The 57,671-nt window shown below is 63.8% G+C and carries 49 protein-coding genes (2 of these 49 only partly in view); 25 read left to right on the top strand and 24 right to left on the bottom strand.

The features are described from left to right. Together QM685_RS30580 and QM685_RS30575 are read right to left on the bottom strand one after the other, a co-directional pair. On the bottom strand, positions 1 to 603 hold the start of the coding sequence (locus tag QM685_RS30580; RefSeq protein ID WP_415122495.1) for an SGNH/GDSL hydrolase family protein. Its footprint begins 678 nt before the window's first position; only the first 603 of its 1,281 coding nucleotides appear in the window; it begins with the start codon at positions 601 to 603; the stop codon falls past the left edge of the window. Between the two features lie 111 nt (positions 604 to 714). After that, positions 715 to 2,337 (bottom strand): NAD(P)/FAD-dependent oxidoreductase, encoded by a 1,623-nt coding sequence (locus QM685_RS30575; protein WP_415122493.1) that lies wholly within the window; start codon positions 2,335 to 2,337, stop codon positions 715 to 717. A 219-nt stretch (positions 2,338 to 2,556) separates the two neighbouring features. Between QM685_RS30575 and paaA the strand changes: the two genes are divergently transcribed. From paaA to QM685_RS30535, 8 genes are all read left to right on the top strand, one after another. Further along, on the top strand, positions 2,557 to 3,555 hold the full coding sequence (paaA, locus tag QM685_RS30570; RefSeq protein ID WP_415122491.1) for a 1,2-phenylacetyl-CoA epoxidase subunit PaaA: 999 nt from the start codon (positions 2,557 to 2,559) through the stop codon (positions 3,553 to 3,555). A 36-nt stretch (positions 3,556 to 3,591) separates the two neighbouring features. Then, positions 3,592 to 3,876 carry a 1,2-phenylacetyl-CoA epoxidase subunit PaaB gene (paaB, locus tag QM685_RS30565; RefSeq protein ID WP_415122489.1) on the top strand — a complete coding sequence of 95 codons (285 nt, stop codon included), beginning with the start codon at positions 3,592 to 3,594 and terminating at the stop codon, positions 3,874 to 3,876. 8 nt (positions 3,877 to 3,884) lie between these two features. Next, complete coding sequence (gene paaC / locus QM685_RS30560) at positions 3,885 to 4,697, top strand: 1,2-phenylacetyl-CoA epoxidase subunit PaaC (protein WP_415122487.1); 813 nt, start codon at positions 3,885 to 3,887, stop codon at positions 4,695 to 4,697. Between the two features lie 8 nt (positions 4,698 to 4,705). Continuing rightward, on the top strand, positions 4,706 to 5,287 hold the full coding sequence (gene paaD, locus QM685_RS30555) for a 1,2-phenylacetyl-CoA epoxidase subunit PaaD (RefSeq protein WP_415122486.1): 582 nt from the start codon (positions 4,706 to 4,708) through the stop codon (positions 5,285 to 5,287). Between the two features lies 1 nt (position 5,288). Next, the gene (paaE, locus tag QM685_RS30550; protein WP_415122484.1) at positions 5,289 to 6,377 is read left to right on the top strand and encodes a 1,2-phenylacetyl-CoA epoxidase subunit PaaE; all 1,089 of its coding nucleotides are present in this window, start codon (positions 5,289 to 5,291) and stop codon (positions 6,375 to 6,377) included. Positions 6,378 to 6,577: 200 nt separating this feature from the next. Further along, entirely contained in the window at positions 6,578 to 7,393 is an 816-nt protein-coding gene (locus tag QM685_RS30545; protein ID WP_415122482.1) for a DUF1835 domain-containing protein, read from the top strand. 12 nt (positions 7,394 to 7,405) lie between these two features. After that, entirely contained in the window at positions 7,406 to 8,017 is a 612-nt protein-coding gene (locus QM685_RS30540; protein WP_415122480.1) for a TetR/AcrR family transcriptional regulator, read from the top strand. Positions 8,018 to 8,324: 307 nt separating this feature from the next. After that, a complete protein-coding gene (locus QM685_RS30535; protein ID WP_415122478.1) occupies positions 8,325 to 8,993 on the top strand; it encodes a GNAT family N-acetyltransferase in 669 nt (222 codons plus the stop codon). A 103-nt stretch (positions 8,994 to 9,096) separates the two neighbouring features. On the opposite strand, the gene QM685_RS30530 is transcribed toward QM685_RS30535, so the two are convergent. Next, positions 9,097 to 9,594 carry an Lrp/AsnC family transcriptional regulator gene (locus QM685_RS30530; RefSeq protein ID WP_169498234.1) on the bottom strand — a complete coding sequence of 166 codons (498 nt, stop codon included), beginning with the start codon at positions 9,592 to 9,594 and terminating at the stop codon, positions 9,097 to 9,099. Between the two features lie 227 nt (positions 9,595 to 9,821). On the opposite strand from QM685_RS30530, the gene hppD reads away from it, so the two are divergent. Then, positions 9,822 to 10,919 carry a 4-hydroxyphenylpyruvate dioxygenase gene (gene hppD / locus QM685_RS30525; protein WP_415122476.1) on the top strand — a complete coding sequence of 366 codons (1,098 nt, stop codon included), beginning with the start codon at positions 9,822 to 9,824 and terminating at the stop codon, positions 10,917 to 10,919. A 149-nt stretch (positions 10,920 to 11,068) separates the two neighbouring features. Here hppD and QM685_RS30520 read toward each other — a convergent pair whose 3' ends face one another. Continuing rightward, entirely contained in the window at positions 11,069 to 11,269 is a 201-nt protein-coding gene (locus QM685_RS30520; protein WP_415122474.1) for a hypothetical protein, read from the bottom strand. 390 nt (positions 11,270 to 11,659) lie between these two features. Between QM685_RS30520 and QM685_RS30515 the strand changes: the two genes are divergently transcribed. Next, positions 11,660 to 15,259, top strand: a complete 3,600-nt coding sequence (locus QM685_RS30515; protein WP_415122472.1) for an indolepyruvate ferredoxin oxidoreductase family protein — start codon at positions 11,660 to 11,662, stop codon at positions 15,257 to 15,259. Positions 15,260 to 15,374: 115 nt separating this feature from the next. Here QM685_RS30515 and QM685_RS30510 read toward each other — a convergent pair whose 3' ends face one another. After that, positions 15,375 to 17,657, bottom strand: coding sequence for an NADP-dependent malic enzyme (locus tag QM685_RS30510; protein ID WP_415122470.1), 2,283 nt, complete (start codon positions 17,655 to 17,657; stop codon positions 15,375 to 15,377). Between the two features lie 328 nt (positions 17,658 to 17,985). Next, positions 17,986 to 19,224: an MFS transporter gene (locus tag QM685_RS30505; RefSeq protein WP_415122468.1), complete on the bottom strand. Its 1,239-nt coding sequence runs from the start codon at positions 19,222 to 19,224 to the stop codon at positions 17,986 to 17,988. A gap of 318 nt (positions 19,225 to 19,542) precedes the next feature. Between QM685_RS30505 and QM685_RS30500 the strand changes: the two genes are divergently transcribed. Continuing rightward, positions 19,543 to 20,229: an orotate phosphoribosyltransferase gene (locus QM685_RS30500; RefSeq protein WP_415122466.1), complete on the top strand. Its 687-nt coding sequence runs from the start codon at positions 19,543 to 19,545 to the stop codon at positions 20,227 to 20,229. Positions 20,230 to 20,319: 90 nt separating this feature from the next. On the opposite strand, the gene QM685_RS30495 is transcribed toward QM685_RS30500, so the two are convergent. Next, positions 20,320 to 21,009 carry a response regulator gene (locus QM685_RS30495; protein WP_415122464.1) on the bottom strand — a complete coding sequence of 230 codons (690 nt, stop codon included), beginning with the start codon at positions 21,007 to 21,009 and terminating at the stop codon, positions 20,320 to 20,322. A gap of 259 nt (positions 21,010 to 21,268) precedes the next feature. On the opposite strand from QM685_RS30495, the gene QM685_RS30490 reads away from it, so the two are divergent. From QM685_RS30490 to QM685_RS30465, 6 genes are all read left to right on the top strand, one after another. Next, on the top strand, positions 21,269 to 21,871 hold the full coding sequence (locus QM685_RS30490; protein WP_415122462.1) for a YbhB/YbcL family Raf kinase inhibitor-like protein: 603 nt from the start codon (positions 21,269 to 21,271) through the stop codon (positions 21,869 to 21,871). Positions 21,872 to 22,043: 172 nt separating this feature from the next. Beyond that, positions 22,044 to 22,616, top strand: coding sequence for a flavodoxin family protein (locus tag QM685_RS30485; protein ID WP_415122460.1), 573 nt, complete (start codon positions 22,044 to 22,046; stop codon positions 22,614 to 22,616). Positions 22,617 to 22,855: 239 nt separating this feature from the next. Further along, positions 22,856 to 23,803 carry an N-acetyl-gamma-glutamyl-phosphate reductase gene (gene argC / locus QM685_RS30480; RefSeq protein ID WP_415122458.1) on the top strand — a complete coding sequence of 316 codons (948 nt, stop codon included), beginning with the start codon at positions 22,856 to 22,858 and terminating at the stop codon, positions 23,801 to 23,803. Positions 23,804 to 24,313: 510 nt separating this feature from the next. Continuing rightward, positions 24,314 to 25,693, top strand: a complete 1,380-nt coding sequence (locus QM685_RS30475) for a DUF2957 domain-containing protein (protein ID WP_415122456.1) — start codon at positions 24,314 to 24,316, stop codon at positions 25,691 to 25,693. A gap of 123 nt (positions 25,694 to 25,816) precedes the next feature. Continuing rightward, positions 25,817 to 27,073, top strand: coding sequence for a DUF2957 domain-containing protein (locus QM685_RS30470; RefSeq protein WP_415122454.1), 1,257 nt, complete (start codon positions 25,817 to 25,819; stop codon positions 27,071 to 27,073). Between the two features lie 215 nt (positions 27,074 to 27,288). Further along, complete coding sequence (locus QM685_RS30465; protein WP_415122452.1) at positions 27,289 to 28,113, top strand: OmpW/AlkL family protein; 825 nt, start codon at positions 27,289 to 27,291, stop codon at positions 28,111 to 28,113. Positions 28,114 to 28,423: 310 nt separating this feature from the next. Here QM685_RS30465 and QM685_RS30460 read toward each other — a convergent pair whose 3' ends face one another. Both QM685_RS30460 and QM685_RS30455 read right to left on the bottom strand, forming a co-directional pair. Beyond that, positions 28,424 to 29,059, bottom strand: coding sequence for a LysE family translocator (locus tag QM685_RS30460; RefSeq protein ID WP_415122450.1), 636 nt, complete (start codon positions 29,057 to 29,059; stop codon positions 28,424 to 28,426). A 140-nt stretch (positions 29,060 to 29,199) separates the two neighbouring features. Then, positions 29,200 to 30,069 carry an NAD(P)-dependent oxidoreductase gene (locus tag QM685_RS30455; protein ID WP_415122448.1) on the bottom strand — a complete coding sequence of 290 codons (870 nt, stop codon included), beginning with the start codon at positions 30,067 to 30,069 and terminating at the stop codon, positions 29,200 to 29,202. Positions 30,070 to 30,164: 95 nt separating this feature from the next. Between QM685_RS30455 and QM685_RS30450 the strand changes: the two genes are divergently transcribed. Together QM685_RS30450 and QM685_RS30445 are read left to right on the top strand one after the other, a co-directional pair. After that, complete coding sequence (locus QM685_RS30450; RefSeq protein WP_415122446.1) at positions 30,165 to 30,923, top strand: Mut7-C RNAse domain-containing protein; 759 nt, start codon at positions 30,165 to 30,167, stop codon at positions 30,921 to 30,923. A 69-nt stretch (positions 30,924 to 30,992) separates the two neighbouring features. Continuing rightward, complete coding sequence (locus QM685_RS30445; RefSeq protein WP_415122444.1) at positions 30,993 to 31,271, top strand: hypothetical protein; 279 nt, start codon at positions 30,993 to 30,995, stop codon at positions 31,269 to 31,271. 156 nt (positions 31,272 to 31,427) lie between these two features. Here QM685_RS30445 and QM685_RS30440 read toward each other — a convergent pair whose 3' ends face one another. Next, positions 31,428 to 31,637, bottom strand: a complete 210-nt coding sequence (locus QM685_RS30440) for a hypothetical protein (RefSeq protein ID WP_415122442.1) — start codon at positions 31,635 to 31,637, stop codon at positions 31,428 to 31,430. A 276-nt stretch (positions 31,638 to 31,913) separates the two neighbouring features. Beyond that, positions 31,914 to 32,666, bottom strand: coding sequence for an IclR family transcriptional regulator C-terminal domain-containing protein (locus QM685_RS30435; RefSeq protein WP_415122440.1), 753 nt, complete (start codon positions 32,664 to 32,666; stop codon positions 31,914 to 31,916). A 218-nt stretch (positions 32,667 to 32,884) separates the two neighbouring features. Between QM685_RS30435 and QM685_RS30430 the strand changes: the two genes are divergently transcribed. Beyond that, on the top strand, positions 32,885 to 33,817 hold the full coding sequence (locus tag QM685_RS30430) for a DMT family transporter (RefSeq protein ID WP_415122438.1): 933 nt from the start codon (positions 32,885 to 32,887) through the stop codon (positions 33,815 to 33,817). A 116-nt stretch (positions 33,818 to 33,933) separates the two neighbouring features. Here the strand turns inward: QM685_RS30430 and QM685_RS30425 are convergent, their stop codons facing one another. The 5 genes from QM685_RS30425 to QM685_RS30405 all read right to left on the bottom strand — a co-directional run bounded on the left by QM685_RS30425 (position 33,934) and on the right by QM685_RS30405 (position 39,201). After that, positions 33,934 to 34,185, bottom strand: coding sequence for a hypothetical protein (locus tag QM685_RS30425; RefSeq protein WP_415122436.1), 252 nt, complete (start codon positions 34,183 to 34,185; stop codon positions 33,934 to 33,936). Between the two features lie 745 nt (positions 34,186 to 34,930). Continuing rightward, positions 34,931 to 35,719 (bottom strand): DUF2242 domain-containing protein, encoded by a 789-nt coding sequence (locus QM685_RS30420; protein WP_415122507.1) that lies wholly within the window; start codon positions 35,717 to 35,719, stop codon positions 34,931 to 34,933. 175 nt (positions 35,720 to 35,894) lie between these two features. Beyond that, on the bottom strand, positions 35,895 to 36,557 hold the full coding sequence (locus tag QM685_RS30415; protein WP_415122505.1) for a lytic transglycosylase domain-containing protein: 663 nt from the start codon (positions 36,555 to 36,557) through the stop codon (positions 35,895 to 35,897). A gap of 113 nt (positions 36,558 to 36,670) precedes the next feature. Continuing rightward, positions 36,671 to 37,954: a cytochrome-c peroxidase gene (locus QM685_RS30410; RefSeq protein ID WP_415122434.1), complete on the bottom strand. Its 1,284-nt coding sequence runs from the start codon at positions 37,952 to 37,954 to the stop codon at positions 36,671 to 36,673. 8 nt (positions 37,955 to 37,962) lie between these two features. After that, positions 37,963 to 39,201 carry an alkaline phosphatase family protein gene (locus tag QM685_RS30405; RefSeq protein ID WP_415122432.1) on the bottom strand — a complete coding sequence of 413 codons (1,239 nt, stop codon included), beginning with the start codon at positions 39,199 to 39,201 and terminating at the stop codon, positions 37,963 to 37,965. Between the two features lie 328 nt (positions 39,202 to 39,529). Here QM685_RS30405 and QM685_RS30400 point away from each other — a divergent pair, with 328 nt between their 5' ends. Continuing rightward, positions 39,530 to 39,790 carry a DUF6723 family protein gene (locus QM685_RS30400; RefSeq protein WP_415122503.1) on the top strand — a complete coding sequence of 87 codons (261 nt, stop codon included), beginning with the start codon at positions 39,530 to 39,532 and terminating at the stop codon, positions 39,788 to 39,790. Between the two features lie 57 nt (positions 39,791 to 39,847). Here QM685_RS30400 and QM685_RS30395 read toward each other — a convergent pair whose 3' ends face one another. From QM685_RS30395 to gabT, 6 genes are all read right to left on the bottom strand, one after another. Further along, positions 39,848 to 44,554, bottom strand: coding sequence for an autotransporter outer membrane beta-barrel domain-containing protein (locus QM685_RS30395; RefSeq protein ID WP_415122501.1), 4,707 nt, complete (start codon positions 44,552 to 44,554; stop codon positions 39,848 to 39,850). Between the two features lie 507 nt (positions 44,555 to 45,061). Continuing rightward, a complete protein-coding gene (locus QM685_RS30390) occupies positions 45,062 to 46,042 on the bottom strand; it encodes a CobW family GTP-binding protein (protein WP_415122430.1) in 981 nt (326 codons plus the stop codon). Positions 46,043 to 46,049: 7 nt separating this feature from the next. Continuing rightward, positions 46,050 to 47,654: an amidohydrolase family protein gene (locus QM685_RS30385; protein WP_415122428.1), complete on the bottom strand. Its 1,605-nt coding sequence runs from the start codon at positions 47,652 to 47,654 to the stop codon at positions 46,050 to 46,052. A 45-nt stretch (positions 47,655 to 47,699) separates the two neighbouring features. Next, complete coding sequence (locus QM685_RS30380) at positions 47,700 to 48,038, bottom strand: tRNA-binding protein (protein WP_415122426.1); 339 nt, start codon at positions 48,036 to 48,038, stop codon at positions 47,700 to 47,702. An 11-nt stretch (positions 48,039 to 48,049) separates the two neighbouring features. After that, the gene (locus tag QM685_RS30375; protein WP_415122424.1) at positions 48,050 to 49,240 is read right to left on the bottom strand and encodes an aldehyde dehydrogenase family protein; all 1,191 of its coding nucleotides are present in this window, start codon (positions 49,238 to 49,240) and stop codon (positions 48,050 to 48,052) included. A 3-nt stretch (positions 49,241 to 49,243) separates the two neighbouring features. Beyond that, positions 49,244 to 50,542 (bottom strand): 4-aminobutyrate--2-oxoglutarate transaminase, encoded by a 1,299-nt coding sequence (gene gabT / locus QM685_RS30370; protein ID WP_415122422.1) that lies wholly within the window; start codon positions 50,540 to 50,542, stop codon positions 49,244 to 49,246. Positions 50,543 to 50,797: 255 nt separating this feature from the next. Between gabT and QM685_RS30365 the strand changes: the two genes are divergently transcribed. The 4 genes from QM685_RS30365 to QM685_RS30350 all read left to right on the top strand — a co-directional run bounded on the left by QM685_RS30365 (position 50,798) and on the right by QM685_RS30350 (position 56,746). Continuing rightward, the gene (locus QM685_RS30365) at positions 50,798 to 52,084 is read left to right on the top strand and encodes an MFS transporter (RefSeq protein ID WP_415122420.1); all 1,287 of its coding nucleotides are present in this window, start codon (positions 50,798 to 50,800) and stop codon (positions 52,082 to 52,084) included. A 48-nt stretch (positions 52,085 to 52,132) separates the two neighbouring features. Further along, a complete protein-coding gene (locus tag QM685_RS30360; protein ID WP_415122418.1) occupies positions 52,133 to 53,695 on the top strand; it encodes a PucR family transcriptional regulator in 1,563 nt (520 codons plus the stop codon). A gap of 136 nt (positions 53,696 to 53,831) precedes the next feature. Next, on the top strand, positions 53,832 to 55,217 hold the full coding sequence (locus QM685_RS30355; RefSeq protein ID WP_415122416.1) for an aspartate aminotransferase family protein: 1,386 nt from the start codon (positions 53,832 to 53,834) through the stop codon (positions 55,215 to 55,217). Between the two features lie 56 nt (positions 55,218 to 55,273). After that, positions 55,274 to 56,746, top strand: a complete 1,473-nt coding sequence (locus QM685_RS30350) for an NAD-dependent succinate-semialdehyde dehydrogenase (RefSeq protein ID WP_415122414.1) — start codon at positions 55,274 to 55,276, stop codon at positions 56,744 to 56,746. Positions 56,747 to 56,829: 83 nt separating this feature from the next. Here the strand turns inward: QM685_RS30350 and QM685_RS30345 are convergent, their stop codons facing one another. Both QM685_RS30345 and QM685_RS30340 read right to left on the bottom strand, forming a co-directional pair. Next, a complete protein-coding gene (locus QM685_RS30345) occupies positions 56,830 to 57,321 on the bottom strand; it encodes an Lrp/AsnC family transcriptional regulator (RefSeq protein ID WP_415122412.1) in 492 nt (163 codons plus the stop codon). Between the two features lie 49 nt (positions 57,322 to 57,370). After that, positions 57,371 to 57,671: the 3' portion of a haloacid dehalogenase type II gene (locus QM685_RS30340; RefSeq protein WP_415122499.1), read on the bottom strand. 422 nt of this gene lie beyond the right edge of the window; the window shows 301 of its 723 coding nt (coding positions 423-723); its start codon lies beyond the right edge, outside the window; it ends in the stop codon at positions 57,371 to 57,373.

The raw sequence follows: 57,671 nt of genomic DNA, 5'->3' as shown, positions 1-57,671 counted from the left end.
TAATCCCGTCACCCACACATACTGCGTGAACCGTCCGCGAAACGCCGCGGCGGACGCGTCGGCGGTGTGATTGCCGGGCGTCGACACGTAATTCACCTGATTCGACACACGGTGCCACGCGACAATCCGCTGCTCGGGCCCCATGAACGCGCTGATGGCGTACGGCGCGCCCGCCGCGATGTCGATCGCGATCGGGTCGCTGTCCAGCTCCCCGCCCGGTGCAATGCTGACCGCGCCCCTGCCGCCGAACGTCACGCGCCCCCCGCCGCCCTCAAGCGCCGCAGCACCGCCGCCCGAGCGCGCAATACGCAGTTCCTCGATGACGAGCGGCATCTTGCCGTACACATTACTCAGATGAATCCGCGCGGTTTTTCCCGACAGTGTCGGATAAACGATCTGCCGAACCGTACGCCCGGCAACTTCCGGCGCGCGATACAGCGGCGGCAACTCGGCCCGCTGGGGAATGGGCTGCAGGGCAGTCGCCCACACGGCAACCCAGTGCTCGGGCGTTTCGGCGGCGAAAGCGCCCGAGGAGAGGGCAAAAGGAGCAAATTGGGCGAGCAACGCCGCGCCGCATGCGGCAGCCAGGGTACGAATGGTCATTCGGATGATCGGTTGGAGGCGAAACGCGCATTGTGCCCGATCGCCGCGGTGATGGCGGGCAATCGCGGGCGACCCGCTCGCACCCGACACCGCGCCAATGCTCGCTCCGACTCAGGCCGCCTGCCGGCCTAGGATGTTCAACGCAACCGCCTCGGCAACCTCGATGCCGTCGATGGCCGCCGAGTAGATCCCGCCCGCATATCCCGCACCCTCGCCTGCCGGATACAGCCCCTTGACGTTCACACTCTGATAATCATCCCCGCGACGCACGCGCACCGGCGACGACGTTCTCGTTTCGACGCCCGTCAGCACCGCATCACGCATCGCGAAACCGGCGATTTTCTTCTCCATCTGCGGCAGCGCCTCGCGAATCGCCTCGATCACGTAGTCGGGCAGCGCCGTGCCGAGGTCGGTCGGATGCACGCCCGGCTTGTACGACGGCACTACCGAGCCCAACGACGTGGACGGCCGCCCCGCGATAAAGTCGCCGACCAGTTGCCCCGGCGCCATATAGTTGCCGCCGCCGAGCTCGAACGCCCGCTCTTCCCACTTACGCTGGAAGGCGATGCCGGCGAGCGGACCACCCGGATAATCGTCAGGCGTGATGCCGACCACGATGCCCGCGTTCGCGTTACGCTCCGCGCGCGAGTATTGGCTCATGCCGTTCGTGACGACGCGCCCCGGCTCCGACGTGGCCGCGACCACGGTGCCGCCAGGACACATGCAGAAGCTGTACACCGTGCGCCCGTTGCTGCAGTGGTGCACTACCTTGTAGTCGGCGGCGCCGAGCTGTTTGTGACCGGCAAATTTACCAAACCGGCTGCGATCGATCACGCCCTGCGGGTGCTCGATCCGGAACCCGAGCGAAAAGGGCTTCGCCTCGACGTAAACGCCGCGCTCGTGGAGCATCTGGAACGTATCGCGCGCGCTGTGGCCGACCGCCAGCACCACGTGGTCGCAGCGCAGCGTCTCGCCGGTCGACAGCGCCAGCCCGCGCACCTTGCCGTCGTCGATGTCGATATCTTCGACTCGCGTCTCGAAACGCACCTCGCCGCCGAGTTCGTGAATCTTCGCGCGCATCTTCTCGACCATGCTGACGAGGCGGAACGTGCCGATGTGCGGCCGGCTCAGGTACAGAATGTCTTCCGGCGCGCCCGCCTGCACGAATTCGTCGAGCACCTTGCGGCCGTAATGCTTTGGATCCTTGATCTGGCTGTACAGCTTGCCGTCGGAAAACGTGCCCGCGCCGCCCTCGCCGAACTGCACGTTCGATTCCGGATTCAGCATCGACTTGCGCCACAGCCCGAACGTATCCTTGGTGCGCTCACGCACCGCCTTGCCGCGTTCGAGGATGATAGGCCGGAAGCCCATCTGCGCGAGGAGCAGCCCGGCGAACAGTCCGCACGGCCCCATGCCGATCACGACCGGACGCGGCTTGCCCGGCTGAGCGGGCGCGCGGGCGACGAACTTGTAGCTCATGTCCGGCGTCACGCCGCAGTGCGGCACGTCGGCGAGGTGCCTGAGCGCGGGCGCTTCATCCCTGACCTCGACATCGACGATGTAAGTGAGCTTGATATCGGCGCGTTTACGTGCGTCGTGCGCGCGGCGAAACACCGTGTATCGGATGAGCCCGTCCTTCGCCACGCCGAGTTCCGCAAGGCGCGCGCGGATGGCCGCCTCGAGAGCGCTCTCGGGATGATCGAGCGGGAGTTTGATTTCGCTTAGACGTAACATGAGTGCGTGCCGGGAATGCAAGAAGGCCGCAAATCGCGGCCAATTCGCAATTTTATCGGGTAAGCGCCGGAACGGGGCAGCGGGGTCATGAAACGGCGGCGCCGCACGATCTGCCCCAGCCCTATCGGCCTACCCAATTCCCCTCAAAAAATTTATTAACCGACCGGTCGGTTGGTTTATACTACGCCGACACACACAACTCCCGCAGAGAGCGTCCCCATGTACACGCAATCCCTGGATATTCCCGGCAATGTCGCCCCGCTCGATGCGGACGCGAATTCGCCCGAGCAGGCGCGGTTCGATGCGGTCATGACCGCGGACGGCAAGATCGAGCCTCAGGACTGGATGCCCGACGCGTACCGCAAAACGCTGGTCCGGCAAATCTCGCAGCATGCGCATTCGGAAATCGTCGGCATGCTGCCGGAGGGTAACTGGATCACCCGCGCGCCGAGCCTGAAGCGCAAGGCGATCCTGATCGCCAAGGTGCAGGACGAAGCGGGTCACGGGCTCTATCTATATAGCGCGGCCGAAACGCTCGGCGTTTCGCGCGATCAACTGATCGCCGCGCTGCATTCGGGCAAGGCCAAATATTCGAGCATCTTCAACTATCCGACGCCCACATGGGCCGACGTCGGCGTGATCGGCTGGCTCGTCGACGGCGCCGCGATCATGAATCAGATCCCGCTGTGCCGCTGCACATATGGCCCCTACGCCCGCGCGATGATCCGCATCTGCAAGGAAGAGTCGTTCCATCAGCGCCAGGGCTTCGACGCGTTGCTGTCGATGATGGCCGGCACCGACGCGCAGCGCGAACTCGTCCAGCAGGCGGTGAATCGTTGGTGGTGGCCGGTCCTGATGATGTTCGGCCCGAGCGACAAGGATTCGGTCCATAGCAATCAGTCGGCCAAATGGGGCATCAAGCGCATTTCCAACGACGACCTGCGCCAGAAATTCGTCGACGCGACCGTCGAGCAGGCCAAGGTACTCGGCGTCACGCTGCCCGATTCCGAACTGAAGTGGAACGAGGCGCGCGGCCATTACGACTACGGCGACATCGACTGGGAAGAGTTCTGGCGAGTCGTCAACGGCGACGGTCCGTGCAACCGCGAACGTCTCGCGACCCGTGTCAAAGCCCATGAAGACGGCGCCTGGGTGCGCGAAGCCGCGCTTGCCCACGCCGAAAAGAAGCGCCAGCGCGCTCACCAGCACGCCGCCTGAGCAGCACGGCACATCGAAGGAATCAGGAGATCAGCAATGAACAAGGAATGGCCGATTTGGGAAGTGTTCGTGCGCAGCAAGCAGGGACTCGACCATAAACACTGCGGCAGTCTGCACGCCGCCGACGCGCAGATGGCGCTGCGCATGGCGCGCGACGTCTACACGCGCCGCCAGGAAGGCGTGAGCATCTGGGTGGTGCCGTCGTCGGCGATCACGGCCTCCGCGCCGGACGAAAAGGCCGAGCTGTTCGAACCGGCGAGCGACAAGATCTATCGCCATCCGACGTTCTACACGCTCCCCGACGAAGTCAACCACATGTAAGCGCGGCCATGACCACTACGTCCCCTACGCCCGAACATCTCCAGTACGTGCTGCGCCTCGCGGATACCGCGCTGATCCTCGGTCAGCGCAACACCGAGTGGTGCGGCCACGGCCCGATCCTCGAAGAGGACATCGCGCTGTCGAACATGAGCCTCGATCTGATCGGCCAGGCGCGTCTGCTGTATACGCACGCCGCCGCGCTCGAGCAGCAGCTCACCGGCAGCGCGCGCACCGAGGACGATTACGCGTACTTCCGCGCCGAGCGCGAATTCGCGAACTACACGCTCGCCGAGCTGCCGCATTACGGCCCGCTGGCCGGCACCGCGCAGGCCGACAAGGACTACGCGGTCACGATCGTGCGCAATTTTCTGTACGCGACGCTGATGACGCATCTGTGGAGCGCGCTGAGCGCGTCGACCGACGAACAGCTCGCGGCGATCGCGGCGAAGTCGATCAAGGAAACGGCTTACCACGTGCATCACGCGAGCGAGTGGCTGATCCGTTTCGGCGACGGCACCGACGAATCGCACCGCCGCGCGCAGGCCGCGCTCGACTACCTGATGCCGTACACGCGCGAGTTCTTCAGCGCCGACGCGGTGGAAGACGCGATTGCGGCCGCCGGCATCGGCCCGCGCACCTCGGAGCTCGAAGCCGCCTGGCTCTCCGACGTTCGCGCGACGCTCGACGAAGCCACGCTGAAGCTGCCCGAAGCGGTCAAGCACGTGAGCACCGGCAAGCACGGCGAGCATTCGGAACACATGGGTTTCGTGCTCGCCGAAATGCAGAGCCTCGCGCGCCAGCATCCGGGCGCCACCTGGTAAAACGCGCGATGACGACCTCGACCGCCCCGCATACCGCCGAAGCGGCTCACATGGCCCACCCGGCCGACGCGACGCTCGCGCGCGCGTGGACCGTGCTCGAAGCGGTGCCCGACCCGGAGATCCCGGTGGTATCGATCCGCGAGCTCGGCATTCTGCGCGACGTGCGGCGCGCCGCCGACGGCGCGCTCGAAGTCGTGATCACGCCGACCTATTCGGGCTGTCCGGCGATGTCGCAGATTGCCGAAGATATCGGCCGCGCTTTAGACGCGGCGGAGCTCGCGCCGTACCGGATCGCCACCGTGCTCGCGCCGGCCTGGACCACCGACTGGATCACCGCCGACGCCCGCGAAAAGCTGCGTGCGTACGGCATCGCGCCGCCCACGGGCAACTGCGGTTCGGCTACTGGTTCAACCACCGCGCCACAGGAAAAAGTGCTGCGCTTCGTACCGCGCGCGCTGCCGGCGCCCGCCTGCCCGCGCTGCGGCTCCGCGCATACCGAGCGGCTCGCGCAATTCGGCTCGACCGCCTGCAAGGCCCTGTACCGCTGCCTCGACTGCCGCGAACCCTTCGACTACTTCAAACCATACTGATATGGCCACCCCGCAATTTCATCCGCTGCGTATCCGCGAAGTGCGCCCCGAAACCGCCGACGCAGTCTCGGTCGCTTTCGAAGTCCCGGTCGAACTGCGCGACCTGTATCGCTTCACGCAGGGCCAGTTCGTCACGCTGAAGACGCATATCGACGGAGAGGAAACGCGCCGCTCGTATTCGATCTGCGTCGGTGTTACCGACTATGACCGCGACGGCGAACTGCGCATCGGCATCAAGCGCGTGCGCGGCGGCCGTTTCTCGAACTTCGCGTTCGACACGCTGCAGCCCGGTCACACGATCGACGTGATGACGCCGGACGGCCGCTTCTTCACTCACCTGAACGCCGACCAGGGCAAGCAGTACCTCGCGTTTTCGGGTGGCTCGGGCATCACCCCGGTGCTCGCGATCATCAAGACGACGCTCGAAATCGAGCCGCGCAGCACGTTCACGCTCGTGTACGGTAATCGCAGCGTCGACCAGATCATGTTCGCCGAAGAGCTCGAGGATCTGAAGAACCGCTTCATGAACCGCTTCGTGCTGTATCACGTGCTGTCCGACGATCTGCAGGATGTGGAGCTGTTCAACGGCGTGCTCGATCAGGAAAAGTGCGCGGCGTTTATCGAGCATCTGCTGCCCGCCGACGCAATCGACGAAGCGTTCATCTGCGGCCCCGCGCCGATGATGGACGCCGCCGAGGCCGCGCTGAAAGCGGCTGGCGTCCCACCCGCGAAGGTGCACGTCGAGCGCTTCGGCACGCCGCTGCCGCAGGCGGGCGTGCCGCCGGTCGAAATCACCGAAGACACCCCGGCAGCCGACCTCGAAATCGTGCTCGACGGCAAGCGGCGCAAGCTACGGCTGCCGTATCAGGGCGTGAGCGTGCTCGACGTCGGCCTGCGCGCGGGCCTCGCGTTGCCTTATGCGTGCAAGGGCGGCGTCTGCTGCACCTGTCGCGCGAAGGTGCTCGAAGGCGAAGTGAAGATGGAAAAGAACTACACACTGGAAGAGCACGAGATCCGCGACGGCTTCGTGCTGACCTGCCAGTGTCATCCGGTCAGCGACCGTGTCGTGGTGAGTTACGACGAGCGTTGATGCGAGCGCAGCCGCGGCCTGAGATTGCGGCTCGACGACAAGCGTTGCCTTCACGGCGCCGGGACAGCGCGGCAGCCGCCGCTTTCGGCCATTTCGCGATCCGCTTACACTAGGGGCCGCTCGTCGATCGGAACATCGGTTTCCGGTCGGCGAGCGGCCTCTTTTGTTACAGCCGCTAACGTCACAGCAAGCCTTTGCCAATGAGCACGATTCACCTCACCAACGGCGACGTCGCCGCCGAGTCACTGCGCGCCGCACTGGCCCAGGCCGGCCGCGACGATCGCGTCCAGGCGTTGCGGGACGATCTGGCCGTCGGTCCGCTGCGCGGAGTCGACGATGGTCCGAAACTGCGCGCCGGCTTCTGGGAGCGCGTCAGCGCCGATACGCGCCGCGATTTCCTGCGGGAATTCCGCGAACAGGCCGCGATGCTGAACAGCCTCGTGAACGGCACCGCGAATCTCGTGGTGTGGCACGGCGAAAGCTCGTCCGATCAGTTGATGCTGCGCCGCGTCTGCTACTACCTGCGCAATAGTCCCCAGCGTTTGAACGAAGTGCGTCTGTCGATTGCCGATCTCACCGATCCGCTCGCGTGGGCGCATACGCGCAGGGATCGCGCGACGTCGGTCGGCATGTTCGCACCGGACGTGCTGCAGGCACGCTTGCCGGACGCCGCGCCGATTTCCGTGCTGCGCATCAGCCGGCTCGCGCTCGAATGGCAGGAGGTCAAGCACGCGAACGGCGAGACGCGGCGCTGGCGCGACAATACGTTCACGAGCAGCAGCTTCGCGGAACTCGACGCGCTGATCCTCGAGCGCGCAACCGAAACCTGGCAGCCCGCGGCGCGCGTCGCCGCCGACGTGATGACCGCGGACTTGTGGTTCCTCGTCAGCGACAGCATCGTGCTGTGGCGCATGCGCGAACTCGCCGCGAGGCGACGCATGCGCTTGCGCGGCGACGCGAATGCCTGGCGTTCGCTCGAGCTCTGCGCGACGCTCGCCCCCTGCTCACATACATAAAAACAGACGACTATGGCCCGCACCCGAGCCCCCGACCACGAAACCCAACGCGAGCAGATCCTCGAACTGGCCGCGGAGAAATTCGCGCAGACCAGCTATCCGAGCACGTCGATGGCCGATCTCGCCGCGGCGAGCGGCACCTCGAAAGCGCGCCTTTATCACTATTACGAGAGCAAGGAAGCGATCCTGTTCGACCTGCTCGATCGCTACACGAAGCGGCTGATGCTGATCATCGCCGAGGTGGAAGGCTCGAGCCAGCGGCGTGGACTGAGCGAGCGCGAAACCTTCGCCGAGCTGATCCGTGCGTTCCTGTCCGAGTACGAGACGTCGCACAGCCGGCACGTCGCGTTGCTGAACGACGTCAAATATCTGGTCGACACGCAGCGCGAGATCATTCTGAACCGCCAGCGCGACGTGGTGGCGGCATTCGCGCGCCAGCTCGCGCGTGCCTACCCCGAGCGCGCGACCCGCGAGAACCAGACCGCGCTAACGATGATGGTGTTCGGCATGATCAACTGGACGTTCACGTGGCTAAAGCCGGACGGACGGATGGGCTACCGCGAGTTTGCCGAACAGGTGGTGGGCATGGTCGAGCATGGCCTGGGGTCGGTGCCGGTGAAATGAGCCAGCGGCTCGACGCGGCTTGAGCCCGGTAAATCGGTCGACCAGGCCTTCAAAAAACCGCCTGGATGACGCAGAGCAACAGGACTCCAGGCAATTAAACGACACTATTTGATGCAGGTTGCATCTTGTCACGAACGTCCGTTCAATTATAATTTATTTATTAAATCAAATAGTTAAAAATAGAGAACCATCAGTTTAGATATTCTCTTCGGTTTTTATACGGGTTTTCCCTAGTGACGACTTCGGGTTTCCGCTAAAATTGATTTTGCGGTGCACCACGCCGCCTGATCAAAAGGAGAACCCGACCATGAACACGCTGACACCTGATACCGCCGAGCCGATCGCTCTGAACGATCGTGCGCCGCTGTCTGGCGGCCATGCGCCCATTCTGGTTCGCGAACTCACCGCGATCGATCGCGATCGGCTGCTCACCCACTTCCTCGCGCTCGGCGAAGACGACCGTCTGCTGCGTTTCGGCCAGGTCGTGCCGAATCACGTGATCGAAAACTACGTGCGCGCGATCGACTTCACGCGCGACACCGTGTTCGGTGTGTTCAACAGCAAGCTGGAGCTGAGCGGCGTCGGCCATCTGGCTTATCTGCCGGCCGAAGGCAACAAGCGCACCGCCGAATTCGGCGTGTCCGTGCTCGAAAGCGCGCGCGGCCAGGGCATCGGCACGAAGCTGTTCGAGCGCGCCGCGATCCGCAGCCGCAACACGCACGTGACGACGCTGTACATCCACTGCCTGTCGCGCAACTCGACGATGATGCACATCGCTAAAAAGGCCGGCATGAAGATCGAATACGCGTACGGCGAAGCCGACGCCTATCTGACGCTGTCGCCGGCGGATCAGTCGAGCATCCTCGCCGAAATGCTGCAGGAGCAGGCCGCGGTGTTCGACTACGCACTCAAGCGCCACGCGCGCCAGACATCGCGACTGTTCGAGTCGTTCATGCCGGCGGCTGTCGCTGCCTGAATAAAACGCTACGGGAAGTGAGAGAGGGGCGGCCGCAAGGTCGCCCTTTTTTCTATCCGCGACATGGCCGCTACCCATGCTTGCCATGTCGCGCATTACGCGCCTAGAGAATAGGCAGCGCCGTCGTTTCCTTGATCTTTTCCAGTGAAAAGCTCGATTTGACGTCGATCACCGACGGATGGCGCAGCAACTGATCCTGCACGAAGCGCGAAAAGTGCGCCATGTCCTCCACCTGGACGCGCAGCAGATAGTCCATTTCACCGGTCATCGCGTGACAGGCAACCACTTCCGGCCACGTCTGCACGGCCGCGCCGAACAGATCGGCGTGCGTGGCCTCGCCGTGCGGACTGAACGCGCGGCCGCCGCCCTTCTCCAGCCGCACGCTGACATACGCGAGCAGGTCGAGCCCGAGGCGCTGCGCATCGAGCAGCGCGACATAGCCGCGAATCACTCCGCTCTCCTCGAGCCGGCGAATCCGCCGCAGACACGGACTCGGCGACAGATTGATCCGCTCCGCAATTTCCTGATTCGATAGCCGGCCATTCTCCTGAAGGATGGTCAGAATGCGCCGGTCGATCGCGTCTATCTCTGAATTAGCCATTTTCTGCCGCAGTTCCTTCAGATCGAGCCATAAATTGGCTCAAGCGTAGCAACGCGCGATTAAGTTCGCAAGTTTTCGCCCCGGCCGCAGTTCTACACTTGCTTTACACGGCGGCATTCAGCCGGCCGTCCCGCCCGCTTATCGCCAGCACACCGCGGTAAATCGCTTGAGACCGGAGCAGGCGCCAAAGCGCTAACTCCGGTCGGCTGCAACAAAGGAGACAGACGATGCAGGTTTCAACTTGGGAAAATCCGGTCGGCACCGACGGCTTCGAATTCATCGAGTACACCGCGCCGGACCCGAAAGCACTCGGCAAGCTGTTCGAACGGATGGGCTTCACCGCCGTCGCCCGACACCGGCATAAGGACGTGACGCTGTATCGCCAGGGCGGGATCAACTTCATCGTCAATGCGGAAAAGGATTCGTTCGCGCAACGCTTCGCGCGTTTGCATGGCCCGTCGATCTGCGCGATCGCGTTTCGCGTGCAGGATGCCGCAAAGGCGTACAGCCAGGCGCTCGAAAAAGGCGCATGGGGTTTCGACAACAAGACCGGCCCGATGGAACTGAACATTCCGGCGATCAAGGGCATTGGCGATTCGCTGATCTATTTCGTCGATCGCTGGCGCGGCAAGAACGGCGCGGCGCCGAACAGCATCGGCGACATCGACATCTACGACGTCGACTTCGAGCCGATTCCCGGTGCGAACCCGAATCCGGCCGGCCACGGCCTCACCTATATCGATCACCTGACGCACAACGTGCATCGCGGCCGCATGCAGGAATGGGCGGAGTTCTACGAGCGCCTGTTCAACTTCCGCGAGGTACGTTACTTCGACATCGAGGGCAAGGTAACCGGCGTGAAGTCGAAGGCGATGACCTCGCCGTGCGGCAAGATCCGGATTCCGATCAACGAGGAAGGCTCGGACACCGCGGGCCAGATCCAGGAATATCTGGACGCGTATCACGGCGAAGGGATCCAGCACATTGCGCTCGGCACCACCGACATCTATCGCACGGTGGACGGTTTGCGCGCGTCGGACATTTCGCTGCTCGACACGATCGACACCTACTACGAACTCGTCGATCGCCGCGTGCCGAATCATGGCGAACCGCTCGATGAACTGCGCAAACGCAAGATCCTGATCGACGGCGCGCCGAACGATCTGCTGCTGCAGATCTTCACCGAAAACCAGATCGGCCCGATCTTCTTCGAAATCATCCAGCGCAAGGGCAATCAGGGCTTCGGCGAGGGCAACTTCAAGGCACTGTTCGAATCGATCGAGCTCGATCAGATCCGCCGCGGCGTCGTGCAGGACAAGAGCTGATCGCACCGCCTCGCCCGCAAAACGGCGAGCGGATGAAAAAAGGGCGAGGATCGCAGGATCCTCGCCCTTTTACCTTTTTACTTATCTACGCCGCCGTTCCCGTCGGAACGGCGGCCGGTTGTCAAAAGACACGCCGCCCGCGCGGCGCGTCACGAATTCTGCCTGTCCTCGTCGACTTTGATCGAACGCGCGACCCGGCTCGTTGCCGGCCGTGCCGGTGCGACCTGCGCGGTGCGGCTGATCGCGTTGGAAAGCGCGCCCATGCTCCCCGGGTTCGAACGCGCCGGCGCGCTCATCGCGAAGAAGGCGGCGGAAACCATCAGGAAGGTCTGGATGTGTCTGGTGCTCATGCGTACTCCTTTTCTAACTGCCCTGCTGTCCCGAAGCCGCGCCGAATGCGCGGCGTTACACGGACATTGCTCGCAGGTCGGGGTTAGACAGTGGTTTTCACTGCGGTTCCGCAAATTGGCAGGTTTTACAGCTTGTTACATGCGTAATCGCAATATAAGCGCATCCCAGTCGAAATGCAGGGCAATTGCACGGAACACGCAGGCAACGCGTCGCGAATCGTCCTAAAAAAGCGCCGCGCAAAGGCAATTCCGGAACCACTGCGGCGGGTTTCCACCAGTGCTACCATCACTTAAAACCCGTCAATATGACGGCCCCGGCCCCAGCATTCACGAGATGCCGGGAGCCAGAAAAGTTTTGGTGATCCCAAGCTGAGTGGAGGAGTACACATAATGAATGCCCCGCTAGACGCTGGTCAGCGAGCCTCGCTCGAAGCCGCGTTGTCTTCCGTCACGCTCGACGACAAATACACCCTCGAACGCGGCCGCGCGTATATGAGCGGCATCCAGGCGCTGGTACGCCTGCCGATGTTGCAGCAGGAACGCGACCGCGCCGCCGGCCTCAACACCGCCGGCTTCATCTCCGGCTACCGCGGATCGCCGCTCGGCGGACTCGATCTGTCGCTGTGGAAGGCCAAGCAGCACCTCGCCGCCCATCAGGTCGTGTTCCAGCCCGGCGTCAACGAAGATCTCGCGGCCACCGCGGTGTGGGGCTCGCAGCAGGTCAATCTGTATCCGAGCGCCAAATACGATGGCGTGTTCTCGATGTGGTACGGCAAAGGGCCCGGCGTCGACCGCTCCGGCGACGTCTTCAAGCACGGCAACTCGGCCGGCTCGTCGCGGCACGGCGGCGTCCTGGTGCTCGCCGGCGACGACCATGCAGCCAAATCCTCGACGCTCGCGCACCAGTCCGAACACATCTTCAAGGCCTGCGGCCTGCCGGTGCTGTTTCCGTCGAACGTGCAGGAATATCTGGACTTCGGCCTGCACGGCTGGGCGATGAGCCGCTACTCGGGCCTGTGGGTCGCGATGAAGTGCGTGACCGACGTGGTCGAATCGTCCGCTTCGGTCGATATCGACCCGCACCGCACGCAGATCATCCTGCCGGAAGATTTCGTGATGCCCGACGGCGGCCTGAACATCCGCTGGCCCGATCCGCCGCTCGTGCAGGAAGCACGGCTGCTCGACTACAAGTGGTACGCGGGTCTCGCCTACGTGCGCGCGAACAGGCTCGACCGCGTCGAAATCGACTCGCCCCATGCGCGCTTCGGCATCATGACCGGCGGCAAGGCCTATCTCGACGTGCGCCAGGCACTGACCGACCTCGGTCTCGACGACGAAACCTGCTCGCGCATCGGCATCCGGCTCTACAAGGTCGGCTGCGTGTGGCCGCTCGAGGCGCAAGGCGCGCAGGCCTTCGCACGCGGTCTCGACGAAATTCTGGTGGTCGAGGAAAAGCGTCAGATCCTCGAATACGCGATCAAGGAAGAGCTGTACAACTGGCCCGACGCGCAACGCCCGCGCGTATTCGGCAAATTCGACGAGAAGGACGGCGCGGGCGGCGAATGGTCGGTGCCGATGGGCAACTGGCTGCTGCCGGCGCACTACGAGCTGTCGCCCGCGATCATCGCGAAGGCGATCGCCACGCGGCTCGACAAGTTCGATCTGCCGTCGGACGTGCGCGCGCGAATCGCCGCGCGCATCGCGGTGATCGAAGCGAAGGAAAAGGCGCTCGCGCGCCCGCGCGTCGAAGTCGAACGCAAGCCGTGGTTCTGCTCGGGCTGCCCGCACAACACGTCGACCAACGTGCCGGAAGGCTCGCGCGCGATGGCCGGCATCGGCTGCCATTACATGACGGTCTGGATGGACCGCAGCACCAGCACGTTCAGCCAGATGGGCGGCGAAGGCGTCGCGTGGATCGGCCAGGCGCCGTTCACCAACGACAAGCACGTGTTCGCCAATCTCGGCGACGGCACCTACTTCCACTCGGGGCTGCTCGCGATTCGCGCGGCGATCGCGTCGAAGGCGAACATCACCTACAAGCTGCTCTACAACGACGCGGTCGCGATGACGGGCGGCCAGCCGGTCGACGGCGTGCTGACCGTGCCGCAGATCACGCATCAGCTCGCGGCCGAGGGCGCGGCGAAGATCGTCATCGTCACCGATCAGCCGGAGAAGTACTCGACTAACGTGGGCCTCGCGCCCGGCGTCGACATCCATCATCGCGACCAGCTCGACGACGTGCAGCGCCAGCTACGCGAAATCTCCGGCACGACGATCCTGATCTACGACCAGACCTGCGCGACCGAAAAGCGCCGCCGCCGCAAACGCGGCGCGTATCCCGACCCGGCGCGTCGTGTCGTCATCAACGAGGCGGTCTGCGAAGGTTGCGGCGACTGCTCGGTGAAGTCGAACTGCCTGTCGGTCGAACCGCTCGATACCGAGTACGGCACCAAGCGGCAGATCAACCAGTCGACCTGCAACAAGGACTTCTCGTGCGTGAACGGCTTTTGCCCGAGCTTCGTCTCCGTCGAAGGCGGGCAGTTGCGCAAGCCGAAGGCGGCGTCGGGCGTCGCCGGCGACGCGCTGCCGCCGGTGCCGGATCCCGAATTGCCGTCCATCGCGCGTCCGTACGGCGTGCTCGTGACGGGTGTCGGCGGCACCGGCGTCGTCACGATCGGCGCGCTGCTCGGCATGGCCGCGCATCTCGAGAGCAAGGGCGTCACCGTGCTCGACGTGACCGGTCTCGCGCAGAAAGGCGGCGCCGTGATGAGCCACGTGCAGATCGCCAACCAGCCGGCCGACATCCACGCGACCCGCATCGCAATGGGCGAAGCGAGCCTCGTGATCGGCTGCGATGCGATCGTCACCGCGAGCGACGAATGCATGTCGCGGATGCAGGCGGGCCACACGCGCGTGGTGCTGAACAGCGCGCACACACCGACCGCCGAACTCATCAAGAACCCGAACTGGCGCTTCCCCGGCACCAGCACCGAAGCCGACGTGCGCGCCGCCGCCGGTGACGACAACGTCTCGACCGTCGACGCGAATCACTTCGCCGTCGCGCTGCTCGGCGACGCGATCTACACGAATCCGTTCGTGCTCGGCTACGCGTGGCAGCGCGGCTGGGTGCCGCTCACGCATGAGTCGCTGATTCGCGCGATCGAGCTGAACAACGTGCAGGTCGAGAAGAACCGCGCGGCGTTCGAATGGGGCCGGCGCGCCGCGCACGATCTCGCCGCGGTACGCAAGATCGCGCAAACGCAGGGACGCGGCGACGCGGCGGATACCGCGAGCGGCAAGATCATTGCGCTGCATACGCCGAAGGCGCTCGACACGCTGATCGACAAGCGCGCCGACTATCTCATCGCGTGGCAGAACCGCGCGTATGCGGAGCGTTATCGCGCGCTGGTATCGCAGGTGCGGGCGGCGGAAGAAGTGCTCGATGCCGCCGACGGCCAGATGCCGCTCACCGAAGCGGTTGCGAAGAACCTGCACAAGCTGATGGCGTACAAGGATGAATACGAAGTCGCGCGTCTATACAGCGACCCGGCGTTCATCGAAAAGCTGAAGGCGACGTTCGAAGGCGACTGGAAGCTGCATCTGCATCTCGCGCCGCCGACGCTGTCGAAGAAGGACGCGCACGGCCATCTGGTCAAGAAGAAGTACGGCCCGTGGATGTTCCGCACGATGCCGCTGCTTGCCAGACTCAAATTCCTGCGCGGCACCCCGCTCGACGTGTTCGGCAAGACCGAGGAGCGTCGCACCGAACGCGCGCTGATCGGCGAATACGAGGCGCTGGTGCGCGAACTGATCGGCGCGCTGAATGCGCAGAATCGTGAGCTCGCGGTCGAGCTCGCGAATCTGCCGGACGGCATCCGCGGCTACGGGCACGTGAAGGAGAACAACCTGAAGGGCGTGCGGATCAAGTGGAACGAACTACTGGCGCGCTGGCGCTCGGCCGATGCGGGCAAGGCGCAGCATGCGGCCTGATGATGCGGCCTGATGAGCGTTTGAGTTGATCAGAAAGGCGACGGTCCTCACGGACCGCCGCCTTTTTTCTCACCTAAAAAAACGCTACGGAACCGGCGTTCCCGCCAGCTACGCCTTACTTCGCGTTCGCCGGCTTGCGCGTGTTCGCCGAAGCCACTGCCGTCATATTGATGATCCGGCGCACGGTCGCGGCCGGCGTCAGGATATGCACCGGCTTTTCCGCGCCAAGCAGGAACGGACCGACCGTCACGCCTTCGCCGCCCACCACCTTCAGCAGGTTGTACGCGATGTTCGCCGCTTCGACGTTCGGCATGATCAGCAGGTTCGCTTCGCCGGCGAGTGTCGTGCCGGGGAATGCGGCCTTGCGGATCGTTTCCGACAGCGCCGCGTCGCCGTGCATTTCACCGTCGATTTCCAGCGACGGTGCGCGCTCGGCGATCAGCTTGCGCGCCGCGGCCATACGCTGCGACGACGACGACGGCGCGCTGCCGAAGTTCGAGTTCGACAGCAGCGCGACCTTCGGCGTGATGCCGAACTTCTCGATCTCGCGCGCGGCGAGCATCGTCATGTCGGCGAGCTGCTCGGCGGTCGGCATTTCGTTCACGTACGTATCGCAGATGAACAGGTTGCGGCCCGGCAGCATCAGCAGGTTCATCGCGGCGAAGTTCTGCACGTCGTCGGCCTTGCCGAGCACCTGCTCGATGAAGTTCAGGTGCGTGTGGTACTGGCCGATCATCCCGCAGATCATGCCGTCGGCCTCACCGAGGCGCACGAGGATCGCGCCGATCAGCGTGTTGAACTTGCGCATCGCGGCCTTCGCGACGTCGGGCGTCACGCCTTCGCGCGCGCCGAGTTCGTGATAGGCCTGCCAGCACTGCTGATAACGCGGATCGTCTTCCGGATCGACGACCTCGAAGTCTTCGCCGCACTTCAATTTCGAGCCCATCTTCTTCAGACGCATCTCGATCACCGACGGACGGCCGACCAGGATCGGCTTCGCGATCTTCTCGAGCAGCACGAACTGCGCGGCGCGCAGCACGCGCTCGTCTTCGCCTTCCGCGAACACGACGCGCGCCGGCGCCGACTTCGCGGCCGCGAACACCGGACGCATCACCATGCCGGTGCGATAGACGGTCGTGCCGAGTTCTTCGCGGTATGCGTCCATGTCCTTGATCGGACGGGTCGCGACGCCCGAATCCATCGCCGCCTGCGCGACGGCCGGCGCAATCTTGATGATCAGGCGCGGATCGAACGGCTTCGGAATCAGGTACTCGGGGCCGAATTCGAGCGAATGGCCTTCGTACGCCTTCGCGACTTCATCGCCCTGGTCGGTTTCCTCGGCCAGCTCGGCGATCGCGCGCACGCAGGCGAGCTTCATTTCCTCGGTGATCGTGGTCGCGCCGACGTCCAGCGCGCCGCGGAAGATGAACGGGAAGCACAGCACGTTGTTGACCTGGTTCGGGTAGTCCGAACGGCCGGTCGCGATGATGCAGTCCGGGCGCACCTTGCGCGCTTCTTCCGGGCGGATTTCCGGCTCGGGGTTCGCGAGCGCGAGAATCAGCGGCTGGGTGCCCATTTCGGCGACCATCTCCGACTTCAGCACGCCGGCGCTCGAGCAGCCGAGGAACACGTCGGCGCCGCGGATCGCGTCGGCGAGCGTGCGTGCGTCGGTATTGGCCGCATAGCGCTCCTTCGACGGATCGAGGTTGCCGCGGCCTTCGTAGATCACGCCCTTCGAGTCGGTGACGAGAATGTTCTTCTTCGACAGACCGAGATTGACGAGCAAGTCCAGACAGGCGATTGCCGCCGCGCCCGCGCCCGAACAGACGAGCTTCACTTCGTCGAGCTTCTTGCCGACCACCTTCAGGCCATTCAGGATGGCCGCCGACGCGATGATCGCGGTGCCGTGCTGATCGTCGTGGAAGACCGGGATCTTCATGCGCTCGCGCAGCTTCTTCTCGATGTAGAAGCACTCGGGCGCCTTGATGTCTTCGAGGTTGATGCCGCCCAGGGTCGGCTCGAGCATCGCGATCGCCTCGACGAGCTTGTCCGGGTCCGACTCGTTCAGCTCGATGTCGAACACGTCGATGCCGGCGAACTTCTTGAAGAGACAGCCCTTGCCTTCCATCACCGGCTTCGCTGCGAGCGGACCGATATTGCCGAGGCCGAGCACCGCGGTGCCGTTCGTAATCACGCCGACGAGGTTGCCGCGCGACGTGTATTTCTGCGCGTCGAGCGGGGTTTCGTGGATCGCCATACAGGCCGCGGCGACACCCGGCGAATACGCAAGCGAGAGGTCGAGCTGGTTCGACAGCGGCTTGGTAGGCGTCACCGAAATCTTGCCGGGTTTCGGATTCTGGTGATATGCGAGAGCGCTTTGCTTGAGTTGTTCGTCCATTTCTAAGCCTGCGAGAACGTAAGTAATTGGGCCGGGCGCACCACACACCGTTGCTTCGCTGCATCTGCCGGACGGATAGCCGACCGAGGCGGTTTTCGCTCGCGCCGGTTGGGCGCGATGCCTTACCTCGACGAAGGACAGGACGATGTGGAGTGCTTCGCGGGTCGGTTAGTGTACACCCCGGATGCGTCGATGCACTGAGTGGTTAACAGGACTAACCATCGGCGGAACAGCGGCTGAAAAATGCTGCGTCGCCGCATCCGCGCGGTGTTTTCCGCACCCCCGGCGGGCAGGCCATGCAGCTATGTCATGCGCCGCGCATGCGCGCTCATTCAAGCTCGGCGCCGCGCCGTTCAGGAATGAGAAACAGCGTCGCGAAGATATCGAGCAGATAGATCGATGCAAGCAGCGCAAGCGCCGCGCCGAACGAATAGCGCGCCGCCAGCGCGCCCACGACCACCGGCCCGAAGCCGCCCACCGCGCGGCCCGCGTTGAACAGCACGTTCTGCGCGGTGGCGCGCGCATCGGTCGGATAGAGCTCGGAAATCAGCGCGCCGTAACCGCCGATCATTCCGTTCACGAACACGCCCATTGCCGCGCCGCCGATCAGCAGCGCCATCGGCGTGGTCAGTTGCGCGTACACGAATACCATCACGACCGCCCCCGCCTGGTAGAACAGGAATGTCGGCTTGCGGCCGAAGCGGTCGGCGGCGACGCCGAACAGCCAGATGCCGAACGCCATGCCGAAAATCGTCGCGGCGGTCCACAGTCCGGACCTGGTCAACGAATAGCCGAACGTCTTCGACAGATAGCTCGGCAGCCAGATCATCAGGCCGTAATAGCCGAAGTTCTGCACCGAGCACAGAATCGCGACGCCGATGCTCGCGCGCGTCGTGCGGCCATCGGCGACCAGCAGCTTCAGCGGCAGCTTGCGCATGCCGCGCGCGACGCGCTCGTTGAAAAGCGCCGGTTCCTCGACGCGGCGGCGCACGAAAAACGACACGCTCGCCGGCAGCAGCCCGACGGCGAACATCCCGCGCCAGCCGATCACCGGCAGCAGCAACGGCGTGAGCAACGCGGCCGCGAGCACGCCGAGTTGCCAGCCGAGCCCGACATACGACGACACCCGGGCCCGCTGCGAGGCCGGCCACGCTTCGGCCACGAGCGTCATGCCGATGCCGAATTCGCCGCCGAGACCGATCCCGGCGATGGTCCGGTAGATCAGCAGGTCCGCATAACCTTGCGCGAGCGCGCACAGACCGGTGAAGACCGCGAAGATCAGGATCGTCCACGTGAGCATTCGCACGCGCCCGAAATAGTCGCTGAGCACGCCGAAGATCACGCCGCCCGCGACCGCGCCGATCAGCGTCCACGTGACGAGCGCGCCGGCCTGGGCCGAGCTCAGATGCAGGTCGGCCGCGATCACCGGCAGCATGAAGCCGAGGATCAGCAGATCGAAGCCGTCCATCGCATAGCCGAGCACCGACGCGAGCAGCGCGCGGCCCGCGTAGCCCTGTTTCACGGATGAGCGGGCGGCAGTCGCGGCGGCGGGAGGGGCGGCATTCATTGAAAGCATTCCGTAGGTCAAGGGGCGGCGCGCGGGAAGCGGCGCCTGTGAAAGTCGCGTGAGTGTAAAGCTGGCCTGCGCCGCTCACAAGACGATGCGCGGCTGCATGGCCGACGGCACGCGCGGGCCGCCTCCCGTGCACGACGGCCTCCTCGGCCAGACCCATTTCGGGTAAAATAGCCGCCCACGCGCGCAGCAAAAGCCGGTCTGCTCCACAGCCGGCCGCGTATTCCGCCCAACACGGCGCGGCATACCTCGCTTGCTGCGCCACCGGGCCCAGCGCCCGCTTCTCCCCCGCTCACTCCGAAGGATCCGCCCATGACAGGCTTCGATCGCCAGACGATCTCCGACACGACCGCCAAGATGCTGCTCGAAGTGCAAGCAGTGCATTTCAACGCGGAGAAACCGTATATTTTCACGTCCGGCTGGGCGAGCCCGGTTTATATCGACTGCCGCAAACTGATCTCGTATCCGCGCGTGCGCCGCGGCCTGATGGACATGGCCGAAGCGACGATCCTGCGCGACGTCGGCTATGAGCAGATCGACGCGGTCGCCGGCGGCGAAACCGCCGGCATCCCGTTCGCGGCATGGCTGTCCGACCGCCTGATGGTGCCGATGCAATACGTGCGCAAGAAGCCGAAGGGGTTCGGGCGCAATGCGCAAATCGAAGGCCTGCTGACCGAAGGCCAGCGCGTGCTGCTGGTCGAAGACCTGACCACCGACAGCCGCAGCAAGATCAACTTCATCAACGCGCTGCGCACCGCCGGCGCGACGGTGAACCACTGCTTCGTGCTGTTCCACTACAACATCTTCAAGGAAAGCGTGTCGGTGCTGAAAGACATCGACGTCGATCTGCACGCGCTCGCCACGTGGTGGGACGTGCTGCGCGTCGCGAAGGAAAACAGCTACTTCGACACGAAGACGATCGACGAAGTGGAAAAATTCCTGCACGCGCCGGCCGAGTGGTCGGCGGCGCACGGCGGCGCCACCTCCACGCCGCAGTAATTTACGCGGATTGAATGAAAAAGCCGCCTGTCTCGCGACAGGCGGCTTTTTTGCGTCAACGCCGATTACCCGGCAAAACCGGCCGCGAAGTCATGACTCGTCGCCCGTGTCGTCCGCCGAATGCGACGACAGATTCAGCAAGCCATTGCTCTGTGCATACTGAAACAGCTCGGAATCGCGATCGATGCCGAGCTTGCGCATCGCCGTATTCTTCTGCGTGCTGATCGTCTTGATACTGCGATTGAGCAGCGTGGAAATTTCCTTGATCGTCAGGCCGGAAACGAACAGCCGCACGACCTCCAGTTCGCGCCCCGACAGCATCGCTTCCGTGCCCTTGCCGCGCGAACTTATTCGCAATGCATCAAGCGCCGTCTTCACCGACGGGCTCATGTATTCGAGGTTATGGCTGACGTGCTGTACCGCGAGCCCGATATGGCTGAGATCGTCAGATTTGTTGACGACTGCCGTCACGCCGAGATCGCTGAGCCGCTTGAGCAGCGCGACATTCTCGAGCATCGTCAGCACGACGATGGGCAGGTTCGGGAAAGTGCGGCGCAGATAGCCGATCAGTTGCAGGCCGTCGCCATACTGGCCGCCCGGCATGGCGAGATCGGTGACGAGCACGTCGCAGGCGGTGGTTTGCAGCACGCTGACGAGTTCCGTCGACTGCCGCGCGCGCCCCACGACCTGCAGACCTGGAAACTTGAGTAGCGCGTGTTCGGCGCCAAACAGAATGACCGGATGATCATCCGCAACCACGACCCTGACTGAAGCTTGCATCGCCCTCCTTTCTACGGATAAACCGGTCTCCACGACTTCTAACACTTTTTTCTATGCTGCCTGCAAGCGGATAAAACGCAGTGAGGGTCGCGCGACAATTCTTCGCACTATAGCTGATTTCCTATCTGCTAATTCCGCGAGTCTCGAACAATGATCCGATCGCAGAGCTGATGTTAGACTTGATTCGACTTCGGGCACGATCAAGGACAACGACCCTCGCGAGGATACTCGTCTCGCGTGCTGACAGGAGAACCGGCACATGCGCGCGCGTTGCCTGGCTGTTTCGCTGGCTTCACCGTGGTGGCGTCAATCTTTCGCTATCCGCGCGATGCTCGGGCTTGCGCTGGTCGCGGCGCATATCTCCCGCGTGCACGCCGACGGCACCTTCACATTGACGAGCGCGAACGCGCGCGCGGGCGGCACCGTGCAGATTGCGCAGGTTTTCGATCAGAACGACTGCAAGGGCGAAAATCATTCGCCGCAGTTGACATGGCGCAACGCGCCGGCCGGCACCCGCGGCTTCGCGGTCACGATGTTCGACGAGGATGCGCCGGGGCGCGGCTGGTGGCACTGGGCGGTCGCGGGCATTCCGGCCACCACCGAAAGCTTGCCGGAGAACGCGAGCTCGTCCGGCTTCCTGAAGAAGCTCGGCGCGGTCGAAGCGCGCAACGACTTCGATACCGACGGCTACGGCGGCCCGTGCCCGCCGCCGGGCAAACCACATCGCTATATCATCACCGTCTATGCGCTGAACTCCGCCGATCTGCGTCTCGCGCAAGGACGTCCCGCACTGATGTTCGATCATGAGATCGGCACGGCGACGATCGGCAGCGCGCGGCTCATTGTCAGTTACGGGCGCTAGCGGTATTCGTTGCGGCTGTTTTATACGTTCCGCCTGTTTTATCTGTTCTGCTGGTTCCGCTGGTTCGGTTCGTTCGCGCGCAGGCCATCGTCATGCCGCGCCGCAAGCTGCCTGCATGACCGCGCGCCATCGCCTCGCATCACCTTGCCTGATAACTTTGCTGGAGCACGCCATGTCGAAGATCGTCATCGTTTATCACAGCGGCTACGGCCACACGAAGAAGGTCGCGGAGGCCATTCTCGCGGGCGCGCTCGAAGCGGGCGCGCAGGCGAAACTGATGCCGGTCGGCGAGATGGACGACGCATCGTGGGACGAACTGGCCGCCGCCGATGCGCTGATCTTCGGCGCGCCGACCTACATGGGCGGGCCGTCGGCCGACTTCAAGAAGTTCGCCGACGCGAGTTCGAAACCGTGGTTCAGCCAGGCGTGGAAGGACAAGATCGCGGCCGGCTTCACGAACTCCGCGACGATGAACGGCGACAAGTTCTCGACGATCCAGTACCTCGTCACGCTGGCGATGCAGCACAGCATGATCTGGGCGGGCACCGGCATGATGCCGTCGAATACGAAGGCCGCAACCCGCAACGATCTGAACTACGTCGGTGGCTTTACCGGGTTGCTCACGCAATCGGCGGCCGATGCGTCGCCCGAGGAAGCGCCGCCGCCGGGCGATCTCGAGACCGCGCGCATGTTCGGCGCGCGCATCGCCGGCGTGACGGCGAGATGGATCGCGGCGCGCGGCTAGCGACGCGCGGTTAGCGGCGCGCCTTCGCGGCCGGCGCGTGGCCGCGCATGCCCACACCGTCGATCCGCCGCGAACCCTCCCGCTTCGGCGGGCATCTGCTCCGTAACAGGTCACGCTCGTGTCACTTTCGGCGCGCATCGTCGTTTTTTCGCGCTGCATTGCACGAGCGCGGCCATGACGTCTTAAAATACAACGTTCCGGCGCGGCGTCGCGCCCCGTTTCCAGCGAGTGAGATCGAGATGAGCACGAAAGTTTTTGTCGACGGACAGGAAGGCACGACGGGCCTGAAGATTTTTGAATACCTGTCGCAACGCGCCGATGTGGAAATCCTGCGTATCGAAGAAGCGAAGCGCAAGGATCTCGACGAGCGCCGTCGTCTCATCAACGCATCGGATGTCACGTTCCTGTGCCTGCCCGACGTCGCCTCGCGCGAATCCGCGTCGCTCGTCGAAAACGGGCACACGGTACTGATCGACGCCAGCACCGCGTTCCGCACCTCGTCCGACTGGGCCTACGGCCTGCCCGAACTGACCCGTGCGCAACGCGAGCGTCTGCGTAGCGCCAAACGCATCGCCGTGCCGGGCTGCCATGCATCGGCATTCGTGCTCGCGATGCGCCCGCTCGTCGAAGCCGGCGTCGTGGCGCCCGAATTCGCCGCGCACGCTTACTCGATCACCGGCTACAGCGGCGGCGGCAAGAAGATGATTGCCGACTACGAAGCGGGCGGCAACGACGGGCTGAAAAGCCCTCGCCCATACGCGCTCGGTCTTACGCACAAGCATCTGCCGGAAATGGCCGCGCATACGGGCCTGAAGTCGGCACCGGTCTTCACGCCGATCGTCGGCGATTTCTATAAGGGTCTCGCGGTCACCACGTACTTTTCGCCGAGCCAACTGGCCAAGAAGGCGACGCCGCAGGACGTACTGGCGCTGTTCGCCGAGTACTACGCAGGTGAAGCATTCGTGCGCGTCGCGCCGTTCGATGCCGACGCGAATCTCGACAACGGTTTCTTCGACGTCCAGGCGAACAACGACACCAATCGTGTCGACCTGTTCGTGTTCGGCAACGAGGAGCGCTTCGTGACCGTCGCGCGTCTGGACAACCTGGGCAAGGGCGCATCGGGCGCGGCGATCCAGTGTATGAACCTGGCGATCGGCGCAGCCGAAGAGTCTGGCCTGAAACGCTAAGCGAAGAATCTCCCGGCGCACGGCGATACGCCGTCAAGCGTGCGCCATCCCCCTCGAAAAGCCGGTCTTTGCAGACCGGCTTTTTTTAAAAGCGCGCGAATTTAAATTCACGTGGAAATTGCACTCGGTAGTAGCCCGCATTACAGAAAATATAAAACCCGGAATGCCAATCCTGACTAGTGGGATACCGGTAATTCATTCCCCCGACTGAATCGCACAGCATAGTTTTCCGCCTGGGGAAACTCCGGATTTTTTTGCGAACGCTCGTGCCAGGATGATAGAGCCTTTTTGCCGCGACGCTTGCCCAGCAAGGCAGTGCGGCGAACCCACGATGCTGCGTCCGGGGCGAAAAATACTTTTCCGTTTAAAAGAGCCGCAGGCGTCCGGACGGTGCGCGCGCGCTGAAATTCACGCTGTTTGAATCGGCCTTTTTAGACGGCTCATTCAATTGACAGCCATTAAACGCACAGCAAAATTACTCCGCACAATTACATGAAGGGAGACAGCAGCATGTCGTATGCCATGACTCGCGGCCTGGCAATGGCCATTGCCGTAGCGCCTTTACTGATTGCTTGCGGTGGCGGCAAGGCCGACAATCCGGGCCCCATCAACGCACCGCAATGCTCGGGCGCGAGTTGCGGCGCGCAAGGTGCGCCTACACCGAGTTCGAGCACGGCGACGCTGTGTCCCGACAACGCCGACATCGTCAAAAGCACTTATCTCGGTGGCGCGGGCAGCGGCGAAATCGTGCAGTTGAACATCGACGCCACTTCGATGACCTACACGCTGAAGTGGCTCGAGTCGCCGATCCCGCTCACCAGCGCGAGCGTGTCCGTCACGCGCAAGGGCACGCAGATCAGCGGCGCGGTGATTCATCCGCCGACCGGCATGCTGCCGACCGCCGAGCAGACGCGCTGCGCGTTCATCCTCGGCGCGGGCACCGGCACCGCGTCGGACGGCACGACCTACACGACGCCGGACTTCGTCAACAACCCGAATCCGCCGATGATCCTGATCGGCAAGGGCGTCGCGGGCGGCGGCATTCCGGGCGCGACGGTCGAATACGCGGGCGTCAACCTGATTGTCACGACCATCGGCGCGGTCAACAAGCGGCACTTCGATTTCTATCCGTTCCTCGGCTTCGCCAGCACGACTACCGACATCACGAAGCTGCCCGGCACCTACAACGCGCTGCTGTATCACCTCTCGCCGACCGCGAACTACGAGACCGTCGCGACGAACTCGGTCGAAACGTTCGACGCGAGCGGCAACTGCACGTCGCCGAGTTCGAGCGGGTGTCTCTCCACCGGCGGCGCGCTCACGCTCAACAGCAATGGCTACTTCGACAGCAGCAGCCCGCCGCAGATCGTGCCGGCCACCGGCGCCACGTCCAACCCGCTGCGCACCGGCAACTTCGGCACCGCGCACATGATTCTCGGCCAGCTCAACGGCGCGACGATCCCGCTCGTGGTCCGCACCGGTTACGTCGACACGAGCAACCTGCTCGCCGCCAAGGTCGACGACGAGTCCGGCATCGCGATGCTCGCCGCGGCGACGCCGCTCGCCTCGGGCGGTTTCGACGGCGGCTACGTCGGCGCGGATTCGAACTTCAAGTACACGGCAACGCTGGTCCAGGGCGCCGCGGCCACCTTTATCAATCCGTCGACGTCCGCCGCGGAAGACACGGTCGGTCTCAGTTACGGCGCGTCGAGTCCCGGCCTCGTCAACGTGCAGGACAAGAACAGCAAACCCGGCTTCGCGATCGCCTCGGGCGGCCTGTACGCGGTCGTGATCCAGGGCTCGGAAAACGGCGGCATCACGTCGACTTCGGCCAACGCCGATACGCCGAGCGCGCCGTACTTCGGCATCGGCGCGCAGATCAGCAAATAAATGCAGCAGGCACCGGCCGCGTGCAACGCGCGGCCGCCCCGCAATCCACGGCGCGGGATACATCAACAGAAGGTGGCCGCAATGGGAGCCGGCCACATACAACGAGAACATTCTGGAGGCGGTATGAACTGGAGAATCCTTGCGGTGCTCGCTTTTTGCGCACCGTTGCTAGGGGCGTGCGGCGGCAGTGGCGGCGGCAGCAGTAACGGCGACGGACCGCTGACCGAAACCCGGCTGTGTCCTTCGTCGCTCGACTACAACACGGTCTTCACGGGCGGCGGCGGCGACGGCGAGCTCGTCAAGCTGCAGCTCGATACGACGAAGATGACGTGGCAGATCAACTACATCGAGTCTCCGATTCCCGCCGCCACCGGCACTGTCACCCCGACGCGCGCGGGGCAGACCGCGAGCGGCACGCTGACCCAGGAAACCCTGCTGCCGACCAACAAGCTCAACCAGTGCGCGTTCCGGCTGAACGGCGCGAGTCTCGATCCGGACCGTCCGGCGCGCATCTTCGTCGGCGAGGGCGTCGCGGGCGGCACGATTCCCGGCGCGGAAATCTCGTTCGGCGGCGTGCTCGGCGTCGGCGCCGTGCCCGACACGACGTTCCCGTACTACCCGTTCATCGGTTTTTCGTCGATTGAAACCAGTCTCGCGAACGTCGCCGGCAACTATAACCAGGTCGGCTATCACCAGGTGCCGTCGCAGAGCTTCGCGCCAGTCGCGGTCGACTCGAAGATCACGATCAACGCCAACGGCACGTGGACCGAGTGCGACAACACCGGTGTGAACGCGGGCACGTGCCAGCAGCCGGGCACGAACTTCGCGCCGGCGGCCGATGGCAGCGGCGCATTCCAGACCAACAACTTCCTCGGCCAGGCGAAGCCGACGCTCGCCACGACGCCGGCAGCGCGCGGCTACATGATCGTCGGCAAGCTGCGCGGCCAGTTGGTGCCGATCCTCGTGCGCACCGGCGCGGCCAACCCGTCGGCGACCGTCCCGGTCAACGGCGTGCTCGGCCCGTACGCCGACGACGAATCGGGCATCTCGATCCTGTCGCCGCAAACCGCGACGACGGTGAACGCACAGAACGGCGAGTACATCGGCGTCGATAGCCAGTTCGACTATCGCACCACCGCGCTCGAAGGCACCGAAGCCACGTTGCTCGATCCGTTCAACGCATCGCAGGCCTCGCTCGCGACCGCGCTGAATCTCGACTTCACGCAAACCGTGCCGGGCGTCGTGACGACCACGCACGTCGGCGCGTCGACCGGCACCCAACCGACCGGAAAGATGATCTTCACGGGCGGCGTGTTCGGCTACCTCGATATGACCAACACCGCTTCGCCGTACTTCACGATCGGCGCTTTCGTCCAGTGACGGTTGCCGCAAGCGGCGCCGCCGTACCGGCCGGCGCCCGCGGCGGCCAGCACGATTGCAGCGATTCGCAGCGCTTGCCTCGCATGCCGCGCCCACCACACCTGTCGCGGCGTGTGGCGGCGGGGCGCTTCACGAACATTCAGCACAGTGGCCGGGCCGGCGCCCGCCGCTGCCCGTCGCGCGCCAAGGGGCGCGGGCGCCAGAGGAGGAACAAGATGAAAAAATTCTGTCTCGCGATACTGGCGACGCTGCTGTCGGCCAGTGCGTACGCCCAGCAGGCGGGCGACAACGTCGCCGCGCTCGGCTGGTTTCACGTGATGCCGCAGGATTCGAGCACGCCGCTCACGACCAACGTCGCGCCGACGCCGATCAACACGCCGCTGCGCTTGCCGAATTCCTTCACGTCGGCCGGCACGGGGCTGTCGACCAATTCCGCGAACACGGTCGGCCTCGTGTTCAGCCACTATCTGACCGATCACATCGCGGTGACGACCGTGGCGGGCGTGCCGCCGACGTTCAAGATCTACGGTCACGGCACGATCAAGCCGCCGGGGCCGGCGGGCGCGCTCGGCATTCAGGATCTCGGCGATCCGCAGGCCAATCCGATCGTGAAAAGCGTGCGCCAGTGGAGCCCGGCGCTGCTGTTCCAGTACTACTTCAACTCGCCGACCGCGAAGCTGCGGCCGTTCCTCGGCGTCGGCGTGTCCTACAACTGGTTCTCCGATATCCAGCTCAGCCAGAACTTCGTGAAGTCGACGCAGGACAACCTCGGCGCCGTGCTCGCCGCCGGCGCGGGCAAGCCGGGACAGACGCAGGTGTCGGCGAAGGCGTCGTCGTCGTGGGCGCCGGTGTTCAATGCGGGGCTCGCGTACAACATCACCAGTCACTGGGGGCTCGTCGCATCGGTCACGTACATTCCGTTGAAAACGACGTCGTCGGTCATCATCAAGGCGGCAGACGGCACGGAGCTGGGCGTATCGAAGGCGAAGCTGAGCGCCGATCCGATCATTTCCTTCCTTGCGGTGTCGTATAAGTTCTGAATTCGACGTAGAGACTTCAACGCGCCACAAACGACAAAGCCGGCGGCCCCAGGCAACAGACCGCCGGCTTTTTATTGTCGGGCGGGCGGTGCCGATTCGCGCTGCCGGCAAATTCCGGGCAAAAAAAAGCCCGCCTAGATCGGCGGGCTGAATCCATATCAGAGGAGACATGGAGGAGACAAGGCGTACTATAGCAAGCCACTTGGTGCGTCGCAACATGCAAATTAGGGTTGACCCTCTATGTTGCAAACATACAACAGCCGCATTCATCGTCCCTGTTTTCTCCGTCTGCTGCCGGGCCGCTACGCGCCTAGTGGCGCACCAGCGCCAGCATCGCGCCGAAACCGACGAACACCCCGCCCGTCAGCCGGTTGAACACACGCGCGACGCCGCGGCTCCTCAGCTTCGCGCCGATTCGCGTGCCGAAACCCGCGTACACCAGATACCAGCTCACCTCGATCGCCGCGAAGGTGGCAACGAGCACGCCGAACTGCGGCAGCTTCGGCTGCGTCGCATCGATGAATTGCGGCAGCAACGCGGCCGCGAACAGGATCGCCTTCGGATTGCTGCTCGCGACCAGAAAGCCGTTGCGAAACAGCGCGAAACGCGAGCGCGCGGGCCGGGCCGCGAGTTCATCGACATGCTGGGCGGCCGCTTCGTCGGCCGGCGCGCGCCATGCCTTGATGCCGAGGTACACGAGGTAGGCCGCGCCGATCATGCGCAGCGCGTTGAACATCGTCGGCCACGCCGCGAGAAAAACCCCGAGCCCCGCCGCCGACACCGCCAGCATCAGCACCAGCGCCGACAGGCAACCGGCCATGGTCGCGCTGGCGCGGCGCAGCCCGTGCCGGGCGCCATGCGTCATCACGAGCAGCATGTTCGGACCGGGAATCGCGGAAACGACGAAGACGGTGGCGGCGAACAGCCACCAGGTATGCAGAGTCATCGGAATCGGAAAGGGGAAGAGAAACCGGGCGGCTATTATGCCTCGCCGCCGGCATGCGCGACGGCTTCGCTCAGGCTGTCGCGCACCACTCACGCTCGCGGCACCGCCGTCATCGGCGGCGAGCAACGTCCTTATACTCGTCAGCGGCCGGCGCGACGCGCCGCGACCTGGCCCAGCACCGCGAAATCCTTCTCGCCGTCGCCATGCGCGACCGCTTCGATCAGGCTGTCGCGCACCACGCTCGCGACCGGCATCGGCGTCGTCACCGCATCGGCGGCGGCGAGCGCGAGCCGCACGTCCTTCAGGCCGAGCCGCGCCTTGAACAGCGCCGGCTCGAAGCGCTGATCGGCGATCAGCTTGCCGTAGCCCGAATACACCGGTCCCTGGAACAGGCCGCTCGTGATCACATCGAGAAAGTCCTGCATCGCAAGGCCGTGGCCCGTGACGAGCGCTGCCGCTTCGCCGAGCGTCTCGATCGCCGCGCCGATCATGAAATTGGCGGCGAGCTTCATCACGTTCGCCTGTTGCGGCAGCGAGCCGATGCGCCAGGTCTTCTGGCCGATCACGTCGAAAACCGGCTGGATCCGGTCGATCGATTCGGCGGGGCCGCCCGCGACGATCGTCAGCTTGCCGGCGGCCGCGACGTCGGGCCGGCCGAGCACCGGCGCGGCCACGTAGTGAACGCCGCGCGACGCGTGCGCGGTCGCCAGTTCCTCGGCGAGCGCGACCGAGATCGTCGCCATGTTCGCGTGAATCAGCCCGCGCGGCGCATGCTCGAGCAGCGTTGCGGTAATGACCTCGCGCAGCGCGTTATCGTCGGCGAGCATCGACAACACGGCGTCGCCGGCAAAGGCTTCGGCCGGCGTCGCGACGACCTGCGCGCCCAGCTCGACCAGTGCCTGCGCCTTTTCCGGCGAGCGGTTCCACACGCGCACCTGGTGTCCGGCTTTCAGAATGTTTGCAACCATCGCGGCGCCCATCTCGCCGAGTCCGATAAAACCGATGTCCATCTATCGCTCCGTCTTCTAAAGAACCCGAAGTAAAGCACACTCATACGACAGGCGCAGGACAGCGCGCAATAAAAACCGGTGCGATACTTGCCCGCATGGTCACCGCGACATTCCGCTTCTATGAGGAGCTCAACGATTTTCTCGCCCGGCCGCTGCGCCGGCACGAGTTCGCTTGCGTATGCGCGCGCGGCGCGACGACCAAACACATGATCGAGGTGCTGGGGGTGCCGCATACCGAGATCGAGCTGATTCTCGTGAATGGCGAATCGGTCGATTTCAATCATCCGGTCGCGGACGGCGATCGCATCGCCGTCTATCCGAAGTTCGAAGCGCTCGACATCCAGCCGCTGCTGCGCGTGCGCGAGCGGCCGCTGCGCGTGATGCGCTTCATCGCCGACGCGCATCTCGGCGGCCTCGCGCCGCTTCTGCGGCTTGCCGGCTTCGATACGCTCTACGACAACCACTATCCCGACGCCGATATCGAAGCGCTTGCCGCCGCGCAACAGCGCATCGTGCTGACGCGCGACCGCGAGCTGCTGAAACGCCGCAACATCACGCATGGCTGCTATGTGCGCGCGCTACGCCCGCGCGAACAGCTACGCGAGGTGTTCGATCGGCTCGATCTGGCCGGCAGCGCGCAGCCGTTCCGTCTGTGTCTGATGTGCAACGCGCCGCTGCGGCGCATCGCTCGCGAGGAAGCCGGGCCGCGCGTGCCGCGGGGCGTGCTGCAGCGGCATAGCCGCTTCGTCACCTGCGACGTGTGCCGGCGCGTCTTCTGGGAGGGCACGCATTGGCAGAGGATGCGCGCGCTGATGGATAGCGTGTCCGCCGGTGCGGCGGATCGCGATGGCTGACGCGAACACCCGCGTTGCCCATCGCGCTGCGTACAATGCGGGCTTGTTTATCCGGCAGAGGCCTTCGATATGGCGATGAAAAAAACCGACCTTGAAAAGAACAAGGCGCTGAAACTCAATAACGCGATGAAACGGGCAGCCGTGGTCCACGGCGGCAAGGGCACGGCGGCCGAGCCCAGGATCGACCGGCGCGAACAGCGCAAGCTCGATCAGGCGCAAGGTCTCGTCGCCTTCGCGTGCAAGCTTAACGGCGAACTCGTGGAAGAACTGAAGACGCGCGCCGCCACGCATCCGGACGGCTTGAACGGGCTGCTGGACGAAGTCATCCGGCGCGGGCTCGCAAGCTGATTTTTTCGCGAAAAAAACCGCCTCAAACGCAAAAAGGCCAGAGCACGAACTCTGGCCTTTTTGCTGGCAACGCTTTTCGCAGTACCGGCACACCTCGGCCGGCTGGCGGCACGGTGCGGCACACCGGCACGGCGCGCCCGACGAGCGGGCGTGAGCTTAGTTCGTCGTGCCCTTGTCGTTCGTGCCGGCCGCCGAAGCTGCCGCGGCAACCGGAGCACGCTTGCCGTGGGTCTTCAGCTTCTTGATGTGATGCTTCTTCGGTGCACTAGCAGCAGTCGCAGCAGCGGCATCCGATGCCTGTGCGAAAGCCTGAACGGAAACCAGCGCGATCGAAGCGGCTGCGAGCGAGACGATAACTTTTTTCATGTGTTGTTCCCCAAACCAGACGACTGAGTCGATGTGAAATGAAAACCGCTGCATGGTAGAGCAGGCAGAATCTCGAGGCACCTTGGGCTCCCCGCGGGAGAGTATTACCCAGACGTAGGCGGTTTGTCATGCGCAAAACTCGATATGTATTTTCTGGGAGACAGCTTGCTTTCGAGACGCTTTCAGATACCGGCCATCCGGTCACCGGGGACAACACCGAACCGCTACCGAGCAGCTGGCCGTAGGTGTGGGCCGCCCGACGCTTCCAGGCCACGCTCAAACGAGATTGCGCAGCAGGCTCGCGGTCTCCTGCAATGCCGGCAGAACCCGATGCAGCGCGGCGTTCGCCGATTCCTGACCAATCGGCATGCTGATGCTGATCGCCGCCACCACCGCGCCGTGCCGGTCGCGCAACGGCACCGCGACGCCGCGCATGCCGGGCTCGAGCTGCTGATCGGTCACCACGTAGCCGTTGCGGCGGATTTCGCCGAGCACTTCGCGCAAACGCTCGACGGTCGAATAGGTATGCGGCGTGAACACCTTGATCGGATAGGTGGCGAGCCACTGGTCGATGCTGTCCGGCGCCTGGAACGCGAGCAGCACGAGTCCCGCCGACGACAACGGCGCCGGCACGCGCGAGCCGGTCACGAAACCGACCGCCATCGCCCGATTGACGCCGTTGCGCGCCACGTACACGACGTCGTGTTCATCGAGGATCGCGACCAGCGCGGTCTCCTGCACGGTCGCGGTGATGCGCTGAAGGAACGGCTGCACGGTGCGCGGCAGGCGCGCCGAATCGAGGTACGACTGGCCGAGCCGCAGCACCCGCGGCGCAAGCCAGAACAGCTTGCCGTCGGTGTCCACGTAGCCGAGCTCGCGCAGCGTCAGCAGATAGCGGCGCGCCGCCGTGCGCGACAGGGCGGCGCGCGCGGCGACCATCGTCGGCGTCATGCGCGCGTGCTCCTCGTCGAATGCTTCGATGATCGCGAGCGCTTTGGCGGCGCCCGCGATCCGGTCTTTATCTTCCATGATGTCCGCCCGTGGATGAGCTGGGCCGGCGCGCGGCGACGGCGCGGCCGTTGCGCGATTATCGCGCGAGTCGGGCGGTTTGCCTGCCGGCGCCGGGATGCCCGCGTATCATGTGAGCGATTCCGAAGCGGCTGGGCGTCGAGCCCGTAATCTGCCGCGAGCGCCGCCGCAAACAGGCTGCACCGCGTGCCTGTCCACACCGCAAAACAGAACAACCTTTGAACCCCGACACCCGCCAACACCTGCGCGCCAACGTATTGATGCTGATCGCCGCAATGATCTGGGGCTCCGCGTTCGTCGCGCAGCGCCTGAGTCTCGATGCGATCGGCCCGTTTCTGTTTACCGGCTTGCGCTTTCTGCTCGGCGCGCTCGTCGTGCTGACGATGATCGTCTGCGTACGCCGCTCCGCGCTCGCCGAGCTGACGAAGCGCGAACCCGGCGGCGCCCGCGAACTGCTCGGCGCGGGCGCGTTGCTCGGCGTCGTGCTGGCCGTGTCGATTTCGTTGCAGCAGATCGGCCTGCAATACACGAAGGTCGCCAACGCGGGCTTCATCAGCTCGCTCTACGTGGTGATCGTGCCGCTGCTCGGCGTACTGTTGCGGCACAGGACGGGTCTCGGCACCTGGCTCGGCGCGCTGCTCGCGGCGGTCGGCATGTATTTTCTGAGCATCGACGAGCATTTCTCGATGCTGTATGGCGACTGGTATCAACTGGCGGGCGCGCTCGTGATTTCCGCGCAGATGATGCTCGTCGGACGTTTCGCGGCGCGCCGCGACACGCTGATGCTCGCGCTCGTGCAGTTCGTGATCTGCGGGCTCGTGTGTCTGCTGATCGGGCTCGCCGTCGAGCCGGTGAGCGCCGCCGTGATCGCGCGCGCGGCGCCGACGATTGCGTACGGCGGAGCGTTATCGGTCGGCGTCGCCTATACGATTCAGGTGGTCGCGCAACGCTATGCGGCGCCGTCGCACGCGGCGGTGATCTTCAGCATGGAGGGGGTGTTCGCGGCGTTCGCGGGCTGGCTCGTGCTCGGGGAAACGCTGACGGCGCGCGCGCTGTGCGGTTGCGCGCTGATGCTGGCGGGATTGATCGTGTGTCAGGTGCTGCCGGGATGGCGGCGCGGCCGGGAGGAGCGGGTGCCGCAGACGTTGTGAGCGGTGCTCGTCGTTCGCGTCGCCGCTGCGTTAAACGTGGATATCGGATGCGCGCGGCGGCACGCGGTAGCATCCGCGCCATTCAGACGCGTCGCCCGGCCGGCCCGCTCGCTTCGCTACGCGGCGAGCGGGTGCGTGAACAGATTCGGCGTGTCGGGGGTCGGCGGAAACACGCACCAGCAACCGTCGTCGTGACGAAAGAAGAACAGCCCCCGCCCACCTTCTTCCGGCGACGTCTCCACCCGAACATAACGCCGGCCGCACGTGCGCGTGCGACCGAATTCCGTCACGTAGACAGGCGAGGAAGGCGACGGCGCGAGCCATTTCTCGACCAGAAACCGTAACGACCGTTCGCTCGCGGATCTCATGACCGGCTCCGGAACAGCTTGTCGTGATACGCGTCGCGCGAGGACTCCGGGCTGTCGCCGTCGGAGGCGGCATCGGTGTCCTCGTCAGCTTCGGCGGCTGCCAGCGCCATCGCCCGATTGGTCGCGGCCGCGCGTAACGCACTGCAATGGGCCGCATGCCGAAGGTCCGAGAGAAGACGGACTAACTGTCGTGCTGATCTGCGTTTCATACATCCCCCCGCACTGCACCAAGAACTTCATAAAACACTTTAACTCTATGCCGGATTGCTCGTTAGCCAAATGGTTTTGACGAAATAGCAACAGTTGCGCTTGCAAAAAGAAGGCGCGCAATCTTCGTACCGGGCTTCAATGTGCGCGTCCGGAGGACGGCAGTATGTGCGCGAACGAGCGCTTCGCATCGCGCGAATCGTGCGCTCGGGCACATGGGGAAAGCGTTCGGCGCGCCGGGTTATCCACAGCGACCTCTGAACAACTTCGGGATAGCGCAAGGAACAGCCTGTGCGCGGAATCTTGATAAAGGTGGGTACCCGCTCACCGGCTGTGAAACTTATCCCGCTCAGGTAGTTTTTCTACATACGTGTCCAGCAGGGTTATGGATTTCGCATGGTGTTGATGCGGCGGAACATTTGCGAGTTATCCACAGAACGGCTTAACCCTTGTTAACTATTACTACGTATGTATACGGATGAATTTAAAAACATAGGATAAATACCGCTCCGCGCTCAGTTAACAGGCTGCACGGATGTCACGGCACGACGGTCGGGCCGCTCGCGGGTTCGATGGCCGCCGCCTGGCCGATTGGACCGGGTAGTGGGTAAGTGGGCGTCGACATCGTTACCTGCGCCGCAGCAGGTGTCGTCGTTTGAGCTTGTGCTGGCATCGTGGGCACAGCCGCCGCGGGCATCGGCCCCTGGAGCGCAGCCGGTGTCGTCACCTGAACCGGCGCGGGCATCGGCAGCATCCGCGTCTCAATCGGGCTGCTCGTGACCGGCTGCGTGCGCACGACGGTCTGCAAGTAATGATCGACGAGGCCGAAGAACCGGTCGTAGAACTTGCCCGATGGGATCGTCTCGCTCGATATCTTGACCATTGCGTCGTTATTCGAGCGGATCGGCAGCGACAGCGAGCCGAGCACGCTGAGCCCGACGGTCGCAGACGTATCGCTTTTCTTCAACGCGAAGCCGTTCTGCACCGCGTTCACATAGACGATGCTGGTATCGGCCGCCTCTTCGCCCGGCGTGCATACGACGTGAAATTCGACGACCACATGGGTATCGCTGGTCGGCTGGAAGTTCTTCGTGCCGTCGACGGTATCGGGCCGCGCCATCGTCGTCAGATAGCCCTGGCTCAGCAGGGCGCGGCGCGCGGCTTCGCAACTGTCGGTCGTGCTCGAATTGAAATTGCGCGCGTAAGGGCTCGCGCCGGTTTCGAACATTTCCTGGGTGAGTTTCGGTTGCGGCGTGCTGCTGCATGCGGCGAGGGTCAGCAGACCGAACAGGGCCGCGGCGGTGATTGTGGAAAACGGGATCTGCATGATCGCTTGCAAGGGAGCGCCTCGTGAGCGCGAATGGGAATGCATTGTAGAGCGGGTCGCGTGACATGCGGAAAAAGCATGCAGCATCCGCGCGACACCGCATTACGGGGCATAACAGGGAAAGAATCCGGCGACGGGCGCTTCATAAAAAAAGAAAATACGCGCGCGATCGCGATCAGTTCGACGCGGTACGCGCGGCCCCGGACGTCGATACCGTAGAGGAAGACGCCGCCACCGCCCCGCTTGCCGAGGATGCACCGCGCGCCGGTACGCTAAACGCATCGGCCCACTGGTTCGCGCCGGCGCAGCGGTCGGCCTCGCACGGTACGGCCTGTCCATCGGCACGCTGGGCGCCGTCCCGCGGCGCGGCGACTTCGGCGAAGTCCCCGACGCGCAGGTTCACCTTGCGCGCATAGGCCAGCGAGCCGCCGTAACTCTTGAGCGCGGCATTCAGATCGCCGTTGGCCGAGCGCATATAGCCGTACAGGATCGCCGAGCCGGCCTCGATATTCGCGCCCGGCTCGGTGAGGTCCTTGACGTTGCGCAGCAGCCCGCGATGCGCCTGCGGCACCACCTGCATCAGCCCCGTCGCGCCGTTGGGGCCGCGGGCCTTTTCCTTGAAGCGGGATTCGATCGAGATGATGGAGAGCAGCAGCGCCGGCGGGAGGGAGTACTTGGAGGCGGCGGACTGCACCGCGTCGGAAATCTTTTGAGCCTTGTCTCTCGCCAGACCGAACTTCTGCGTCAGATACGCCGATATTCGATCAGCGTTTTCGTCGGCCGCCGCGCTTTGCGCGAGGCCGAGCGAAAGCACGATCAGGCAAAGTAACCGGCTCATGGCGGAGGGTGGAAGGTACGCGGATCCGCGCATTATAGTCCCGCTGCGCCCGCCGACGCCGGTCGTCCGTAAGTTTTGTCTTTTAAATCAAGGACGACCGGAACCCACCCTCGTTAATGAGCCTGCTTTGCCTTCGGATCGTAGCCGTCGGTCAGCGTCGCGAGGAACGCGGCGACATCGTCGATATCGCGCTCGGACCAGACCGGACGTTCGCCCGCCTTGCGCGTGAGCGGCTCGTCGGTCGTGTCGACGTTCACGCGCAACGCGACCGGCAGATCGTTGAATTTGTCGACCTTGCCGTGCGCATCCTTCGGATACCACTTCTCCGGATTGGTATCGCGTTGGACATAGAAACGCAACGCGTCCTTCAGCGTATGGAAGCGGCCGTTGTGGAAGAACACATGACGCGTCGCCGTATTGCGCAGCGACACCGACTTGAAAAGCCCGCAGTTGACCTTGTCGCCCTGATCGTGGCGCAGCGGCCCGCACAAGCCCATGTCGAAGTACTTCGGATCGGCGTTGACCTTCAGCTCGGCATTGCGCGGCACGCCGAGCGCCTGAAAGTTGAAGTCGGTGAACAGCGGATGCGCGCCGTTCACGCCGGGTTGATCGATATGACAGGACGCGCAATTGCCGCCGGCGGGGTCGTCGAACAGCTTCTTGCCGCGCAACTCCTGCGCGGTCAGTTGCGCCTTGCCGTCGAGGTAGTAATCGAACTTGCTCGTGTATGGATGGAAGCTCGGGTCTTCGAGCTCGAAGCGTTCGATCGCATACATCGCCTGCGCGAACGCCTTCGATGGATCCGCGAAGATGTTCTGGCCGAACACCTCCTTGAAGCGCGCCGCGTACGGTGTGTTCCGCAGCTTCGCGAGCAGCGCCGCCGGATCCTTGTTGGCCATTTCGTCCGGATTGAACAGCGGAAACGTCGCCTGATCGTGCAGATAGTTGAAGCGCCCGTCCCAGCCGAAGCCGCCGACGGGCGCGTTATCCGTTTCGCTGAGCCGCTCGGACAGACTGGCCGCCTGCGCATGCGTCCAGACCGGCGTGCGGTTGAGCACGTAACGCAGGCTCGGCACCGCGCGTGTGCCCTGCCGATGCAGATCCGCGCCGCCGAGTTGCGCCGCGAGGCCGTTGGGCGGCCCGTACGCGTGCTCGGGACTATGACAGCTCGCGCACGACATCCTGCCCGACGCCGACAGCGACGAATCGAAGAACATCAGCTTGCCGAGCGCGGCGGCATCGCTATAGACGGGTTTGGCATCGGCGCCCGCCGGCGTGGAGACGGGCGCCGCTTCGGCGCTGCTCAGCAACAAGCCGCCCAGCAGGGCGGCGAGTGCTGCGAGCGTGGCCCGGCGCGCCCTCGGGCACGCCGTGAATCGCAGGACAGGAAACAGCATCGAGTCGCTTACAGGTTCGTGAAGATATCGTTGCCGAACCCGACCAGGCCGGCCTGTCCGGCATAACCGAGGTGGTCGAGCTGGAAGATGTCCTCGATGCTCTTCAGCATCGAATAGTGGTTGTACGGCACCGTCGACACCGTGCCCGGCTTGATGAACTTCGAGATCATCACCGCGCCGGTCTGGTCGCCGCCGAAGCTCTGCTTGGTCAGGTTGATCGTCAGGCCGTTATAGGCGAGCGACGACGTTTCCGGATACGACGGCAGGTTCGGACCGGGCTGCTGGCTGCAACAGGTCGAGCCGGAGAAGATCAGATCCTCGCTCTTTGCGGACTGCGTAACCGTCGCGTAGCTGCTTTCGTCGAAGTTGATGATCAGCAGGCCGTCCTTCTGGAACGCCGGCGAAGCCGTGATAATCGGCACCCACTTCTGCAGAAACGTGTTCGCGCTCGTCAGGCCGCCCGGCTGGCCGTTCACGCAAGGCGCGTCGTGGCCGTCGTCGCACAGGCTCGGCGTGATCAGGTTGAAGTTCGCGGTGGTCGAGACCGATTGCAGGTCGCTTTGCAGCCTGTTCAGATTGACGACGTTCTGCGCGCAGTCCGGCGAATCGATGATCGAGTGGAAGTACATGAACGGGTTGTGACGCGTCGCGTACTGGTCGCCGAGCGGCACGGCGGCGCTCGGCGCTTCGGCCGACTGCGTCAGGTCCGTCGTGTTCAGCGTCGGGTGGCCGCAGGTAGCGGCTTCGCGCGCCGGGTCGTTGCCCATGTCGCCTTCATAGCCCTTCCACGTATAGCCGGCCGCCTTCAACTGGTCCGGCAGCGTCTTCACGCTCGCCGGATAGACGCAGCCCGAGCCGATCGCCTGACCGTCGGAGGTCATGCCAGTGAGCTTGAAGTCCTCGTAGGTGATGCAGTCGTTGTCGGTTTCGTTCGACGCCGACTGGCCGCTGATCATCGAGATGTAGTTGTCGAGGCTCACGTGACCCGTGCCGTAATACTGCTGCACGAGCGCGCCTTGCGATGCGAGTGTTTGCGACAGATACGGCGCCTTGCTGTTCGCGCCGAATGTCGTCGAATAGTTTTCGTTTTCGAGCGTGATGACGAAGACGTGGCGGATCTGCTGCTGGCCCGTTACCTTGAGGCCGCCGCCGTCGGACGACGACGAGCCGCAAGCGGCCACGATTAAAGCGATCAGGGCCGCGAAAGCGGACAGCAGAAATGTACGTAACCCGACGCGGTGTGACATGTTGATTGCCCTTGTTGTTGCCCAGTGGGGATTGGTGTTTTATTCGCGGGCAAACTCTAGGGAACGTGCATGACACAGCCGTGAAACTCGCGGGCAATTCACGAATAAAGCCACCGGCGGAACACCCGACATGTTGCCAACGTGCATTTGCTCGCGCGGTGAAGGAGTGCCCGCGGATCTCGCGTGGATCGCGTGGATCGCGTGGATCGCGTGGATCGCGTGGATCGCGTGGATCGCGTGGATCGCGTGGGTCGGGCGTGGATTTGAGACAATTCGGGTTTTCCGCGCGACGGCGTGGCGGAACAGCGAACAACCGATGTTTTCGACTATGAGCAAGACCGCGTTTATTCCTAGCGTCCCCGGTACGTCGGAGGACGACTTCGAGATTTCGGCGAGCGCGAAGATGACCGGCTACCGGCGCTTCTTCGGCGTATTGAAGGTGGTGCGCACGACCGACGGCCGCGTGCTGTTTCCGTTCGACGGCGCGCCGGAACTCGGCCCGCACGCGACGCGGCTCGAAGCGATCGCCGCCGCGCAGGTGTACGGCGAGCATATTGCCGCAAGCGATCTCGCGCGGCCGGAGTTGTAGGGTTTGGCGCACGGCACGGCGCCGCGTGGCACCGCGCATGGCAAGCAAGACCCGCCTCTACCAGCTCAATCGCACACCCGCATTGCCGCCGACCGTCTGCCGGTGCTCGCCGCCCAGATTGAACCAGTATCCGGCGGTCGCGTAGGCGCTCACTTTCCGGGTCATCCGCGCCGAGATGCCGATGCCGACGTGCCCCTGCGTCGAACTGACGTTCGATGTGCTCGTCGTCGTATTGGCGAAAGTCGCGCTGTCGGTTCCCCCGAAATAGCGCAGCACGTCCAGCCGCAGATAGGGCTGCCACCGTGTGCCGTACGCGGAGAATTCGCCTTGCGCGCGGACCCCGAGGCGGCCGATCCATTCGCCCGCGCTATGGAACGACACGCTCGACACCGGATCCGTCACGTCGTCGATATGCGTGTACTGATAGATCAGTTGTGCCTGCGGCTCGACCACCAGCCCGTAATAGGGCAAACGGACCGGCAGGCCGCCTTCGATCGAGGCGGTCAACGCATTGGCATGGGTCGAGGCCGCGTCACCCGCATTCGAACCCGGATCGACCGTCATCGTGCTGCCTGTCAGCACCGAATCCGTATACCAGCCGCCGGGACCGATATGCGTCCAGTAGGCGCCGATACTGTATGAGTTGATCGCCAGACTGCCCGCCCCGTAGCCCGGCCGGCCGAGCGCGAAGCCGTCCACGTCGCCGCTCGCGCTGGCGAAGCCGAGAAAGAAGCCGTAGCGATTGCGATGCCCGCTCGCCGTCGTGTTCGAGTACACGTCCTGCCCCACCTGGGCGCCGATGATCGTTCCGCTGAACGACTGGTTCGCGGTACCGGTATGGCTGTCCGAAACGTGATTGCCCCACATGCGGCCCCAGCCGGCCGGCAGCGTGCCGTCTTCGGTCAGCAGATCCTGATTGCCCATGCGGTCGTGGAACGTGCCGATCTGCTGAACCATCAGTTCGCGCGCGAGCGACGGCACCTCGGTATAGATCGGCAGGCCGACACGGTAGATCGGTAACGGGTTCGCGGACGGAACGGACGGCGTCCCCGGCGTGGCCACGAGCGCCGAGCGCAGATACCAGTTGTCCGCCGTACCCGGCGTGACCCCGCCGCGAAAGAGCTCGTAGGTGTACGCTCCCGCGCTGGCCGTACCGCCGGTGAACGCCCCCTGCGTCGTCGTCGCGCCGTTGGCCGCCTGCACGACCTGGATGCCGTCCGAGACGGTTTGCCCGCCCGTGCCGCCCACGTTCTTCACCTGCAGCGTCGTGCTGCCGCTCGCGCCGCCGCCGCTGACGATCAGCCGGTCGGCCGGCGAGTTGTCCGCGCCGAGTTGCGCGTTGATCGCGAGCCCGCCCTGCTGGCCGGCATAGTTGCCGGCAACGGTCAGCGTATTGCCGACGCCGGGGCCGCCCAGCTTCACGAGCCCCGCATTCGTCAGGTTGCCGTGGATCGTGAAGTTGCCTGTGCCGCTGTCGCCCCCGTTCGTCTGCGCGAACGCGACCGGCGTCGGCGCGCCGCGCGCCACCACGGCGTTCGCCGCCGCCGCGGTCGCGTTGGCGGCCGCGTTGCCGGAGAAAGCCGATATCGCATCGGCAACCGCGATCGTGCCGAGATTCGTCACGTTGCCGGTCACGCTGCCGTAGCCGCCCAGCGTCGCGCCCGCCTCGACCCGTACGTCGCCGCCGCCCGACAGCGCGGCTCCCGGATGCGACGCATCGCCGACCGCCAGCGTGCCGGCGGCCACCGTCGTCGTCCCCGCGTAGGTATTGTTCGCGTCGAGGACCGTCGTGCCGCTGCCCTGCTGGATCACGTTGCCCGTACCGGACACCACGCCGCCGAACGTGAACACGTCTGCGCGATCGAACGCGAGCGTCGCGTTGTTCTGGACGTCGCCGGACACGCTCCCGGTTGTGGCGCCGTCGCCGATCCGCAGCGTGCCCGCGTCGATCGTCGTGCCGCCGGTGTAGCTGTTGGCACCGGCGAGGATCGCGGTTCCTTCGCCGGTCTTCGTCAGCGCGCCGGTACCGCCGATGTCGGTCGCCAGCGTGAACTGCGTGCCCGCTGTCGTATCGAACGTCCCGCCCAGATCGCCGAGCGTGGTCGGGCGCGTGAGCGTAAAGCTCTGCGTGGTGCGCAGCGCGCCCCCGTCGAGCGACAGCGCGCTGCCGGCCGCGCCGAGCGCGTGGTCGGCGGCGATCTGCAACACGCCGCCGTCGATGACCGTACCGCCCGCATAGGTGTTGGCCGCGTTCAGCACCAGCGTGCCGAGGTCGGTCTTCTCGAGCGCCGTGTTGCCCGCCAGCACCGAGTCGATCGTCGTCGTCATCCCCGCGCTCTCCGACGAGCCGTCGCCCACGCGCACGGTCGTGACGCCCGGCGCGAACGCGCTGCCGACCAGATTGATCGTGTCGCCCCCGACCCGATAGCCATCGGTCATGAACTGCATGCCCGACACGTTGATCGGCCCGAGCGACGCATCCACCTGCACCGCTCCGGGGGCGCCCCCGAACACGGCAAAGCCCGCGTCCGAGAAGGGAGCGTTCGGCGTACCGTCCGGATTGGTCCAGTTATCGTTGCCGCGCGCGTTCTGCCAGATGCCGTTTCCGCCATTCACCACGCCGTTGTTCTTCGGACCCGCGGCGCCGTCCCAGTAGTCGAAGGTAAGCCCGTCGGTATTGATCAGGTTCACCTCGCCCGGGATCGATGTCTGAACGCTGAAGCCGGTGAGCGGCGACGTCGGCGTGAACGACGGGCTCACGAAGGAACCGAGCGTCAGGCCATTGTTGGTGAGCGTGCCGTCGTAATTGAAGATGTGGTACACGCCGGGACTGAGCGGCGCCTGGCCCTGATCGAGCACGTTGAAGACCCCGTCCAGCACGAGGTTCCCATGGACGACGGTCAGGTCGTTCAGCGGTCCGCCGGCCACGTCCGCCTGCACGACGTTGTAGAGCACGTTGGTGTTGTTGCTGAGCGCGAGATTGCCGTTGATCGTCAGCGTGGCGGGCGTGAGCGGCTGAAATCCCGGCGCCAGCGTGGCGTTGTCCGCCAGCGTCACGCTGCCCCCGACGGTGCCCTGGCCGCCCAGCCGCGCGCCGCCTGCGACGCTGGTCGGCCCGGTGGCGGCACTCTGGTCGCCGTTCACATACAGATAACCGCTCGAGACCGTGGTTGGCCCCGTATAGCTGTTATTGCCCGACAGGATCAGGGTGCCGGCGCCGGTCTTCGTCAGGCCGCCGGACCCGCTCACGGGGCCGGCAAACGCCAGATACTGCGTCGGGTCCTGCGGGTCCGGCGTCGCGGTCTCGAACGTGCCGCCGCTCGCGCCGAGTGTCGTCGCGCGCGTGATGGTCATGCCGGCGGTGGTCCGCAGCGTGCCGCCGTCGAGCGTCAGGGTGCCCGCAGCGGCGCCCAGACCGGCATCGCTGCCCACCTGAATCGTCCCGCCGCTGATCGTCGTGCCGCCCGCATAGGTATTGCTGCCCGCGAGGTTCAACACGCCCGCGCCGGCCTTGACGACGTTTCCGCCACCGCCGATGGACGCTGCGTAAGTGCCGTCGGCGGCCTGGTTGAAGAGCACGGTGCCGTTGTCGATGATGCTTTGCGGCATGCTTTGCGCGCTGGCTTCGAGCGTGGCGCCGGCGTCGACCGTTGCCGCCGTGGACGCGCCCAGCGTGCCGGTGACGTTCAGCGTGCCGCTTTGCACAGCGGCGTTCGTGAACGTGCCGGTGCCGCTCCAGTTCCAGAGGCTGCCGTGCATGACGAGACTCTGGAAATTCGTAAAGGCATTCGATGCGGTGCCGATGCCCTGCAGCGTGACCGTGTTGGCGCCCGCCCCGCCATCAGCCGTGCCGACGATGCTCGATCCCGTTTGCAATACCAGCGAGTCGTTGCCGCCGCCCATCGAAATCGCCGTGCCGACGTTGCTCTGGATCAACCCCGCGTTGACGATCGTCGATCTGCCGTTGAGCGTGCGTATCGCAAAGCTGCCGTTGCTGATGATCTGTCCGCCCGCGAGGTTCTGAATCGTCGCGGTGAAGCCGGAGCTGACCGTGTTCGAATCGACGCCAATCGCGTTCGTGCCCTGGGTCTGGATCGTGCCCGAGTTGATCAACTGGTCGTTGTTGCCCTGAAGATAGGCGCCGGTGCCGGACGTGCCGGTCGTCGTCAGCGTGCCGCTGTTGTTGATCGTGCCGCCGCTGCCGAGTATCGAAGCCGCGCGCGCGTTGCTGCCGCCCGTCGACACCGAGCCGGTGTTGATCAGCGTGTTGTCCGTTTGCCCCTGATTGGTTTGCCCCCAGGCGGCGGTCATGCCGTATGCGTTCGGCCCGGTGGTCGAGATCGTGCCGTTGTTGACGAGCGTGTTGCCGCTGCCGTTGGCGGCCATGCCATCGTTGAAGGCGCCCGTCGTCGTGATGGTCGCGCCGGCGGCATTGGTGAGCTGGTTGCCATTGATGTTTCCCACCATCGCCGCGCCGCGGTTGGTGCCCGTGCCGCTGCCGCCGCTGAGCGACAACTGACCGTTATTGGTGATGCTGCTGCTTTGCTGCACGCCGAGGACGGCGGTAGGCGTGCCGCTCCCATATGCCACGCCGACGGATGCGCCGGCCGCGACGTCGATCGTGACGCCGGTGCTGCCGGGCGCGGCGATGACGGGAGTCGCGCTGCTCCCGGTGCAGGTGACAGTCGCGCCGGTGGCGGGCGCCGTATTGTTGCATTGGGCCCGGGCCGGCGATACGAGGCAGACGGCCTGATAAATGAGCATCTCGCCGATGAAGCCGGCTTTGACCATCAGGCGCAGTTTCGCTTTTTCTGTCATGGGCGAAACACCGTGTGTCCCTCGGGCGTTACCGGTAGAGCCGGTTCATGCGCTGCCTGGCGCAAGCGGAACTGCCGATGGGCCCTGGCTATCAGCGGGCGCTGAATGGGACTGATGGCCGCCGGGAATGCCGACGCCGTTCGAGTCCGGTGGCTGGTATTGTCCGGGCCGTCGGCGAAAGGCGCCCTACGGTCGGAGTAGCTGTGCCGTCATGCGGACAGAAGCGGGTCACGCTGCTGGTATCGACGGCACATGATGCGGCAATCTCAACTGATGTGATGTTTACCTGGTCCGTGCGGTGTGCGGTTTATTTATATACAGCTTTCTTCCTTAAATAAACTATTTTTCAGACATTTCCTGAAGCCGCACAGGCAATAGCGGATGATTCTGATTGCCGTGGCGGCAAGCAATTTGTAATTTTTCCGCTTCAATCGGCTACTCGAAGCGCGTCAGCTATTGATAGTCGAACCAATTCACCTGCTGGTCCGTGGCGACTTCATCCAGATCCTGCCGACCGCAATCCCGCGCGATGACGACGGCTCCGACAGGCGCTGTCGTACCCGGAAGAAGCCTACGTGGAGCGGAAAAAGTCGTCCCGACGCTCTGCAGCAGAATCCGCTCACCTGGATTCTCTCCGGGAACGATCGCCTTGATGCGCAGCAATCGATCTCCGAGGGCGCCAGCAATATTTTCAAGCCAGTCCAAGGCTGCTTCCCACGAAAACCTGTCGTCGAGCTTCGCGCGGAACACGCGGATGCGTGGATGGAGGAGCCGGCGCCGCCCAGTCGGACCGCTTTGCAGGTCGCCCGCGACCAGGCCGCCATTGCGTGGTGGTTCGAATGCTTCACGTGCGCGCACGGAACCAGAGAATTCGTTGACGACGCGAGCAAACGGGTTCACGGCGGTCACCGCCTGGAGTGCTTCGTCGCGTCTTGCGCTGGACACAAGGTCAAGCTTCGTGAGAACGATCGTGTTGGCCGCGGCGAGTTGCGCCACCGCGTCTTCGAAGTCGCCGGTTTCCAGGGCAGGGCGACTGCAGTCGTATGTCGTCACCAGATGCAGCCTGAGCCGAAGGTCTGCGAGCTCCTGCAACGACGACACGATCGGGCCCGGGCGAGAAAGACCGCTGCACTCGAGCACTATTCGGGAGAAGAGCCCTTTGCCGGCGTCCTGACGAAACTGGACCAAGTCTTGAACGGTTGTAACGAGATCGCTCGTCAATGAGCAGCAGACACAGCCGTTGCTAAGCGTGGCCATCGACATGCCGCGAGCGGATTCGGAAAGCACCGCTCCGTCGATGTTGATTTCGCCGGCTTCATTCACGATGACCGCGGTATCGGACCCATCCTCGCCGGCTAGCAAACTTTCCAGCAGCGAAGTCTTGCCGCTGCCGAGCATGCCCGAAACGATGACGAACTGTGGTCCGGATTGCATATCGACCTCACTTCCTTTGCCCGGTCTTCGACGAACCGGGCCAACTGCCGGCGACCATTTCGCGCACGTCGGCAAGCAGCTCATCGACGTCGTACACCATTCCACCGCGAATGGTCTTCTGCAGACACCGCTTGAACTCCGGACCGTTCGTTGCTTCGTTCAGTCGGACCGCACCGGTGCCGTACAGCAGCTTGAAGTCGGCGAGCGGATTCTGGTCATGAACCAGGATGTCCGCGCGCTTGCCGACCTCCAGAGTTCCTGCTTCGTCTTCGATGCCGAGGAGTTCCGCGGCATGACAGGTGGCCGCGCGCAGCACTTCCAGCGGAGAGAAGCCTGCTTCCTGCAACAGTTCGAGTTCGCGAACAAAGCCGAACCCATAGACCTGATACATGAAGCCGGAATCGCTACCGGCGCAGACCCGGCCGCCGCGATTCTTGTATTCGTTGAGGAAGGTCATGAGAATGCTGAAGCTCTCCTTCCACTCGACCTCGTTCCTGACCGACCAGCGGTAAAAATACGCGCCGTGTCCACCGCGCTGGGGCTGGAAATACTTCCAGGTCGTACTGTCCGTGTACTCGTCGTGCCAGTCGGCGCGGCGCGCGCGCATAAGGTCGCGATTGCTATCATAGACGTTCATCGTCGGAACAAACGTGTGCCCCGCTTCCAGGAAGGCTTCAATCACCTCATTCCACTTCGCGCTACCGGGTCGCGCTGCTTGCAGAAACGTCTGGCCGGCAGTCGCGAATCGCATGTATTCGTCGTTATAGTTGTAGTCGTCGGCGACCGCCTGAAGCGTGCGGCCTTCGAACAGTGCCTCCGGAATGCCGTACGCGTGCTCGGTGCTCGTCAGCCCCCAACGGGCGGTACGCAGTGAGTTCATGCGTCCAACAGAAAGCTGCGCATGGTGACAACAGGTCCGCAGGCCGAGTTTCCTGCTCTCGTCGAGGGCGGCTTGCATGATTGCCGGCGGGGCGCCGAAGAACTTCACGCCTCGCGCGCCTTTCGCATGCGCGTTGCGCAGCCATTCCCGGCCTTGCTCCGGCGTGTAGATCGTCTTGAGGTAGTCGTTGACCGCAGGGAAGTACACGTACGGATAAAGCGTCGGCGCCGCGATTTTGCCTTCATCGGCCGCCGCGGCCTGCTGCTGCGTCCATGCAAGGCCATTCATGGTGCCGGCTTCGCGCACGCTGGTCACGCCGTGGGCGAGCCAAAGCTTGTACACGTAATCGGCCGGCATCATCTCGCCATTCTCCGCATGAAACGGCGTGCCGATATGCGCATGACAGTCAATGAAGCCGGGCGTGACGAACTTCCCGGTGCAATCGATCTCATGGTCGCCAGTTGCCGGGCGACTTGCCGGATTGATGGGCAGTCCGGGAACGCCTACCGCCGCGACCAGCGTGATGCGCCCATCTTCGACGACGATGTCCGCGGGTCCCCACGGGGGGGCGCCGGTGCCGTCGATGACCATTGCACCGCGCAGCACGAGCCTGCGGAAAGGGCCGACGCCACGGTCGCGGGTCGTCGCTGCCCGCACCTGTCCCAATCCCTTCCTGGCAAAACCGGCGACCATCTCTTCGCCAACTTCAATCTGTGCTGCGGGCGTGTTCATGCCGTCTCCATCATCAGGTTGCTCTTCGCGGGGATTGGATAGTCTTTAAAACACCTTCGTGCCGGGCGCGACGTCGCGCTCAGGCTTCAGATAAACCACCGCACCATCCGCATTCTCGACTCCCAGCATCAATACCTCGGATTTGAAGCCGCCGATGCGACGGCTCCCGAGGTTGACCGCGCAGACGACCATCCGGCCCACCAGTTCTTCGGCCTGATAAAGCGCCGTGTACTGACCGCTGGTCGCCCGTTCGCCAAGTTCACCGAAGTCGATCCAGATTTTATACGCTGGCTTGCGTGCTTCCGTGTTCAGTTCGACTCGCGCAATGCGGCCCGCACGCATGTCGACCATGGAGAACGCTTCGTAAAGGGTAGTCTCGCTCATGTTGTGACTGTTCAAAAAAGATTGCAATTCTGGGTGCCTGGAAGTTCCGATGGGCAACTGAATCTGATTACAGGAAGAAGCGGACCTTCGAGGTCTTCGCTGCATATACGCATGGACGGTGTCGCGTGGTCCAGGACCCTCGGCCAAAGCTGACGGCCATCGAAAAGCAGTTGTCCACCCGATAGCGTTGCGCCGTCGAAAAGCGCGTCTTCGACCTGCTCCGATATCAGCGCGGTGGCGACATCATCGATGACCGGTCCAATGTCCGTTTCGTCATTGAGCGGGTCGCCCACGCGAAGACAACTCATCTGGTCGAGTAAAGCCGGGATAACAGCATCAGCGACGGAGTCATGCACATACAGACACGATACGCGTTCCGCGCAAGACAGCAGCGGCGGAAGGAATGCGCGCCTGATAACAGCGTCGCGGCACGCAAGAACGTCATGGGCGTGCAGCACGAGAGGGAGCCGTTCGTTCGCTGCAACGGTCACCGGCACCGCCGCCTCATGACACGCGCATGATACGAAAGCCCCGACGTCACGACTGCCACGGAAGCGGACCTCGGTCACCTGGGAACTCATCAACGCCGCGCGGAGCATGCCGATGGCGTCTGTCGAAGGAGCAACGGACAGAAGCGCGTCCAGGTCGTTGCCTTCTTCCCAAAGAATCGCGAGGGCTCGCGACGCCAACGGCGCGCGAGACGACGGCTTGATAACGAGCGCTCGTCCCGAACTCAAAACGGTCGCGGCTTCCGTGACCGTCGAGAACACGGGATCGTGCCAGTCAAGGATGGAGAAAGCCGACTGTACCGCGGTCCCGTCACGTGCGGGCGAAATCGGCGGACAAGAGACGAAAGCATCCAGCTCTGCAAGAGCAGCGGCAACCTCGACGCGAGCCAGACGAACAGGCTTGCCTGTTTCGAGGCTGATGAGCTTCGCCAGTTCATCACGTCGCGCTTCGATCTTTGCAGCCCAGCCGGCGAATCGCCGTTGGACAGCGTGAGCGCCTCGAGCTGTCCGCGCCGCTCGCACGCCCTCTTCGAATATCGGTGCGAGCGTGCGGCAGTCGATGTCGGGCGCCTGGCCGACAACTGCCCCGTCGTAGGGGCTGAAGACGTCAAAACGACGCGCGGTCCTCGACTTCGCCGCCGCTACGCGAGCGGGCGGAGCAAGTTCCAACGCGTCGTGCCGCCCGTCGGACATCGACTAGCCCGCGGCCCTGGCGGCAGTCAGCGCACGACCGAACATCCCGAGCGCGTCCGACACGTCCTCGTCGGATACAGTCAACGGCGACAGGAAGCGAACCACGTTGCGCTCGACACCGCACTTGATGATGAGCAGGCCTTCTTCACGTGCCGCGTCGAGGATGCGTTGGACAAGAGCGCTGTCCGGCGTTTTTGCGTTGGCATCGGCGACGAACTCGACTGCGACCATCGCGCCGGTTTGACGGATTTCGCCCATTTCCGGGTGCGTGGCCTTCAACTCTTCCAGGCCTGCGCGAAGTTGCTCGCCGATTCTGACGCTGCGTTCAAGCAGGTTCTCCTGTTCAAAGATGTCGAGCACGGCATTCGCTGCCGCACAGCCCAGCGGATTGCCGCCGTACGTACCACCCAACCCGCCGGGTTGCGGTGCGTCGACGATTTCGGGGCGACCGACCACGCCCGAAATGGGCAGACCGCCGGCGAGGCTCTTCGCCACCGTCACGAGGTCAGGCTGAATGCCCGAGTGCTGGAAGCCGAACATCTTGCCGGTGCGACCGAAACCCGTCTGGATTTCATCGCAAATCAAAACGATGCCGTGCTTCTTCGTGAGTTCGCGCAGCGCTTGCATGAATTCAGCCGGAGCCGCGAGGAAGCCGCCGTCGCCCTGTACGGGTTCGAGGATGATCGCGGCGACCCGGTCGGGCTGGATTTGCGTACTGAAGATTGCCCGCAGGGCGTTCAGCGCATCGTCCGGGCTGATGCCGTGGTACGCGTTGGGATACGGCGCATGGTAGACGTCGGGCGCGAACGGTCCGAAGTTCTGCCTGTAGGGCGCGCTCATGCCCGTGAGCGACATGCCGAGAAGCGTCCGGCCATGGAAGCCGCCGCGGAACGCAATCACGCCGGGGCGGTTCGTGTAGCCGCGAGCAATCTTGATGGCGTTCTCAACCGCTTCGGCGCCGGTAGTCAGAAAGACCGACTTGTAACCCTGGCCGGGAGCGACCAGTTCCGACAGACGCGCTGCGAGGCGAATGTACGGCTCGTAGCCGACGACCTGGAAGCAGACATGCGAGAAGGACTCGAGCTGCTGCTGGACCGCCGCGACCACCGCCGGATGGTTATGACCGACGTTGAGCACGCCGATGCCGCCGACGAAATCGAGGTACTTGCGGCCCTTGTCGTCCCACAGATAGGCGCCCGCCGCACGGGCAGCAACGATGGGGTGGGCCGTCGCCACACCGCGGGCGACATAGGTTTCACGCAGCGCCGCGGCGCTCCGGTTTTTATCGAGTTCCTTGTTCATCGAATCACCTCCTGGGATGGAACCGATAGTAGGAAGCCACAAGCCGTGCGAATACCTACGAAAAGCAGGAATTGCGCGCCGCTTTTTAGTTTTTTCTGACGCAATTCATACTTGATGTACTAATCTGGAGTCTTCCGTTCCTACCTGACGTAGGTAGTTATGCGATTTCTGGCTGAGTTCAATGGGATACGGCTGGTTCCTGACCGGGACCGAACCGACCATTGAAAAGCGCATGAGCACGCACCGGGAGCGGAGATGAATACAGTGAATCTGGCGGGAAGCTACGTAGACGAGAAAGCCGCGCGACGGCGGGCGATTGTTGCGACCGTGCTGGGGAACGGCTTCGAATGGTTCGACTTCATGGTGTACGGCTTCTTCGCCATCACCATCGCGAAGCTCTTTTTCCCGACGGGCAACGACCTGACTTCGCTGATGCTCTCGGTCGCGACCTTTGGAGTCGGCTTCCTCGTGCGTCCTTTCGGTGGCATCCTCATCGGCATCTATGCCGACCGGGCCGGCCGGAAAGCCGCACTGTCGCTGACCATTCTGCTGATGTGCGCCGGCACCGCAATCATCGGCCTCGCCCCGACTTACTCGCAGATCGGCATCGCAGCCCCTTGCCTGATCGTTCTTGCGCGCCTGCTTCAAGGCTTCTCAGCGGGGGGCGAGATGGGTACGGCAACTGCGTTCCTGACGGAACACGCTCCCAAAGGCAAAAGGGCTTACTACTCGAGCTGGATTCAAACGAGTATCGGCTTCGCCGTGCTGCTGGGTGCCTGCTTCGGAACGGGCATCACGCTCGGCCTCTCCACCGCGGACATGGAGAGCTGGGGATGGCGCATCCCTTTCCTGTCGGGTCTGCTCATCGGGCCGATCGGCTTCTTCATCCGTCGCAACCTCGATGAGACGCCGGTCTTTCTCGATGCGGAGAAGTCGAAGACGCCCCTGAAAGAAGTTCTCCGCGACTACCCGTGGCAAGCCTTCGCAAGTTTCGCGATGGTCGTGCTCTGGACGGTTTGTATCTATGTGATTCTCTTCTACATGCCGACTTTCTCGGTGAAAGTCTTGAAGCTTCCGCAATCCGCATCGTTTATCGCCGCAATGGTCGGCGGCGGCGTCATCACCGTGCTGTCGCCGTTCACCGGCTGGTACTCGGACAAGGTGGGGCGCAAGTGGTTGCTCGGCGGAGCGTCGGCTGCGATGCTCGTTCTCGCGTGGCCGATGTTCGCGATGATTGTGAAGACTCCGTCTGTCGCGACGCTGTGCGTATTCCAGGCGGTGTTTGGCGTGCTGATCGCGATTTATACCGGCCCCATCCTGGCCGCGCTGTCGGAAATCTTCCCGACCAGGGTGCTTTCGACGGGGCTTTCGGTCGCCTACAATCTGGCGGTCATGACGTTCGGCGGTTTCGCGTCGCTCATTCTCACGTGGCTCATCAGCACGACGGGTACGGCGATGGCGCCGGCGTTCTACGTCATCTTCGCCGCCGCGTTCAGCCTGCTCGGCGTGCTGTTCGGCTATCGCCAGCCCAAAGAGATCTAATTGCCGCCGCGGTGTCACGCTGATACCGCGGCGAAACCATGCGCCGCCATGAAGCTCGACACCGCCATTCGTGAAACCGTCCTGCGTGAAGCAAAAGTCGTCGCCGGCGAGGAAAATCTCCAGCGCGACATTAGCTGGGTTCACATGGTCGACCACCCGGACATCGTCAACTGGGTAAAGCCCGGCGAACTGCTGCTGACAACCGGCTACAACTGGCCCAGTGATGCCGGGACATCAAGACGGCTGGTGCGCGAACTGAGTGAAGTGGGGCTCGCCGGTGTCGTGCTGGCCGTCCCTCACTTTCGCGACCACTTTCCTCAAGAAGCCATCGACGAAGCGCGCAGCGTTGGTTTCCCTCTTCTCGAGCTACCCTGGGCCGTTCAATTCAGCCAGGTCACTCACGAGATTCTCGCGAAGATAATCTATTTTCAGGCTGAGATAATCGAGCGCTCGGAGCAGATGCATCGTGCGTTGACCAACGCCGCGGTGACGGCAAGCAGCCTGAGTGACATCGCAATCACGCTGAGAAAGCTCGTAGGTCGCGAGGTCACTTTCACGAACGTATCCGGTGAAGTGCTCGGTACCTCGGCTGCGGAATCCGAAACGCAAGCGCTCGAAGAGCAATTCCTCACCTCTTTGTCCGATTCACCCATCGATGCGAATAACTCGTCGCGGCCGATTCGGGTGAAGTTCGTCATCGCCGGTCGCACTGTTTATCGTCTACGGCTTCCGGTCCGACTTCACGATTCTCTCGTTGCCGTCAACTGGCTCGACCTGAACGGCTCGGAAGTCGACGAGCTGGACACCCGGGCGATGGAACACGCGAGTGTGGTCGCCGCACTGCACCTCATGCATCAGCAGCAGCTCGCGCAACAGGAAGACCGCCTGGGATATGCGCTCGTCGCTGGTCTGCTGGACGGTGAGTTCACGGCTACGCCGAGTGCGTTGGAGCGCGCGCGAGTGTGCGGCTGGAGCCAGACGAACCAGTATCGCATCTGCCTCGTGCTTCTCGACGAGCCAATACCGCTGACCACGGAAGGCCTGAACCGTCGTGAACGTTGGGTGGAGTCGCTCAAGCATCAACTCCGCGCGACGGGACAGCCCGAGTTGCTTGCAATATGGCTGAACCAGATCAAGTTCATCCTTCCCGCGGAAGCGTCGCCTGAATCTCTGTGGGAAGCAGTCAGTGACCAACGCGCGGCGATGGCAATCAGCCGCGTGCATTCAGGCATCGACGGTATGGCGACAGGCTCGAAGGACGTCGATGCGCTGCTGCCGACCTTGCGCCCGGGAAGACTGCATCGATTCGACGAGATCCTCTTTCCGCGGGCGCTGCTTGGCGATGCGAACGCACGCGACATGCTCATCGAACGGCTCGTGACGCCCCTCGTCTCGCGCCCGCGCGGCGAATCGCTGCTGGAGACGCTCGGCACGCTCGCCGACGAGGGCTTCCAGTTGGTCAATGCCGCGCGCTCGCTGGGCATTCATATCAGCACGATGCGTTATCGCCTCGAGCAAATCGAAGAAATTCTCAACGTCACGCTCGAAGACCCGAAGATCCGGTTCCAGGTCCAGGTCGCGATGGCGCTGTACCGGCTTCGCGAAGATTGAAACGGTAACAGCAGAAAATGCCGCGCCGAGCCCCGATTTGAACGGATAGGCCAATAGCCGGCTCGTCCATGCAAAACCGGATGCCGCGAGCTCCAGATACTCTAATGACGGGCAGCCCCCTATCAAGGATCGTGAAATGTCATCACTAGCAACGCTTATTGATTCAGACCGCAAGCATCTCATCCATCCTGTTGCCAATTACCGTGCGCACGAGAAGCGTGGCGTTACCGTCCTCGAACGCGGCAAGGGCGCATGGCTGTACGACGCTGAAGGTAACGAACTGCTGGATGCGTTCGCGGGTCTCTGGTGCGTCAACACCGGTTATGGTCATGAGAGCATCGTCGAGGTTGCAGCCGCGCAGATGGCGAAGCTGCCCTATGCAACGGGCTACTTCCACTTCGGCTCCCAACCTGCAATCGAACTCGCGCAACGCCTTGTCGAAATCACGCCCAGGAGTCTGCGGCACGTCTACTTCTCGCTTGGCGGCTCCGACGCGGTCGACTCGGCGCTACGGTTCATCACGCACTACTACAACGCCATCGGCCGGCCGGGCAAGAAGCACTTCATTGCGCTCGAACGCGGCTATCACGGCTCGTCGTCCATGGGTTCCGGCCTCACCGCAATCGCCAGCTTCCATCGCAACTTCGACGTTCCGCTTCCGACTCAGCATCACATCCCGTCCCCGTATCTGTATCGCAGCGAGACGCCCGACGATGCTCTAGCGCTCATTGCGAGTTCGGTGAAGTCGCTGGAAGACAAGGTTGCCCAGCTCGGCGCGGAGAACGTCGCTGCTTTCTTCTGCGAGCCCGTGCAGGGTTCGGGCGGCGTCATCGTGCCACCGAAGGGATGGCTCAAGGCGATGCGCGACGCTTGCGAGCGACTGGATATCCTGTTCGTCGCGGACGAGGTCATCACTGCGTTTGGCCGAACCGGTCCAATGTTCGCCTGCGAAACCGAAGAGGTTGAGCCCGACCTGATGACCATCGCGAAGGGCCTCACCGCCGGCTACGCCCCCATGGGTGCCGTGCTGATGTCCGATGCCGTCTATCAAGGCATCGCCGATGGGAGCAAGCCCGGCGAAGCAATCGGCCACGGCCAGACGTACTCCGCGCATCCGGTGAGCGCCGCCGTCGGACTCGAAGTGCTGCGGCTTTACACCGAAGGCGGTCTCCTCGCGAATGGCCAGGCCCGGGCACCGGGATTTGCAAGCGGTCTCGACAGCCTCCTTGACCATCCTCTCGTCGGTGACTCGAGACACGCCGGTCTACTCGGCGCGGTCGAGCTGGTAGCGGACAAAACGACCCGCGCCCGCTTCGACCCGGCACTGCATCTTGCCGACCGCATTTTCGACGCCGCGGCTCGCAACAGGATTATCTTCCGCGCTTTTGGCGACAACATTCTTGGTTTCGCCCCGGCACTCTGCTATACCGAGGGCGAGGTCGGCATGATGGTGGAGCGTGTTCGCAAGACGCTCGACGACGTTCTGGAAAGCGCCGACGTTCGCCGCGCGCTTAAGAGTTAAAGCCCGGCGCTCGACTGCACGGGCCACGAACAACCTATCCTTCGAAGGCATCGAGTATGGAACTGAAACTGAAACGCGAAGAACTTCTGCGTCGGCAAAACCTGATTGGTGGCGAATGGACGGACGCGGCGAACAGCGCGCGCTATCCGGTGACGAACCCCGCGACGGGCGGTCTTGTCGCCGAAGTCGCGAACAGCGGCAAGGCGGACGCGCGCGCGGCGACCGACGCGGCGGCGAAAGCCGCAAAGGACTGGCGTGAACGCCTGCCCCGCGAACGCGCAGAAATTCTTCAGCGTTGGCACGCGCTGATTGTTGCGAACACGGACGACCTCGCTACGCTGATGTCGATGGAGCAAGGCAAACCGCTGGCCGAGGCTCGGGGCGAAGTCGCTTATGGCGCATCGTATGTCGCCTGGTTCGCCGACGAGGCGACTCGCATCTATGGTGACCTGATTCCCCAGCAGCAACGCGGCAAGCAGATGCGCGCCATCAAGGAGCCGGTTGGAATCGTCGCCGCCATCACGCCGTGGAATTTTCCGCTCGCGATGATTGCGCGCAAGATCGCTCCTGCGCTGGCCGCCGGGTGCACGGTCGTCGGCAAACCCGCGGAGGACACGCCGCTGACCGCGCTCGCGCTCGCGGCACTCGCCCAGGAGGCAGGCGTTCCTGCCGGCGTTCTCAACATGCTCAGCGCGTCCCGCGATCAGGGCATCGAAGCCGTTGGCGACTGGCTGGCCGACGAGCGCGTGCGCAAGATTACGTTCACGGGCTCCACGGCGGTCGGCAAGTACCTCGCACGCGAGTCGGCCGGTACGCTCAAGAAGCTCTCGCTGGAACTCGGCGGCAATGCACCGTTCATCGTCTTCGACGACGCCGACCTCGATGCGGCCGTGATCGGCCTGATGGCGGCAAAATTCCGCAATGGCGGACAGACGTGTGTTTGCCCGAACCGGATTTACGTGCAGGCGGGCGTATTCGACAGGTTCGCCGAGTTGCTCGCGGCGCGAGTCGGCGCGCTCAAGGTCGCCCCGGCAACCGACCCGCAAGCGCAGATCGGACCGATGATCAACGCCAGGGCAATCGACAAGATCGACCGCCACGTCAGTGACGCAATTTCGAAAGGCGCGACCGTGCTGACGGGTGGCAAGCGCTTGACGGAGATGGGGCCGAACTACTATGCGCCGACGGTCATCGCTCACGCGACAAACGAAATGCTCATCACCTGCGAAGAAACCTTCGGGCCCGTGGCGCCGCTGTATCGCTTCGAATCAGAGGAAGAGGCGATTCGCCTCGCCAACGACACGCCGTTCGGTCTTGCCGCGTACTTCTACACGCAGGACATGCGGCGTGCCGACCGGGTCTCACGTCAACTCGAGGCGGGTGTGATCGGTTTGAACGAGGGGGCGGTCGCGAGCGAGGCGGCGCCGTTCGGTGGTGTCAAGGAATCCGGCTATGGGCGCGAAGGGTCGAAGTACGGACTCGACGATTACCTGTCCATCAAGTACATCTGTCAGGGCGGTCTCGACTAGAACATCGCGTCGAGCCGCGAGGCCATCGGTTCACGAGGACGATGGCCTTTTTATTTTTTCCGCTCAGAATCGCACGTACTCCATTAGTCATCGTCTTCGGACAACAGCTTGTCGAGGGGCACCGTCTGTTTTACAAAGGGCGACCGGATCACGATGTAGCTGAAATATTTCTCGATTCCGATGTTGCGGTCGACCAGCTTCTCGATGACCTCCTGGTAGTGCCCGATGTTCTTGACAATGGACTTCAGCAGGTAGTCGTAACCCCCACTCACCAGGTGGCACTCCGTAATCTCTTCGAAATCCCGGAGATTCGCCTCGAAGCGTGTGAAGTCTTCGCGACGATGGTCGTGAAGCATGATTTCCGTGAAAACCGTGACCGTACTCGTGAGCTTCGACAGGTTGAGGTGTGCGCCGTAGCCGGAAATGATTCCGGCCGCCTCGAGGCGCTTCACACGTTGCAGACAGGGGCTTGCGGACAGTCCAACCATACCGGCGAGGTTGGCATTGGTCATATTGCCGTTCTTCTGGAGTTCGGCAAGGATTTTGATATCGGTCCGGTCAAGCTTTTGTCGCATATCGTGCGTGTTCGAACTGGCTGGTTTGTCAATCGAAGGGACTGTACTATCAGCGGGCCAGGTCCTCGTGATGCGCCTTGACCAGTTGCGCCATGCTCGTGAACCTGTAGTCGACGGAAGGCTCGACCGAATACTTCATGTTGGCGCCGGGCCCACGCTGCTCATAGCGGCGTTGAATCCAGCACGAGCGAAGCTGCATTGCGCCCGCGGGTTCATGGTCGTGATAGACGCTGTCCGCGACATGAAGTGTATCGTCCTTCGCAATGCCCATCGACGCCAGGGTCGAGAACAGGTAGTCGAAGTTGTTCCGCGATGGCTTATACGACCCGACATCCTCGGCCGTTACGATT

The organism is Paraburkholderia sp., from assembly GCF_047605525.1.
In the GTDB taxonomy this organism is placed as follows: Bacteria; Pseudomonadota; Gammaproteobacteria; order Burkholderiales; family Burkholderiaceae; genus Paraburkholderia.
This window is presented reverse-complemented; position numbering and strand designations above follow the sequence as displayed.

Coding starts and splice junctions, on each gene's coding strand:
- QM685_RS30575 (WP_415122493.1), bottom strand. CDS start 2,337: ATGTTACGTCTAAGCGAAATCAAACTCCCGCTCGATCATCCCGAGAGC.
- paaA (WP_415122491.1), top strand. CDS start 2,557: ATGTACACGCAATCCCTGGATATTCCCGGCAATGTCGCCCCGCTCGAT.
- paaB (WP_415122489.1), top strand. CDS start 3,592: ATGAACAAGGAATGGCCGATTTGGGAAGTGTTCGTGCGCAGCAAGCAG.
- paaC (WP_415122487.1), top strand. CDS start 3,885: ATGACCACTACGTCCCCTACGCCCGAACATCTCCAGTACGTGCTGCGC.
- paaD (WP_415122486.1), top strand. CDS start 4,706: ATGACGACCTCGACCGCCCCGCATACCGCCGAAGCGGCTCACATGGCC.
- paaE (WP_415122484.1), top strand. CDS start 5,289: ATGGCCACCCCGCAATTTCATCCGCTGCGTATCCGCGAAGTGCGCCCC.
- QM685_RS30545 (WP_415122482.1), top strand. CDS start 6,578: ATGAGCACGATTCACCTCACCAACGGCGACGTCGCCGCCGAGTCACTG.
- QM685_RS30540 (WP_415122480.1), top strand. CDS start 7,406: ATGGCCCGCACCCGAGCCCCCGACCACGAAACCCAACGCGAGCAGATC.
- QM685_RS30535 (WP_415122478.1), top strand. CDS start 8,325: ATGAACACGCTGACACCTGATACCGCCGAGCCGATCGCTCTGAACGAT.
- QM685_RS30530 (WP_169498234.1), bottom strand. CDS start 9,594: ATGGCTAATTCAGAGATAGACGCGATCGACCGGCGCATTCTGACCATC.
- hppD (WP_415122476.1), top strand. CDS start 9,822: ATGCAGGTTTCAACTTGGGAAAATCCGGTCGGCACCGACGGCTTCGAA.
- QM685_RS30520 (WP_415122474.1), bottom strand. CDS start 11,269: ATGAGCACCAGACACATCCAGACCTTCCTGATGGTTTCCGCCGCCTTC.
- QM685_RS30515 (WP_415122472.1), top strand. CDS start 11,660: ATGAATGCCCCGCTAGACGCTGGTCAGCGAGCCTCGCTCGAAGCCGCG.
- QM685_RS30510 (WP_415122470.1), bottom strand. CDS start 17,657: ATGGACGAACAACTCAAGCAAAGCGCTCTCGCATATCACCAGAATCCG.
- QM685_RS30505 (WP_415122468.1), bottom strand. CDS start 19,224: ATGAATGCCGCCCCTCCCGCCGCCGCGACTGCCGCCCGCTCATCCGTG.
- QM685_RS30500 (WP_415122466.1), top strand. CDS start 19,543: ATGACAGGCTTCGATCGCCAGACGATCTCCGACACGACCGCCAAGATG.
- QM685_RS30495 (WP_415122464.1), bottom strand. CDS start 21,009: ATGCAAGCTTCAGTCAGGGTCGTGGTTGCGGATGATCATCCGGTCATT.
- QM685_RS30490 (WP_415122462.1), top strand. CDS start 21,269: ATGCGCGCGCGTTGCCTGGCTGTTTCGCTGGCTTCACCGTGGTGGCGT.
- QM685_RS30485 (WP_415122460.1), top strand. CDS start 22,044: ATGTCGAAGATCGTCATCGTTTATCACAGCGGCTACGGCCACACGAAG.
- argC (WP_415122458.1), top strand. CDS start 22,856: ATGAGCACGAAAGTTTTTGTCGACGGACAGGAAGGCACGACGGGCCTG.
- QM685_RS30475 (WP_415122456.1), top strand. CDS start 24,314: ATGTCGTATGCCATGACTCGCGGCCTGGCAATGGCCATTGCCGTAGCG.
- QM685_RS30470 (WP_415122454.1), top strand. CDS start 25,817: ATGAACTGGAGAATCCTTGCGGTGCTCGCTTTTTGCGCACCGTTGCTA.
- QM685_RS30465 (WP_415122452.1), top strand. CDS start 27,289: ATGAAAAAATTCTGTCTCGCGATACTGGCGACGCTGCTGTCGGCCAGT.
- QM685_RS30460 (WP_415122450.1), bottom strand. CDS start 29,059: ATGACTCTGCATACCTGGTGGCTGTTCGCCGCCACCGTCTTCGTCGTT.
- QM685_RS30455 (WP_415122448.1), bottom strand. CDS start 30,069: ATGGACATCGGTTTTATCGGACTCGGCGAGATGGGCGCCGCGATGGTT.
- QM685_RS30450 (WP_415122446.1), top strand. CDS start 30,165: ATGGTCACCGCGACATTCCGCTTCTATGAGGAGCTCAACGATTTTCTC.
- QM685_RS30445 (WP_415122444.1), top strand. CDS start 30,993: ATGGCGATGAAAAAAACCGACCTTGAAAAGAACAAGGCGCTGAAACTC.
- QM685_RS30440 (WP_415122442.1), bottom strand. CDS start 31,637: ATGAAAAAAGTTATCGTCTCGCTCGCAGCCGCTTCGATCGCGCTGGTT.
- QM685_RS30435 (WP_415122440.1), bottom strand. CDS start 32,666: ATGGAAGATAAAGACCGGATCGCGGGCGCCGCCAAAGCGCTCGCGATC.
- QM685_RS30425 (WP_415122436.1), bottom strand. CDS start 34,185: ATGAGATCCGCGAGCGAACGGTCGTTACGGTTTCTGGTCGAGAAATGG.
- QM685_RS30420 (WP_415122507.1), bottom strand. CDS start 35,719: ATGCAGATCCCGTTTTCCACAATCACCGCCGCGGCCCTGTTCGGTCTG.
- QM685_RS30415 (WP_415122505.1), bottom strand. CDS start 36,557: ATGAGCCGGTTACTTTGCCTGATCGTGCTTTCGCTCGGCCTCGCGCAA.
- QM685_RS30410 (WP_415122434.1), bottom strand. CDS start 37,954: ATGCTGTTTCCTGTCCTGCGATTCACGGCGTGCCCGAGGGCGCGCCGG.
- QM685_RS30405 (WP_415122432.1), bottom strand. CDS start 39,201: ATGTCACACCGCGTCGGGTTACGTACATTTCTGCTGTCCGCTTTCGCG.
- QM685_RS30400 (WP_415122503.1), top strand. CDS start 39,530: ATGAGCAAGACCGCGTTTATTCCTAGCGTCCCCGGTACGTCGGAGGAC.
- QM685_RS30395 (WP_415122501.1), bottom strand. CDS start 44,554: ATGCTCATTTATCAGGCCGTCTGCCTCGTATCGCCGGCCCGGGCCCAA.
- QM685_RS30390 (WP_415122430.1), bottom strand. CDS start 46,042: ATGCAATCCGGACCACAGTTCGTCATCGTTTCGGGCATGCTCGGCAGC.
- QM685_RS30385 (WP_415122428.1), bottom strand. CDS start 47,654: ATGAACACGCCCGCAGCACAGATTGAAGTTGGCGAAGAGATGGTCGCC.
- QM685_RS30380 (WP_415122426.1), bottom strand. CDS start 48,038: ATGAGCGAGACTACCCTTTACGAAGCGTTCTCCATGGTCGACATGCGT.
- QM685_RS30375 (WP_415122424.1), bottom strand. CDS start 49,240: ATGTCCGACGGGCGGCACGACGCGTTGGAACTTGCTCCGCCCGCTCGC.
- gabT (WP_415122422.1), bottom strand. CDS start 50,542: ATGAACAAGGAACTCGATAAAAACCGGAGCGCCGCGGCGCTGCGTGAA.
- QM685_RS30365 (WP_415122420.1), top strand. CDS start 50,798: ATGAATACAGTGAATCTGGCGGGAAGCTACGTAGACGAGAAAGCCGCG.
- QM685_RS30360 (WP_415122418.1), top strand. CDS start 52,133: ATGAAGCTCGACACCGCCATTCGTGAAACCGTCCTGCGTGAAGCAAAA.
- QM685_RS30355 (WP_415122416.1), top strand. CDS start 53,832: ATGTCATCACTAGCAACGCTTATTGATTCAGACCGCAAGCATCTCATC.
- QM685_RS30350 (WP_415122414.1), top strand. CDS start 55,274: ATGGAACTGAAACTGAAACGCGAAGAACTTCTGCGTCGGCAAAACCTG.
- QM685_RS30345 (WP_415122412.1), bottom strand. CDS start 57,321: ATGCGACAAAAGCTTGACCGGACCGATATCAAAATCCTTGCCGAACTC.